60 protein-coding genes, 1 pseudogene, 2 riboswitches and 1 other annotated feature (2 of these 64 cut by a window edge) are annotated in these 57,671 nt (G+C 41.4%); of the genes and pseudogenes, 39 read left to right on the top strand and 22 right to left on the bottom strand.

Going from position 1 to position 57,671, the window contains the following annotated elements; genetic code table 11:
• Window positions 1–379 carry the 3' portion of a twin-arginine translocase subunit TatC gene (gene tatC, locus JVX94_RS11585; protein WP_240193757.1) on the top strand. It extends 380 nt beyond the left edge of the window, so 379 of the gene's 759 nt are visible here — the last part of the coding sequence; the start codon falls outside the window, past its left edge; the stop codon is at window positions 377–379.
• A gap of 39 nt (window positions 380–418) precedes the next feature.
• Here the strand turns inward: tatC and JVX94_RS11580 are convergent, their stop codons facing one another.
• From JVX94_RS11580 to JVX94_RS11570, 3 genes are read right to left on the bottom strand one after another with little or no spacing between them, the layout of a single operon-like run.
• Entirely contained in the window at window positions 419–1,045 is a 627-nt protein-coding gene (locus JVX94_RS11580; RefSeq protein WP_205183207.1) for an NUDIX hydrolase, read from the bottom strand.
• Between the two features lie 56 nt (window positions 1,046–1,101).
• Window positions 1,102–1,296, bottom strand: coding sequence for a YdiK family protein (locus JVX94_RS11575; protein WP_003213897.1), 195 nt, complete (start codon window positions 1,294–1,296; stop codon window positions 1,102–1,104).
• Window positions 1,293–2,027 carry a CPBP family intramembrane glutamic endopeptidase gene (locus JVX94_RS11570; protein WP_205183205.1) on the bottom strand — a complete coding sequence of 245 codons (735 nt, stop codon included), beginning with the start codon at window positions 2,025–2,027 and terminating at the stop codon, window positions 1,293–1,295. The genes JVX94_RS11575 and JVX94_RS11570 overlap by 4 nt, the downstream gene beginning before the upstream one ends.
• 229 nt (window positions 2,028–2,256) lie before the next feature.
• On the opposite strand from JVX94_RS11570, the gene groES reads away from it, so the two are divergent.
• The 3 genes from groES to JVX94_RS11555 all read left to right on the top strand — a co-directional run bounded on the left by groES (window position 2,257) and on the right by JVX94_RS11555 (window position 4,779).
• A complete protein-coding gene (gene groES, locus JVX94_RS11565) occupies window positions 2,257–2,541 on the top strand; it encodes a co-chaperone GroES (protein ID WP_024426730.1) in 285 nt (94 codons plus the stop codon).
• A 55-nt stretch (window positions 2,542–2,596) separates the two neighbouring features.
• The gene (groL, locus tag JVX94_RS11560) at window positions 2,597–4,231 is read left to right on the top strand and encodes a chaperonin GroEL (protein WP_041108751.1); all 1,635 of its coding nucleotides are present in this window, start codon (window positions 2,597–2,599) and stop codon (window positions 4,229–4,231) included.
• Window positions 4,232–4,356: 125 nt separating this feature from the next.
• On the top strand, window positions 4,357–4,779 hold the full coding sequence (locus JVX94_RS11555; RefSeq protein ID WP_205183203.1) for a very short patch repair endonuclease: 423 nt from the start codon (window positions 4,357–4,359) through the stop codon (window positions 4,777–4,779).
• 22 nt (window positions 4,780–4,801) lie between these two features.
• On the opposite strand, the gene JVX94_RS11550 is transcribed toward JVX94_RS11555, so the two are convergent.
• Complete coding sequence (locus JVX94_RS11550; RefSeq protein ID WP_205183201.1) at window positions 4,802–5,995, bottom strand: DNA cytosine methyltransferase; 1,194 nt, start codon at window positions 5,993–5,995, stop codon at window positions 4,802–4,804.
• A gap of 514 nt (window positions 5,996–6,509) precedes the next feature.
• Between JVX94_RS11550 and JVX94_RS11545 the strand changes: the two genes are divergently transcribed.
• From JVX94_RS11545 to JVX94_RS11535, 3 genes are all read left to right on the top strand, one after another.
• Entirely contained in the window at window positions 6,510–8,117 is a 1,608-nt protein-coding gene (locus JVX94_RS11545; protein ID WP_205183198.1) for an AlwI family type II restriction endonuclease, read from the top strand.
• 485 nt (window positions 8,118–8,602) lie between these two features.
• Window positions 8,603–8,812, top strand: coding sequence for a hypothetical protein (locus JVX94_RS11540; RefSeq protein ID WP_275891449.1), 210 nt, complete (start codon window positions 8,603–8,605; stop codon window positions 8,810–8,812).
• A gap of 160 nt (window positions 8,813–8,972) precedes the next feature.
• Window positions 8,973–9,410 carry a hypothetical protein gene (locus JVX94_RS11535; RefSeq protein ID WP_205183195.1) on the top strand — a complete coding sequence of 146 codons (438 nt, stop codon included), beginning with the start codon at window positions 8,973–8,975 and terminating at the stop codon, window positions 9,408–9,410.
• A 32-nt stretch (window positions 9,411–9,442) separates the two neighbouring features.
• On the opposite strand, the gene JVX94_RS11530 is transcribed toward JVX94_RS11535, so the two are convergent.
• The 3 genes from JVX94_RS11530 to JVX94_RS11520 form a co-directional block, all read right to left on the bottom strand.
• The gene (locus JVX94_RS11530; RefSeq protein WP_205183192.1) at window positions 9,443–9,793 is read right to left on the bottom strand and encodes a DUF4064 domain-containing protein; all 351 of its coding nucleotides are present in this window, start codon (window positions 9,791–9,793) and stop codon (window positions 9,443–9,445) included.
• A 141-nt stretch (window positions 9,794–9,934) separates the two neighbouring features.
• The gene (locus JVX94_RS11525; protein ID WP_095407863.1) at window positions 9,935–10,399 is read right to left on the bottom strand and encodes a hypothetical protein; all 465 of its coding nucleotides are present in this window, start codon (window positions 10,397–10,399) and stop codon (window positions 9,935–9,937) included.
• A gap of 125 nt (window positions 10,400–10,524) precedes the next feature.
• Window positions 10,525–11,199, bottom strand: a complete 675-nt coding sequence (locus tag JVX94_RS11520; RefSeq protein ID WP_197198139.1) for a hypothetical protein — start codon at window positions 11,197–11,199, stop codon at window positions 10,525–10,527.
• 209 nt (window positions 11,200–11,408) lie between these two features.
• Here JVX94_RS11520 and JVX94_RS11515 point away from each other — a divergent pair, with 209 nt between their 5' ends.
• Together JVX94_RS11515 and JVX94_RS11510 are read left to right on the top strand one after the other, a co-directional pair.
• The gene (locus JVX94_RS11515; protein WP_024424478.1) at window positions 11,409–11,777 is read left to right on the top strand and encodes a cell wall metabolism protein WalM; all 369 of its coding nucleotides are present in this window, start codon (window positions 11,409–11,411) and stop codon (window positions 11,775–11,777) included.
• A 73-nt stretch (window positions 11,778–11,850) separates the two neighbouring features.
• A complete protein-coding gene (locus JVX94_RS11510) occupies window positions 11,851–12,900 on the top strand; it encodes a hypothetical protein (RefSeq protein ID WP_205183189.1) in 1,050 nt (349 codons plus the stop codon).
• A 214-nt stretch (window positions 12,901–13,114) separates the two neighbouring features.
• Here the strand turns inward: JVX94_RS11510 and JVX94_RS11505 are convergent, their stop codons facing one another.
• The 3 genes from JVX94_RS11505 to gabP form a co-directional block, all read right to left on the bottom strand.
• Window positions 13,115–13,486, bottom strand: coding sequence for a carboxymuconolactone decarboxylase family protein (locus tag JVX94_RS11505; RefSeq protein WP_095407866.1), 372 nt, complete (start codon window positions 13,484–13,486; stop codon window positions 13,115–13,117).
• A gap of 276 nt (window positions 13,487–13,762) precedes the next feature.
• Window positions 13,763–15,295, bottom strand: a complete 1,533-nt coding sequence (locus tag JVX94_RS11500; protein ID WP_095407867.1) for a multicopper oxidase family protein — start codon at window positions 15,293–15,295, stop codon at window positions 13,763–13,765.
• Between the two features lie 98 nt (window positions 15,296–15,393).
• The gene (gene gabP, locus JVX94_RS11495; protein WP_048240037.1) at window positions 15,394–16,782 is read right to left on the bottom strand and encodes a GABA permease; all 1,389 of its coding nucleotides are present in this window, start codon (window positions 16,780–16,782) and stop codon (window positions 15,394–15,396) included.
• Between the two features lie 480 nt (window positions 16,783–17,262).
• Between gabP and JVX94_RS11490 the strand changes: the two genes are divergently transcribed.
• The 5 genes from JVX94_RS11490 to guaA all read left to right on the top strand — a co-directional run bounded on the left by JVX94_RS11490 (window position 17,263) and on the right by guaA (window position 24,356).
• Window positions 17,263–18,162: a cation diffusion facilitator family transporter gene (locus JVX94_RS11490; protein ID WP_205183186.1), complete on the top strand. Its 900-nt coding sequence runs from the start codon at window positions 17,263–17,265 to the stop codon at window positions 18,160–18,162.
• 102 nt (window positions 18,163–18,264) lie between these two features.
• Window positions 18,265–19,227 (top strand): AAA family ATPase, encoded by a 963-nt coding sequence (locus JVX94_RS11485; RefSeq protein ID WP_203129374.1) that lies wholly within the window; start codon window positions 18,265–18,267, stop codon window positions 19,225–19,227.
• Window positions 19,224–20,414: a DUF58 domain-containing protein gene (locus JVX94_RS11480; RefSeq protein ID WP_205183184.1), complete on the top strand. Its 1,191-nt coding sequence runs from the start codon at window positions 19,224–19,226 to the stop codon at window positions 20,412–20,414. Before JVX94_RS11485 ends, JVX94_RS11480 begins: the two co-directional genes overlap by 4 nt.
• Window positions 20,415–20,423: 9 nt before the next feature.
• Window positions 20,424–22,628: a DUF4129 domain-containing transglutaminase family protein gene (locus JVX94_RS11475; RefSeq protein WP_205183181.1), complete on the top strand. Its 2,205-nt coding sequence runs from the start codon at window positions 20,424–20,426 to the stop codon at window positions 22,626–22,628.
• A 186-nt stretch (window positions 22,629–22,814) separates the two neighbouring features.
• Window positions 22,815–24,356 carry a glutamine-hydrolyzing GMP synthase gene (gene guaA, locus JVX94_RS11470; RefSeq protein WP_039176907.1) on the top strand — a complete coding sequence of 514 codons (1,542 nt, stop codon included), beginning with the start codon at window positions 22,815–22,817 and terminating at the stop codon, window positions 24,354–24,356.
• An 88-nt stretch (window positions 24,357–24,444) separates the two neighbouring features.
• Here guaA and JVX94_RS11465 read toward each other — a convergent pair whose 3' ends face one another.
• The 4 genes from JVX94_RS11465 to JVX94_RS11450 form a co-directional block, all read right to left on the bottom strand.
• Window positions 24,445–24,921: a YbaK/EbsC family protein gene (locus JVX94_RS11465; protein ID WP_205183178.1), complete on the bottom strand. Its 477-nt coding sequence runs from the start codon at window positions 24,919–24,921 to the stop codon at window positions 24,445–24,447.
• An 87-nt stretch (window positions 24,922–25,008) separates the two neighbouring features.
• Entirely contained in the window at window positions 25,009–26,067 is a 1,059-nt protein-coding gene (locus JVX94_RS11460) for a helix-turn-helix domain-containing protein (protein ID WP_205183175.1), read from the bottom strand.
• Window positions 26,068–27,729 carry a 2-isopropylmalate synthase gene (locus JVX94_RS11455; RefSeq protein ID WP_205183172.1) on the bottom strand — a complete coding sequence of 554 codons (1,662 nt, stop codon included), beginning with the start codon at window positions 27,727–27,729 and terminating at the stop codon, window positions 26,068–26,070.
• A 57-nt stretch (window positions 27,730–27,786) separates the two neighbouring features.
• Window positions 27,787–28,051 (bottom strand) — a binding site (T-box leader).
• 219 nt (window positions 28,052–28,270) lie between these two features.
• A complete protein-coding gene (locus JVX94_RS11450; protein WP_205183169.1) occupies window positions 28,271–29,158 on the bottom strand; it encodes a helix-turn-helix domain-containing protein in 888 nt (295 codons plus the stop codon).
• 107 nt (window positions 29,159–29,265) lie between these two features.
• Here JVX94_RS11450 and JVX94_RS11445 point away from each other — a divergent pair.
• Window positions 29,266–29,444: pseudogene (locus JVX94_RS11445) on the top strand (GMP synthase (glutamine-hydrolyzing)); the annotation flags it as partial.
• Window positions 29,445–29,658: 214 nt separating this feature from the next.
• On the opposite strand, the gene JVX94_RS11440 reads toward JVX94_RS11445, so the two are convergent.
• The 6 genes from JVX94_RS11440 to JVX94_RS19580 all read right to left on the bottom strand — a co-directional run bounded on the left by JVX94_RS11440 (window position 29,659) and on the right by JVX94_RS19580 (window position 32,953).
• The gene (locus JVX94_RS11440; RefSeq protein ID WP_205183166.1) at window positions 29,659–30,486 is read right to left on the bottom strand and encodes a hypothetical protein; all 828 of its coding nucleotides are present in this window, start codon (window positions 30,484–30,486) and stop codon (window positions 29,659–29,661) included.
• 19 nt (window positions 30,487–30,505) lie between these two features.
• Window positions 30,506–31,234, bottom strand: a complete 729-nt coding sequence (locus tag JVX94_RS11435) for a CPBP family intramembrane glutamic endopeptidase (RefSeq protein ID WP_205183164.1) — start codon at window positions 31,232–31,234, stop codon at window positions 30,506–30,508.
• A 94-nt stretch (window positions 31,235–31,328) separates the two neighbouring features.
• Entirely contained in the window at window positions 31,329–31,739 is a 411-nt protein-coding gene (locus JVX94_RS11430) for a hypothetical protein (RefSeq protein WP_205183161.1), read from the bottom strand.
• Between the two features lie 5 nt (window positions 31,740–31,744).
• Window positions 31,745–32,197, bottom strand: coding sequence for a LytTR family DNA-binding domain-containing protein (locus JVX94_RS11425; RefSeq protein WP_095407880.1), 453 nt, complete (start codon window positions 32,195–32,197; stop codon window positions 31,745–31,747).
• Window positions 32,198–32,202: 5 nt separating this feature from the next.
• Entirely contained in the window at window positions 32,203–32,763 is a 561-nt protein-coding gene (locus JVX94_RS11420) for a GNAT family N-acetyltransferase (RefSeq protein ID WP_205183158.1), read from the bottom strand.
• A gap of 4 nt (window positions 32,764–32,767) precedes the next feature.
• Window positions 32,768–32,953, bottom strand: coding sequence for a hypothetical protein (locus tag JVX94_RS19580; RefSeq protein ID WP_048002168.1), 186 nt, complete (start codon window positions 32,951–32,953; stop codon window positions 32,768–32,770).
• A gap of 179 nt (window positions 32,954–33,132) precedes the next feature.
• On the opposite strand from JVX94_RS19580, the gene JVX94_RS11415 reads away from it, so the two are divergent.
• Complete coding sequence (locus tag JVX94_RS11415) at window positions 33,133–33,678, top strand: sigma-70 family RNA polymerase sigma factor (RefSeq protein ID WP_205183155.1); 546 nt, start codon at window positions 33,133–33,135, stop codon at window positions 33,676–33,678.
• Complete coding sequence (locus JVX94_RS11410; RefSeq protein WP_205183152.1) at window positions 33,647–35,092, top strand: DUF4179 domain-containing protein; 1,446 nt, start codon at window positions 33,647–33,649, stop codon at window positions 35,090–35,092. The genes JVX94_RS11415 and JVX94_RS11410 overlap by 32 nt, the downstream gene beginning before the upstream one ends.
• An 18-nt stretch (window positions 35,093–35,110) precedes the next feature.
• Here the strand turns inward: JVX94_RS11410 and JVX94_RS11405 are convergent, their stop codons facing one another.
• Entirely contained in the window at window positions 35,111–36,298 is a 1,188-nt protein-coding gene (locus JVX94_RS11405; RefSeq protein ID WP_205183149.1) for an MFS transporter, read from the bottom strand.
• 100 nt (window positions 36,299–36,398) lie between these two features.
• Between JVX94_RS11405 and JVX94_RS11400 the strand changes: the two genes are divergently transcribed.
• The 21 genes from JVX94_RS11400 to ablB all read left to right on the top strand — a co-directional run bounded on the left by JVX94_RS11400 (window position 36,399) and on the right by ablB (window position 55,821).
• Window positions 36,399–37,295 (top strand): LysR family transcriptional regulator, encoded by an 897-nt coding sequence (locus JVX94_RS11400; RefSeq protein ID WP_205183147.1) that lies wholly within the window; start codon window positions 36,399–36,401, stop codon window positions 37,293–37,295.
• Window positions 37,296–37,410: 115 nt separating this feature from the next.
• A riboswitch (purine riboswitch) is annotated at window positions 37,411–37,512 on the top strand.
• Between the two features lie 144 nt (window positions 37,513–37,656).
• Window positions 37,657–38,982 carry an NCS2 family permease gene (locus tag JVX94_RS11395; RefSeq protein WP_048240016.1) on the top strand — a complete coding sequence of 442 codons (1,326 nt, stop codon included), beginning with the start codon at window positions 37,657–37,659 and terminating at the stop codon, window positions 38,980–38,982.
• Between the two features lie 206 nt (window positions 38,983–39,188).
• Window positions 39,189–39,356, top strand: a complete 168-nt coding sequence (locus tag JVX94_RS11390) for a hypothetical protein (protein ID WP_186318705.1) — start codon at window positions 39,189–39,191, stop codon at window positions 39,354–39,356.
• Between the two features lie 3 nt (window positions 39,357–39,359).
• Complete coding sequence (locus JVX94_RS11385) at window positions 39,360–39,539, top strand: YezD family protein (RefSeq protein ID WP_024424503.1); 180 nt, start codon at window positions 39,360–39,362, stop codon at window positions 39,537–39,539.
• Between the two features lie 208 nt (window positions 39,540–39,747).
• Window positions 39,748–40,539 carry a DUF6574 domain-containing protein gene (locus tag JVX94_RS11380; protein WP_205183145.1) on the top strand — a complete coding sequence of 264 codons (792 nt, stop codon included), beginning with the start codon at window positions 39,748–39,750 and terminating at the stop codon, window positions 40,537–40,539.
• Window positions 40,540–40,743: 204 nt separating this feature from the next.
• Window positions 40,744–41,298 carry a DUF2179 domain-containing protein gene (locus JVX94_RS11375; RefSeq protein ID WP_024424505.1) on the top strand — a complete coding sequence of 185 codons (555 nt, stop codon included), beginning with the start codon at window positions 40,744–40,746 and terminating at the stop codon, window positions 41,296–41,298.
• Entirely contained in the window at window positions 41,295–41,495 is a 201-nt protein-coding gene (locus tag JVX94_RS11370) for an NETI motif-containing protein (RefSeq protein ID WP_012009137.1), read from the top strand. Before JVX94_RS11375 ends, JVX94_RS11370 begins: the two co-directional genes overlap by 4 nt.
• A 79-nt stretch (window positions 41,496–41,574) precedes the next feature.
• Window positions 41,575–41,676, top strand: a riboswitch (purine riboswitch).
• 169 nt (window positions 41,677–41,845) lie between these two features.
• Window positions 41,846–42,334 (top strand): 5-(carboxyamino)imidazole ribonucleotide mutase, encoded by a 489-nt coding sequence (purE, locus tag JVX94_RS11365; RefSeq protein WP_039183007.1) that lies wholly within the window; start codon window positions 41,846–41,848, stop codon window positions 42,332–42,334.
• Window positions 42,327–43,469, top strand: a complete 1,143-nt coding sequence (purK, locus tag JVX94_RS11360; RefSeq protein WP_144472581.1) for a 5-(carboxyamino)imidazole ribonucleotide synthase — start codon at window positions 42,327–42,329, stop codon at window positions 43,467–43,469. Before purE ends, purK begins: the two co-directional genes overlap by 8 nt.
• Window positions 43,466–44,761, top strand: a complete 1,296-nt coding sequence (purB, locus tag JVX94_RS11355; RefSeq protein WP_205183142.1) for an adenylosuccinate lyase — start codon at window positions 43,466–43,468, stop codon at window positions 44,759–44,761. Before purK ends, purB begins: the two co-directional genes overlap by 4 nt.
• 72 nt (window positions 44,762–44,833) lie before the next feature.
• On the top strand, window positions 44,834–45,556 hold the full coding sequence (gene purC / locus JVX94_RS11350) for a phosphoribosylaminoimidazolesuccinocarboxamide synthase (protein ID WP_095407890.1): 723 nt from the start codon (window positions 44,834–44,836) through the stop codon (window positions 45,554–45,556).
• The gene (gene purS / locus JVX94_RS11345) at window positions 45,549–45,803 is read left to right on the top strand and encodes a phosphoribosylformylglycinamidine synthase subunit PurS (RefSeq protein ID WP_003214349.1); all 255 of its coding nucleotides are present in this window, start codon (window positions 45,549–45,551) and stop codon (window positions 45,801–45,803) included. Before purC ends, purS begins: the two co-directional genes overlap by 8 nt.
• The gene (gene purQ, locus JVX94_RS11340; protein WP_205183139.1) at window positions 45,800–46,483 is read left to right on the top strand and encodes a phosphoribosylformylglycinamidine synthase subunit PurQ; all 684 of its coding nucleotides are present in this window, start codon (window positions 45,800–45,802) and stop codon (window positions 46,481–46,483) included. The genes purS and purQ overlap by 4 nt, the downstream gene beginning before the upstream one ends.
• A complete protein-coding gene (gene purL, locus JVX94_RS11335) occupies window positions 46,467–48,698 on the top strand; it encodes a phosphoribosylformylglycinamidine synthase subunit PurL (protein ID WP_205183136.1) in 2,232 nt (743 codons plus the stop codon). Before purQ ends, purL begins: the two co-directional genes overlap by 17 nt.
• Complete coding sequence (purF, locus tag JVX94_RS11330; RefSeq protein ID WP_039183010.1) at window positions 48,674–50,104, top strand: amidophosphoribosyltransferase; 1,431 nt, start codon at window positions 48,674–48,676, stop codon at window positions 50,102–50,104. Before purL ends, purF begins: the two co-directional genes overlap by 25 nt.
• A 96-nt stretch (window positions 50,105–50,200) precedes the next feature.
• The gene (gene purM, locus JVX94_RS11325; RefSeq protein WP_111291442.1) at window positions 50,201–51,241 is read left to right on the top strand and encodes a phosphoribosylformylglycinamidine cyclo-ligase; all 1,041 of its coding nucleotides are present in this window, start codon (window positions 50,201–50,203) and stop codon (window positions 51,239–51,241) included.
• Window positions 51,238–51,807 (top strand): phosphoribosylglycinamide formyltransferase, encoded by a 570-nt coding sequence (purN, locus tag JVX94_RS11320; protein ID WP_203129394.1) that lies wholly within the window; start codon window positions 51,238–51,240, stop codon window positions 51,805–51,807. The genes purM and purN overlap by 4 nt, the downstream gene beginning before the upstream one ends.
• Window positions 51,808–51,822: 15 nt before the next feature.
• A complete protein-coding gene (purH, locus tag JVX94_RS11315) occupies window positions 51,823–53,361 on the top strand; it encodes a bifunctional phosphoribosylaminoimidazolecarboxamide formyltransferase/IMP cyclohydrolase (RefSeq protein WP_205183134.1) in 1,539 nt (512 codons plus the stop codon).
• A 12-nt stretch (window positions 53,362–53,373) separates the two neighbouring features.
• Window positions 53,374–54,648: a phosphoribosylamine--glycine ligase gene (gene purD, locus JVX94_RS11310; protein ID WP_205183131.1), complete on the top strand. Its 1,275-nt coding sequence runs from the start codon at window positions 53,374–53,376 to the stop codon at window positions 54,646–54,648.
• A 111-nt stretch (window positions 54,649–54,759) separates the two neighbouring features.
• Complete coding sequence (locus tag JVX94_RS11305; RefSeq protein WP_205183128.1) at window positions 54,760–54,954, top strand: hypothetical protein; 195 nt, start codon at window positions 54,760–54,762, stop codon at window positions 54,952–54,954.
• A gap of 21 nt (window positions 54,955–54,975) precedes the next feature.
• Window positions 54,976–55,821: a putative beta-lysine N-acetyltransferase gene (ablB, locus tag JVX94_RS11300; RefSeq protein WP_205183126.1), complete on the top strand. Its 846-nt coding sequence runs from the start codon at window positions 54,976–54,978 to the stop codon at window positions 55,819–55,821.
• On the opposite strand, the gene JVX94_RS11295 is transcribed toward ablB, so the two are convergent.
• Window positions 55,816–57,474, bottom strand: coding sequence for a PucR family transcriptional regulator (locus JVX94_RS11295; protein ID WP_205183124.1), 1,659 nt, complete (start codon window positions 57,472–57,474; stop codon window positions 55,816–55,818). The genes ablB and JVX94_RS11295 overlap by 6 nt on opposite strands.
• 191 nt (window positions 57,475–57,665) lie before the next feature.
• Here JVX94_RS11295 and JVX94_RS11290 point away from each other — a divergent pair, with 191 nt between their 5' ends.
• On the top strand, window positions 57,666–57,671 hold the start of the coding sequence (locus JVX94_RS11290; RefSeq protein WP_205183123.1) for an aspartate aminotransferase family protein. Its footprint extends 1,359 nt past the window's final position; the window shows 6 of its 1,365 coding nt (coding positions 1–6); it begins with the start codon at window positions 57,666–57,668; its stop codon lies beyond the right edge, outside the window.

Genomic DNA, 57,671 nt, shown 5'->3' with positions numbered 1-57,671 from the left:
TTTGTTTCCGTTTGTCGTTGATTTTATGATACGGATGTCGAATGATTTAAATGTAGAGCAAGTCATTGGGATTCATGAGTATTTTACATTTCTGATGCAGTTAACACTTCCATTTGGCTTTTTGTTTCAGATGCCCGTTGTGTTGATGTTTCTCACAAGACTTGGCATCATCACACCGATGTTTTTATCAAAAATACGGAAGTATGCCTATTTTGTCCTCCTTGTCATTGCCGCACTCATTACACCGCCAGAGATCGTTTCCCACCTCATGGTTACTTTGCCGATGCTCGTATTGTACGAAGTGAGTATTGTTATTTCGAGAGTGACCTATCGTAAAATGCAGCAAACAGAGGAGAAAGAAAGTCATTATGTCTCATAAAAAGGCATCATGATCCAATGAGGGATCACGATGCTTTTTCTATTGTGAAAGAAATTGATTGATCGCATGAAAGAGGTGCTCATAATAGGCGGGCTCATGCGGGACAAAATCATGAACACCTACTTCAAAACTTTCCTCATGTCGTTCTCCGTTTGCATCAACTTTAAAGCCATTGATTCGAATTTTTTCGCATGCTCCTGTTAATAGCTGCTGTGCATCAAGCAGCTTTGCTCTGTACAGACCAGCGACTTCTTCTTTCTGTAGATGAACTTCCATGTGCTCTTCTTGATTCATATAAAGGTACACATGGCAGAATTCACGGTCGATGAACGAAGGCATATGGATTTCATCCTGTATGACACCTGCAAAGGTGAGGTCCTCAAAAGGGATAGAAAGACCAAGCTCTTCTTCTACCTCTCTTAAGCCATCAGAAGGCTGTTCATCTGCAAGAAGGTGGCCTGCTGCTGTGATATCAAAAAGAGAAGGGAAATCCTTTTTTGCGGGACTTCTAAGCTGAAAATAGAGATACATGGTGCCATGTTCCTTTTTAAGAAGCCAGAAATGAAATGTTTCATGCCAAAGACCTTGGGTGTGGACATCTGAACGAGCGGCAGCTCCCATCATTTCATGCTGATCATTGAAGATACGAAGTTTTTCATGTTCCATGAAGATACATCCTCCATAAAAAAACCATTTTCCAACCGCGGAAAATGGTTTTTGATTTATTTTTGCTGCTGTTTTTTGAGTTTGACAGAGAAGGCAAACATTTTAAGCGCGATATTGATATTATAGGCCGCAAACACCATCAGCAAAATGCTGTAAAATGACCACATGTCACCTGGGTTTTGAATGGCCATATAGGTGAAAGCCACACCTACGGCAAAATAAATGATGCCCCATACGACTGGGTTTCTCATGAGAAAAAGCCTCCAATAATCATTTGCATGGTTTGAGATTGTTCTTCAATCATTTTTCTTACAGGCTCAATCTGCACAAGAATGACGAGCGAGTTCATCAGCATATGAGCGCCGATTGGAACAATGATTCGTTTTGTTTTCGCATATAAAAAGGCAAAGGTAAAGCCCATTGCGGTATAGAGCAAGATATGGGGAAAATCATAGTGTACAGCAGCGAAAACCACTGAACTGACAAGTGCTCCAATGAAAAAATTCGTTTTTTCATAAACCACACCAAAGATGATTTTTCGAAAAATGATTTCCTCTAATATCGGTCCAATCAGGGCGATGACGATCACAAGCCATGGAACTGCATCCATAATGGATAAAATGTTTTGGGTATTTTCAGATTCTCGTCCAATGCCAAATGCATATTGTTCAATCGCCCCCGCAATTGATTGTGCTAAGAGGGAAAGAAAGAAACCGCCAATGATCCAAGCGATTGCCGCGCCGACTGAAACCGGTGCTTCATTTCGAAGTGAAGCTTTTGGCACAGTCCGAAGGATGAGCAGAATAATGATTAGTCCGACACAGAAGCTGATGATTGTCCATGTTCCTGACAATTTAGAGAGTTCTGCTTGTGTCATCGGTGTCTGAATGTAACCTAACCACTTCATGATGAACACATAAGGAATCGCAGAAACCTGCACCAATATATACGTTAAGATGATGTACCAATATTGTTTTTTCAAGTAACGAAAACCCCTTTACTAAAAGAACTAGATTTATTGTAACACAAGTCTTCTTTTTCGATGAAAAGGAAAGAATCTGAGATCAAAAAAGATCTTGAAAGCGTAAAAATTTTTAAAGGTTTTCACTTGAAATTGCAGAAGACATTCTTTATTATAATAAATGTGTTAGCACTCACTGGTGATGAGTGCTAAAAAAGACTACATATAAAAATTGAGGAGGTTGTTTCTTATGTTAAAGCCATTAGGCGATCGCGTAATCATTGAACTCGTTGAATCTGAGGAAAAAACCGCTAGCGGTATTGTGTTACCGGATTCTGCAAAAGAAAAACCGCAAGAAGGTAAAATTGTTGCAGCAGGTTCAGGGCGTGTACTTGAAAGTGGTGAGCGCGTTGCGTTAGAAGTAAGCACAGGCGACCGCATTATCTTCTCAAAATATGCAGGCACTGAAGTGAAATATGAAGGAAAAGAATATTTAATCCTTCGTGAGAGCGACATTTTAGCTGTTATTGGTTAATCACATAAAAAACATTGAGATAAATTTTTAAAAAGACTGAGGAGGTTTCGTTATTATGGCAAAAGATATTAAGTTCAGTGAAGAAGCACGTCGCGCAATGTTACGTGGTGTAGATGCACTTGCAGATGCTGTAAAAGTAACTTTAGGACCTAAAGGACGTAACGTGGTTCTTGAGAAAAAATTCGGTTCTCCACTTATCACAAATGATGGTGTAACGATTGCAAAAGAAATCGAATTAGAAGATGCATTTGAAAACATGGGTGCAAAACTTGTGGCTGAAGTTGCAAGCAAAACAAACGACGTAGCTGGTGACGGTACAACGACTGCAACAGTTCTAGCTCAAGCGATGATCCGTGAAGGTCTTAAAAACGTAACAGCTGGTGCAAACCCTGTTGGCGTTCGTAAAGGGATCGAAGAAGCAGTGAAAGTAGCACTTGAAGGCTTGCACGAGATTTCTAAACCAATCGAAGGTAAAGAATCAATTGCTCAAGTTGCGGCTATTTCTGCAGCAGACGAGGAAGTCGGCAGCCTAATCGCTGAAGCGATGGAACGCGTAGGTAACGACGGTGTCATCACAATTGAAGAATCTAAAGGATTCACAACTGAGCTTGAAGTGGTTGAAGGTATGCAATTTGATCGCGGATATGCTTCACCATACATGGTGACGGATTCTGATAAGATGGAAGCAGTTCTTGAAAATCCTTACATCTTAATCACTGATAAAAAAATCACAAACATTCAAGAAATCCTTCCTGTACTTGAGCAAGTTGTACAACAAGGAAAACCATTATTGCTTATTGCTGAAGATGTAGAAGGCGAAGCACTTGCAACTCTTGTTGTGAACAAACTTCGTGGTACATTCAACGCAGTAGCAGTAAAAGCACCTGGATTCGGTGATCGTCGTAAAGCAATGCTTGAAGACATCTCTGTTCTAACTGGCGGAGAATTAATCACAGAAGACTTAGGACTTGACCTGAAATCAACTGAAATCGGTCAGCTTGGCCGCGCTTCTAAAGTCGTTGTGACAAAAGAAAACACAACAATCGTAGAGGGCTCAGGAGATTCTGCTCAAATCTCAGCACGTGTGAACCAAATCCGTGCACAAGTAGAAGAAACAACTTCTGAATTCGATAAAGAAAAATTACAAGAACGTCTTGCAAAACTAGCTGGCGGCGTCGCTGTCATCAAAGTTGGTGCTGCAACTGAAACAGAACTAAAAGAGCGTAAACTACGCATCGAGGATGCACTGAACTCAACTCGCGCAGCAGTTGAAGAAGGTATCGTATCTGGTGGTGGTACAGCACTTGTGAATGTATACAACAAAGTCGCTTCAATTGAAGCTGATGGTGACGTTCAAACAGGTGTAAACATCGTTCTACGTTCTCTTGAAGAGCCAATTCGTCAAATCGCTCACAACGCAGGTCTTGAAGGATCCGTTATCGTTGAGCGCTTGAAAAACGAAGAAATTGGCGTAGGCTTCAACGCAGCAACAAACGAATGGGTAAACATGATCGAAAAAGGAATCGTTGACCCAACAAAAGTAACTCGCTCTGCACTTCAAAACGCAGCTTCTGTTGCAGCAATGCTTCTAACAACTGAAGCAGTCGTTGCTGACAAACCAGAAGAAGGCGGCTCAGGCGGCGGAATGCCAGATATGGGCGGCATGGGTGGAATGGGCGGAATGATGTAACACCCTCGAAAACCCCTTGAAATATAGGGGTTTTTGTTATCTTCAATAATATATTAAAAACAGGTGTTATTTTTAATTTGAGCGAATGGTTTAAACTTTAACTCCAATATAAAAGAGGTGTTAGAGTGACAGATAACTTAACTCCGAAGCAGCGTCGGAAAAATATGCAGGCAATTCGTTCTCAGTCAAAATTAGAAAATCGAATTTCTAAAGAAATTTGGCGCAGAGGTATACGTTTTCGTAAAAACGATCGGACTCTTTTTGGTAAACCGGATATCTCCATAAAAAAATATAAGATTGTCATTTTCATCGATTCGTGTTTTTGGCATGGCTGTGAAATACATGGAAATCGTCCAAAAAGCAATCAGGAATACTGGGATAAAAAACTCAAACGGAACAGGGAACGAGATGAAGAGGTAAGGGATTATTATAAGGTACGCGGATGGAATTATAAGCGGATCTGGGAACATGAATTTAAGGAGAATTTCGATAAAACAGTCGGAGAAATTGAAGCCTTTATAAGGCAAGCTCAAAAGACGGAACCTTAGTATCGGTGCCGTCTTTTTTGTGTTATATATTCAGTTCTATTTGGTTATCTAATTTTCCAATCGGTTTTTCTTGTGAATTCTCTACTTCATCAATTGTACCCTTTCTCTGTCCGCGTAAATTTTCAAGCTGCAGCTTTTTCGCGGGCTCTATCCATTCATAATCTATCTTAGCAAATGATTTCAAAATGGCTTCAAATACAATCTTCGCTCCCTTAACTGGTACTGCCATGCCAATCTGCTTTCTGACTGCTTCTTTGCTTCCCTGAAATACAAAGTCATCTGGAAATGTCTGCAGGCGGGCACGTTCCCGATTTGTAAGCGCTCGAAGCTCTTGCCAATGATACATATGAGTTCCGCCGCCGCCGCTGCCAGTCACTGTATAAGCCGGCCGATCAGGGTCTAGACGTTTGTAAATTGAACTTAGGCGTGCTCCCTTTACATTAAGCTGAAGGTCTTCTGGAATTCCAGCATACCAGGCATTTTCGCCGGGCGGAATGTAGCTCAGCATTTCCTGTACTTTCTTAGTGTGTTTAGGTATTTCATGATTTGGTGCATCTTCAGGAATCGGCGGCTCAGTAATTGCCTGCTTAGATGTAACATAGTCTGTAGAGGCTAGTGTAATCGGTGCCGGTACTCTGAACTCTACACCTTTTGCAGCCCAGTCATTTCTGATGCCAACAATGATAATACGATGGCGTGCCTGTGGGACACCGTATTCTTCAAATTTGTACAGGTGAGGTGTTAATTTGTATCCGCAATCCTCAAGCTCTGTTAAGATTTTGATGAATGCTTTTCCTTCGTTAGCGCTTTGAAGTCCACCAACATTCTCTGCTACAAAGAATTTCGGCTGGTATTCTTCCAGCACTTTTACCCCGTATGAATAAAGAGGACCATATGTACCGTTTAATCCCTGCTTTTCACCAACATTGCTGTAATCGTTGCAGGGGAATCCAAACGCGAAACAATCAATTTCCTCTAGAACTGTTTTATCGCCAATAGGAAGCTGCTCAACTGGTCCGCAAAAGACAGATTGATCTTCTAAATCACCGCAAATATTGTAACGAAATGTGCTGCACGCATTTGGATCATAGTCATTTGCCCAAACATGCTCTATACGCCATTCTTTGCCCGTTTTTGGATGTGTAAATCCTGCCAATTTAGCGCCAAGACTGAGGCCGCCGGGTCCATTAAAGAGTTCGCCCTTTTTAAAAATCATAACAAAACCTCTTCTCATATTTTTATATAATCAACGTTATTACGAAAGTACGTTCTTGCATACTGATACGCTATTTATTTTACACGTTTTAGAAAAAAAATAAAGTCTTAAGAATTGCTTTATATAAAATTAGAGATTTTTTACTATGATTAAGCAACATTAGATATCTACTGACTAATCTAAAAGAAAAATTTAAACCTAGTTTGAGGCAATAATTTAGTCGTCGAGGATGATAGCGCTAGTGTTTTTTTCACATATTACAGTGCCCTTTCTTTCATTGATAGTAAAAACATTTTCAATTAAATTGATTGACATATTGTTTCCATATAAATCCTTCTTGAAAAGTATTAAAATTAGATATACTAGGTTTAGCTGTGTGGGCAAAAAAAGCATTTAGTTTTGCATGAAGGTGTTATCTTTTGAAGGGGTGTCAATGTTATAGATATAAAAACTTTAAAAGCTGAACAGATATTCTAAGTGCATGACAAATGGAATTTGTAAGGAGGATTAAAAATTGGCAGAACGAAAAGTATGGTTTATTACAAGACCAGAAAGAGACCCGCAATTTCATGCGGATGCCATTAAAGCATTGGCTGATGCAACGCAAAATTTTACTGTGAAATGGCAGGGAAATAGAGAATTACATAAACACTATGAGGCTGTTTTGGTATCTAAAGGATTAAAGAGGAACAATATTAGTGCTGAAGGATCAGGAGGCCGTACTTGGTGTGCTATGTTAAAGACTTTTGCCTACTGCTATATAAATAGTGATGGTCTAGTTAAACCAACTAAAGCAGGACAGGCATTGATTAATGGAATAAAAGAATATGAGAACGTAAAAAAGCAGATATTAACACTTCAGATTCCAAACGCTTACTTTATGGAAGCTGGCTTTCGTCCCAAATTCGATCAGGGCTTCCGCATCCGGCCTGCTAGATTTTTGGTAAAACTTGTGCAGCGAGCTGATTTAAATTACCGGGTGACAAAAGAAGAAATCACCTATTTTGTTCTGACGGCACAGCAGGATAGTCAACTAGAAGAGGTTGCTCAAAAGATTATTGCTTATCGTAATGCCTGTGAGGATGAACAGAAGGTGATGAAGCAAAAGATTGCTGTCGAATATGACCATCGCGATCGAAATGACAAAGCAGCACGTGATTATTACCAGGCTCACTCTGATGTGGCCCATACGTTTATGCTTTTATGCGAGTACACTGCACTTGTCGAGTATCAGCGTGGAGAGGCATTATTGAAGACTGATCCTGCATTAGCGAGAGAAGCGCAGAATATTCTAAATTATTATGATAGCCGCTATCCTTATAACACACGATATCTAATTTCAATTGAACGTATGGCACAAAATAATGGACTTGATGTAGATAGTTATAAAGTGAGCGATTTTGGGGATGAGAAACCTGCGAGTAACAATATCAAGATGCAGAGGAAAATTCAATCTGTTCTAAATAGTATTCCAAATGCATCTGAATTGGTACGTGAAGAACTGCTTTCGTATTTTATTCCAGCTATAGGGCCAAATGAAGCTGAGAAAGCTGTAGATAGGCTTCGTTCTGAAACATATAAAATAGCAAGTATACCTGAAGAGTTTGTAGAGAAATACCTTGGTGAACTAACACCAGCAGAATTTGAAAAAGAAACACTGAAAATCTTTGAAGCAATCGGATTTGAAGCCGTATATCAGCCAAAAGTCAACGGAAAAAAGACAGAGATAGAAATTTTGCTAAAATATGAGGGTAAATGCGGTATTATCGATACAAAGTATTATTCAAACGGTTTTGCACTTTCGCAGAATCTAGCCAATTATATGGCTTCAGAATATATTCCAAATTATCTTCAATATGAAGGGAAGCAATTATCTTTTTATGGATATGTCACATCGGGTAAGTTATCAGGAGACAAAAAACTTAAATCTATTACAACTCTTAGTAGTAAACTAGTAAATAAAGAAATTGAGGGGATTATGATAACAAGGGAAGTGTTAATAGGTTTTCTCGATTACTGTATGGAAAATGAGATTCAGAAAAATAGACGTATTGAACTCTTTATTGAAAAGATACAAAACAAAGGTTTTAGTGACTTACAAATATTTTTGAATCATAATTAATGAGAGTAGTGTAGAGAGTTCCACTTTTATCACAACTGGTAAAAACCTTTAATAAGAGATGTTATGAACACAATTCCTATTTTTTAAAAAAAAGCGGTGATCATATGGGTTTGACTACTTGGGTGGCGATTATTACTGCACTGGCAATCGTATTCGGATTGTTTGGATCGAAAAAGCGTGATAATTAAAGAACAAGTTAAACCCCCACTTTCAAAAGAGTGGGGGTTTGTTGCAACATTTTTTTAGACCAATATGAATGATGCTCAATCAGAAGAGATGGGCAGTAAAGCGTTATAAATTGAACACATTTATATCAGACAGTCCTTTCAAAAGCAAGAATTAAGCCAAAATTTAATCGATCAAGCCATTGAGATCACGAAAGTACACCACTTGATGTTTGGCTTGGGATGTGGGAGCACAATAGAACAGTCATTGCTTTCTATCAAAAACTTGGATTTGTTCAATCAGAGGTGTACGCTTTCCTAATGTTATGGGAAACGTTGTCTGAGGAACTGTTAGAGAAGCAAATGAAGGGTATCATAGGCTTTAAAATCATCATAGATGAAGTTCAGGCTGCTTTTAAATTAAGTCAAAATCGCCACGAAAGGGATTATGCCCGTATCATTGAACAGCTCGAAGCAGAGGGTGAAGTGGAAATGGCTGAGGCGATGAAAGAAATATTTGCGGCAGAATGAAAAAGCGCTCTTAAGATCAAGAGTGCTTTTTTTGTTTTGAGATACCAACGATCATACTGTCACATTTTCTTTAAAATTACATAAAAAAATCCACTATTTCCATAAAAAATCAGATCAATTCCTTATAATAAAGGTATCTGAGAATGGGGAGTGAGTCGAGATGGACCAAAACATGCTGCAAATGAATCAAGTAAGATCAGAGGATGAATTAGCGGTTGTGAATATTTCTTCTACAGAGATTGGTGCGCTATCAAAAGAAACAGCTGAGCGGATTTTACAAGCGAAGGATACAGACTATATTCATCAGCTGATGTATGTTCCGATTGAAAAGAAAGAAGATTTGAATTGGTTGATTCAAAGTGTTGGAGAGGCGTTAGACGATGAGGATGAAGATGACGCTGTACTTGAATTCGCTGATTTGCTCTATTTCTTTGTCATTCCGTTATATGAGGAGTATATAATGAGAGATCATCATTTGTATGAGTGTTTAGAGGATTTGCTGGTACGATTAGCATCAAGGGCTCACTCAGATATTCAGGCACTGGTAGATGTTATGAGAGACGATTTAACAGAGATGAACATTAAAAAAAGCTTGTAGAGTGTTTCTCTACAAGCTTTGAGACGTGAACATTATTCAGCAGGTGCTGTTTTAACAGGCTCTTTTCTAAACACGCCCATGCAGCCTGCAATGATGATTAATACAGCTGGTAGGATGAAGAACATAGAAATAGAAATAATGCCACCCACAGCAGATACTAATAATAAAATTCCGCCAAGCTTTGCTTTTTTCTTTACGATGACAGATGCGACAATGGCAAGAATAGAGAAAAGCATTGCTGCCCAGCCTAACCCCGTAATTTCACTTGTGCCTGAATCACTAAATGCCGCATCGATTCCTCCGAAAGCAAGAGCGAACATTGCGCCGAAAAATCCGAAAATACCTCCAATTAAACCTAAAACAAATTCTGTCGTTCTTTTCATAATACTTTCCTCCGATATGTAAATAAGAATTATTGGTACTTAAGAACCAACACAATCTTACTAATCGGCATTCTTTTCATAAAGTTAATAGTTTTGTTAAAAAAAAGAAGAAAATCCATAAAGGATTTTCTTGTCCAGTTATTAGGCTCTTTCCCAAGTGATTTTTGTTTCATTTGTTTTTTTCGTTCCCTTTGCGAGCACTTTGCCGTTTTCTTGTTTCACGGTGATGTTTAGGTCATAAAAGGAATAGAGGGCGCCGAGGCTGTCATTTTCCGGTTTATGAAGATTGTTTTCTTTTTCAGTTGATGCTCCAATGGCCAGCGTTTTGGCAAAGTTTAAACCGATGACTTCAGCGTAATCACTATTGGTATCAGAGGAAGCCGTTACGTTTAAAGAAATGATTTTTTTCTTTTGATCAACGGTGATGTCAGTGTCTTTGATGAGTTTAGATTGCTCCATTACTTCTTTTGTTTCTTTTTGAATGCGCTCATTAATTGTTGGAAGGGCTTTAGTTTCTGGTTTTTGTTCTTTTGTCGTATTCGAGCAAGCTGCTAGAATGGAGAGACTTGCAACTAGACTCATGAAAACAAGTAGACTTTTTTTCACGTTCGTTCTCCTTTTTTCTTCGAATGATGTATGTTTATGTTACCACGAATCTTTGTTTTGATTAAAAGAGAAGTGTTGATAAGCTGTGAACAATAAAAAGCACCCTCTATCGGGTGCTTTATTTCTTATTGTGCTGAAAGGCTTGTACTTAATGGAATAGAAGAGATGACGGTGAATTTAGGAGCCGCGGCACCAGATTCTAAATTTTTACGTAAAAGCGATGATTTGATTGACCCATCCCATTTTTTATAGACGCTTCCTGATGTATTTGCACGAAGCTGTACATTCGAAAAGCTTGCTTGTGAATAGCTGTTTGTTCCATTATCCTGTACGCCGTGTACCATTTTGACAACATCAAGGTTTTTCAGGCGGCTAGGGTTGTAAACAGGCTGCTTATAGCGCAGTTTCCCATTGACGTATAGTGACACTGTACCATCACCATTGTTGATGAGCTTTAAGTTGACACGTGCACCATCTTTAATACTTGAATCGTATTCGCTGTTCCAGTATTTACTGCCGCCTTGTGAGCCGCTGCCTAGAAAAACTTTGTAGCCAGAAGCCGTTTTTGAAATACCGCTCTCTACAACGGCAGAGCCGAGACCGAGATACCAATCAGCATAACCGTTTTTAATGGTGGCTGTTTTCGGCAGGACAATATCAGCAGAGATACCTGACCATTTGGCTTCATCCGTTTGTGTCACAATGGCGCCGTGACGAGGACTAGCCGCAGAGGCTGGGATACTTGATAGCATCAAAACGAAGGTTAAACTTACACTCAAAACGATGAACCACTTTTTCATGAAAATTCCTCCTTAAATTTGATTCACTTTCATTATATAAAATGAAGGAGGGGGGCTGCTTACAATGTTCTGACTGTTTTTGGTAGTATTAATGAACTTAATCGGTCATAAAGTGGTCAACTTGTATTTGAATTGTAATGTGTCTGTAAAATAACTGGGTTCATCTTCATGTATAATGAGTGCAGAAACCAAAAACGGAGGATTTCTTAATGAATAAAAAGCTTATCACGACAATCGTAACAGTAGCTAGTTTATTTTTAGCATTCAGTTTCTCACATGGAGCAAGTGCAAAAAAAGTAAGCGGCAATATTACTTGGTATAATGGTGTCGGTAAAAAAGGCGCAGATGGAAAAAAACTCGGTCATTGGGATGCAGCAACTAAAATGGGCTTTGACGTACCGAAAAAAGGTACAAAACTAAGAGTGACAACAAAAGCGAAACCACATAAAGTGATTACAGTATATAAATATGATGTAGGCAGAATGCCAAATGCTGTATTAGACGTAAGTCCAAAAGCATTCAAAGCACTTGGGTATAAAACAAGTAAAGGTGTCGTAAAAGGGCATTACACTTATTAATACATAGGCATGCAAAGAAGCGGGAAAAGTTCATTTTCTGGCTTCTTTTCTTGTAGAGAGGGTCTGAAAGGCAATGAAAAAATCAACATGGTGGATCATCACAGTCATTGGCGTCGCAGTGATTGCGGCAGTTATTTTCTTCATGATGAAGCCTGGGCAAGAGGCGAAACATACAGGGAAAGTCAAAACAAATCAAGATGCAAAAGACGAATTGCTCGTTTCATTTACAGATCAAAAGTTAAACAATACTTATTACTTGCATGATCGGGCGCTTCATACGGAGAAACTGACAGCATATCCTTCGATTGCTTATGATTCTACGAAACAGGTTTTATATTACACGTATACGGATGAAGACACGCAAAAGGTGAGTATTCGGGAATTAAATGTGAAATCTGACGAGGAAAAAACGCTGTTTACGAGTGATGATTCCATCGACAGTATGAGACTGTCTGGTGACGGAAAGAAGTTATTTCTAAGGTATAATAAGGATTCTGGAGAGCAATTTTATGTCGCATCTTTTGATTTGAAAACACACAAAATGAAGGAGCTGTATCCGGAAAAAAGCAAGGATGATACGGTGAGTTCTTTTGCATATGATCCTACTTCAAATGATTTGGCGATCCAGCATTATTCTTTAAAAGAAGATTATCAAAAAACCGATGAAGCAAATGAAAAGGGCAGAGATCCTGAACCAACAACCATGAAGATCACCCTTCAAACAGGTGAGAAGGGGAAACGCATTGCACGTATCTCACAAACGATCAATGATATTTCATTTTCTCCAGATCATAAGAAATTGATTTATACAGAAGTAAAGGTTCGTAAAGAAAAAGAAATATCCTCGATTAAGTTGCTTGATGTAGAAACAGGAAAAACGACGACACTCGTTAAAAACAGCCAGGATGTTCATATTTTAAGTGCTGCACAGCCGCAATTTTCTACGGACGGGTCGTCTGTTTATTTCTTAGGTGTTGCAAAGAACGCAAAAGAATTAAAGGATGACACCGGACGAAAGGCGAAGGTAAGAACGATTTTTGAATACAATATGAAGAAGAAAACAGTGGAAGCCGCTTGGGAGAAGGATGGCGGAATCGTTAACAATTTCACTGTCAATCGATAAAGGAAACGTTCAGTTATTTATATAACTGGACGTTTTTTTATTTTGTCACTTGAAATGCTGGAGAAATGGTGGATTTATAGAAGGAAAATCAGTTTTTAAGCAGTGATACGAGTGCTATTTTCTTATTTTGCTTATGTGACAGAGGAAAAGAAAAAGAGTAATATGAGTGAACATAAAAAAACGAGAGGACTGATGACATCTCGTTTTCTCTGTTTTATTTGTTTTCATCTAATAAGTTTTGAAAGATAAACAGGGCATTAATGGAGTGAGGGAAGCCAGCAACCTTTGTACAGTGTTTAATAATCTCCATAATCTCTATGACAGAAAGTCCGATATGTAATGCTTGTTCAAAATGAGTCTTTAAGTCTTCATCACAATTGCCTTTTGTGATGAGGGAAGATAATGTGCTGATGGCCTTTTGTTTTTCATCTAATATGAAGTGGTTGAATTCTTTTTGTTCACTGAGTTCAATGGTTAGTTGTTCAATGTTTGACCGAATGCTCTCGTTCTCATGAATTGAAAGCTTCTCTCTGTTACCTGCCGCTGTTTCTTGTTTGACCTGGCAAGTCTCTTTTTCTTCATTCAAATTGAACTCCTCCGTTTTTTTTCGCAATTTTCCATTTGTTCGTTCATTATGGCATATGTGCCTTTTGATAGATGTAATGGGTATATAGTAGTATTATCGGTTTGCTGCGTCAACTTTTTAAGTATGGAATGCTCCTTAAAAGAATGATTCATGCGATTTATTTTTCCATTTTGAAATGGATCATAAAAGGGCTAATGAACGGATCGTTTGTTAGCCCCTTTGTGATCAGCGTTTTCATACAAGTTCTACGCATTTAGCGGAAGAGTGGTTTCATTTTTACTGAATGATATCCATCGGCCTCATCATGTCATAATCTTCATGTTCTAAAATATGACAATGCCATACATATCGGCCGCTGTATGGAACAAATCGAGCAACAATCCGAATGACTTCACCTGCATGCGCCTGAATGGTGTCCTTGTAGCCTTGTTCATGTAAAGGAGGCGCCTCGTTTGGTCCTGTATACACGATTTCTCCTGTCGATTGATAGACTTCTGTATCAAATGGCCTTCTGTCTAAAACCCTAAATTGAACAAGGTGCAAATGAATAGGGTGTGTGCCCCTGGTTGGATTGACGATGGACCAAACCTCTAGACTGCCAAGACGAGGATTTTCCGTGACAGGGTCATTCCAAAATTGGTTATCGAGCAATAGGATAGGGCGGCCGTATTTATCCTGTGTGCCGGTAAGCGTGAGTGTACGCTCTCTATCAGCTTGACTTGGCCGAAGCGGTGGCAGCGGTTTGAAAATCGGACGTAATGTTTTAGGTACTCTCCCTTTTAGTGGACGTGTGACTTTGAATTGCATAATGTTCGCATCTGTTTCAGGATTCACATCCTGTCCGCAGCCGGCTGTATTTTTGAGAGTGATTGTTTTGTTTTCATAGGCTGAAAAATCGATGATGACATCGAAACGCTCAGCAGGTGCGATGCTAAAGGATTGATGGCGAACGGGTCTTGGTAAAAAGCCCCCATCGGAACCAATTTGCAAGATTGTAGCGTCATTATCTAGATGCAGCTCATAAGTTCTAGTATTGGACGCATTCAAAATACGAAAACGGTATTTTCGCGGCTCTACTTCTAAATACGGCCATACTTTTCCATTGACTAAAATTGTTTCTCCGCAAAAAAAGGGCACGATGGATGGGTCTGGTATGTCACTGTCCTCTGGCGTGTTGTTTGGTCTGCTAGGATAAAACAGTGAGCCATCCTCCTGAAACGTCCGGTCCATAATCATTAAAGGAATGTCATAGTCATCTTTCGGCAGCTCTAAGGACTTTTCAAATGCATCTGAGATCAAATAAAACCCAGCTAAACCGGCATACACATTTAGTCGTGTTAGTGCCATTGCATGATCGTGATACCACAATGTGCAGGCTTGCTGATGATTTGGGTAGACGTAAGTCTCTCTTTCAAAAAAAGGGCCGGTTGCTTCAAAATCCCGTGAAAACCAGGCCTCTGGGTAGCCGTCACTGCTTGCTGGTGTGACGCCGCCATGCAGATGAACGACTGTTTTGACCTCTGGTTCATCGTGATGCCCATGGTGAATGGTGTGATCGACAGGCAGAAAATGTTTCAATGGCAATTTGTTCATCCATTTCACTTTGACCTTTTCATTTCGATTGGCTTTAATGGTTGGACCAGGCAAGCTGCCATTATAGGTCCATAGCTTGGTTGGGGGCAGGTCTCTATGAACTTTTAAGAATACCTCCTCCATAGCAATTTCATAATACGTTTGTCTTGGGTTCTTTTTGACGGGCTTCGCGACTTCTGGAATTGGAAGCTCGTCAACAAATTTTTCTAGGTTCATGTTGACTAATCCTCACTTAAATACAATTTGATACAGTATAAGTGCGGACATCAAAATAGGTGAATAAAATAAAAAAACCCGCTTTTCAGCGGGAGAAATTACGGGTGTTTATTTTCAAGCGCCGCATTTGAAGGCACTTTTTTATTCGGTTTAAAGATGAAATAAGCAGCTAGCACGCTAAAGGTAATGATACTCGTCAAAATGAGCTGTGGCCGCATTGATTCGATAAACAGCATCGATGCCAAGATGGCACAAATAACCAAAATGGTGAAGTACGTGAGGTATGGAAACAGCCACATTTTGATTTTGAGCTGTTCTGGATTTTCTTTTTCGATTTTACGACGCATTCTTAATTGTGAAACGGCAATGACCAAGTAGACAAGAAGGGCGATGGCGCCAGATGCATTGACTAAGAACAAAAAGATGGTTTCAGGATAAAAGTAGTTCATCATGACGGCAATGTAGGAAAAGAAGGTACCCGCGACTGTCGCCGCTACAGGAACACCACGTTTGCTGATTTTCATAAAGCGTTTCGGCGCTTCGCCTCTTTCTGCTAATGAATAAAGCATTCTGGACGTTGTGTACAATCCGGAGTTTAAACATGATAGAACAGCTGTTAAGACAATGACGTTCATGACTTGAGCGGCTGATGGAACACCGATGTATTCTAATACCGCAACGAAAGGGCTTGTTAAAATACTTGCGGAATTCCACGGGAGCAAGGTGACAACGACAGCAATAGATCCGACATAGAATACGATAATACGCCATACAACAGAGCGAGTGGCTGTCGTCACAGATTTAACTGGGTCTGCTGATTCACCAGCCGCTATGGCCACAATCTCCGTTCCCATGAAGGAAAAGATGACGACGACGATTCCGAGTAATACAGAGCTGAATCCATTTGGAAGGAAACCGCCATTCCCTGTTAGATTGGCAAGACCTGAAGTATGATGACCGCCAAAACCAAAGATAAATGCAAAACCAATAAGTAGAAAGAGAATAATGCTGACGACTTTAATCAATGAAAACCAATATTCAAATTCGCCAAAAGATTTAACAGAAAAGATATTTGTTAATGTTAAGAGGATTGTGAGGATAAGACTCGTGAGCCAAACAGGTGCATCTCCATACCAATATTGAATAATGGCAGCACCGGCAATGGCTTCGATGGCGATGACGATCACCCAGAAGAACCAGTAAAGCCAGCCGATTGTAAAACCGGCCCATGGACCGATAGCATCGCTCGCATATTGTGAGAAAGAACCGCTTGTTGGATAGGCACATGCCATTTCTCCAAGCATTCTCATAATAAAGATCACCAGAAGTCCGGCAAAAGAATAGGAAAGAATGGATCCAGGCCCTGCAGAATGAATGACAGCGCCGCTACCAACAAATAGCCCTGCCCCAATGACCCCAGCAATGGAGATCATCGAAATATGTCTTGTTTTAAGGTTTTTTTGAAGACCGTTTGTCATGTTGGACATTTCTTTACCTCCAAACACTTCTCTTTAATAGAGAATTTGTTTTTAGAATATTTTAAATTTTATCACACTGAATTGTCATTCAGCATTGGACAGGTTATCAAACTGACATTTCAAACCTCTTAACATGATGTTAAAAAGTAGAAAGGATTTGAGAGATTATGTTCCCTCTTTTCCCTCTGTTTATTTTTAAAATAGCATAAAAAAGAAAGTGGGGAAGTTGTGTCTCAAAATAAAATTATTCTGATAATTCCCCTGAGGAGAGAGATTTGACGATATGTCCATTTCGAAGAGAATTGGAAAAAGGTTGATGGGAGTAGGTCTTGAGGTCATTTGACCTTATAAAAATAAGTTTACTTAGGTCAACACATTTCTATTTATCCTATTTTGCTGACATAAGCGAATCATGTTGCTGTAGACCCACACGGGCTTTGCTTTGTAAGATAAATAATAGAAAAGTGATGTGTGAGGAGGCGCGGCGACATGGAGCGCTATAACGAATTAAGACAAGGTGAAACAGGGGCTTGGGTCAGCATCATTGCCTATGTGATCTTATCTGCGGTCAAACTCATTATTGGGTATATGTTTCATTCAGAGGCCCTTTCGGCAGATGGATTGAATAACACGACGGATATTATTGCATCCCTTGCTGTGTTGATTGGGCTGCGTATTTCTCAAAAGCCGCCTGATGAAGATCATCCATACGGTCATTTTAGAGCGGAAAATATTGCGTCTCTTGTGGCTTCTTTTATCATGATGCTTGTTGGGCTTCAGGTTTTGCTGAGTGCAGGCAAGTCGCTCTTCTCATCTGAGCATCAAACGCCGGATATGATCGCGGCTTGGACGGCAGCAGGAAGTGCTGTTGTGATGTACGGTGTGTATATCTATAACCGCAATCTGTCCAAACGGATCAATAGCCAGGCTCTTCATGCGGCAGCTGCTGATAATAAATCAGATGCGTATGTGAGTATTGGAACATTTGTAGGAATCATGGCCTCTCAATTTCAGCTGGCATGGATTGATACGCTTGCAGCGTTTGTCATTGGCTTAATTATTTGTAAAACTGCGTGGGAGATTTTCAGAGATGCCTCTCATTCGTTAACAGACGGTTTTCATATAAAAGATATGTCTAAATATAAAGAGACCATTGAAGCAACACCAGGAGTGGGCGATTTAAAGGATATTAAGGCGCGTTATCTTGGAAGTACAGTTCATGTGGATGTAGTGGTTGAGGTCGAACCTAACTTGAACATTGCAGAAAGCCATGATATTGCAGATGAAATTGAACGCAGAATGAAGCAGGAGCATGATATTTTACACTCGCATGTTCATATGGAGCCAGCAAGTGAGCCGAAAGAAGAGAAGAAGTCTTTTCCATCGTGAGAAGGCTTCTTTTTTATATGTGTTGATGTTATATGCAAATGGGCGTTGTATGGTAAAGTTAGACTATATGAAATTTGACAGAAACGTGATAGGAGGATCAGGATGGCATTTGATGAACCGATGCATTCAGATTTACAAAAAATCGTAGATAACATCAATAAAGTCATGGTTGGGAAAAAAGACATTGCGATATTAAGCCTTGTTGCGATTTTGGCGAAGGGGCATGTGCTGCTAGAGGATGTGCCTGGTGTAGGGAAGACGATGATGGTGCGTGCTTTGGCAAAATCCATTGGCTGTGAGTTTAAGAGAATCCAATTCACTCCTGACCTTTTGCCTTCAGATGTAACAGGCGTGTCGATTTACAATAAAAAGACAAATGAATTTGAATTTAGGCAAGGACCGATCATGGGGCAGATTATTTTGGCTGATGAGATCAACCGGACCTCTCCTAAAACACAATCAGCATTGCTTGAAGCGATGGAGGAAGGCAGTGTCACAGTGGACGGAGAAACGATGCCGCTTGCGGATCCTTTTTTCGTCATGGCGACCCAAAATCCAGTGGAATATGAAGGAACTTATCCGCTGCCAGAAGCGCAAATGGACCGGTTTTTATTCAAGCTGCAGATGGGATATCCGACCATGCTCGAGGAGCTGGAGGTGCTCAATTTGCAGGAGAAGCAATCACCGATTGATACGCTCCAAGCTGTCATGACAAAGGAACATATCCATGCGTTGCAGCAGGCTGTTCAGACCATTCATGTGGATGCATCCATTAAAGAATATATTGTTGAAATTGCTCAAGCGACGCGTAAACACCCATCTGTTTATCTAGGTGTAAGTCCAAGGGGATCGATCGCCTTGATGAAAGCGGCACAGGCGTATGCGCTTTTGAATCAGCGTGATTATGTGATTCCTGATGATGTACAGTATTTGGCGTCTTATACATTACCGCATCGTATGATTTTGACATCAGAAGCGACATATGAAGGGAAGAAGGCGGAGACACTGCTGCGACAAATGCTTGAGCAAATTGGCGTGCCAGTTCAAAAGTCGATGACTCAATGAAGTCACGTAATCGTTTAGCCGTTTCATTATGGTTACGGGTGATGATGCTCATCATTCTCACTGCGGCAGCCTTTTGTTATGCCATGTTTCAGGGAGGGTTTGTGAGCTGGTTCCTTTTTTATGCATTTTTACCATATGCTCTGTATGCATTGCTGTTTGCGCTCGTTCCGCTGCGCGTGACAGCCAAGAGGACATTACAGCAAACCCGCTTGAAGGCGGGGGATGTGCTGTCCGTTGACCTTGAAATCAAGCGGACACATCCATTTCCGTACGTTTACGTCATGATAGAGGAGGCTCCGCCAGACACCTTTCATTTACAGGAACAGATTGAAATGAAGCAAATGCAGTTTCCTTGGTTTCGGAAAACATGGCGATTTTCCTATCAATTGAATGATGTCATGCGGGGAGAGCATCATTTGACAGCGGTTAGAATCAAAACGGGTGATATGTTTGGGTTTGTTGAGAAAGAAATCATCATTCCGTTAGAGAAAAAGCTGCTTGTCTACCCCAAAGTGCTGGATATCCCTGTAGAGCCTGCTGAGTCAGTGAATGAAAACGGAGGCAAAGCGGTTCACTCGTGGTTAAATGAACCGGCCCATGTGACAACAGGCGTACGGGAATACCAGCAAGGAGACCGGTTTGCTTGGGTGGACTGGAAGACGACAGCCAGAAGAGGCCAATTGATGACAAAGGAATTTGAACAGAATCAATCAAAGGACCTTGTCGTCTTTGCAGATTTTACCGACAAAGCTGTTTTTGAAACAGTCGTCTCTATTACAGCATCTGTTCTTCAAACGGCTGTGAAAAAAGGAGTGCCGTCAGGTCTTGTCCCTCTAGGAGATCAGCATGCCTTTCGAGTCGAACAAGGAGAACTTCATTTACAGGACATGCTTTATTATTTAACAAGGGTGCAGCATCAGCCTTCCCGCGCACTAGAATATAAACCGTTAGCAGCGAGTGAGTACCAGCACTCTGGAAAATATGTCGTCACGGGTCAGCTGCAGGAGGAGCTTGCGGCAAGTCTCTTTGGAAATCGAAACAGAAAGAATATCACCGTGCTTTTAGTGAAGAAAGCCGCTGACCATTTGACGACAAAAGAAAAACAGCTTGTAGACCGGCTCAAGGCCTCTGGAATACGCATCACCCTTTTATTTGAAGACCGGCTGCACGAAAGAACTGTGAGGTGACAAACATTTATGCTGCATACGCATCTGCGGCAAAGCCGTTTTGAATTGTTCATCTATTATGCTGTAGCTTTTCTGCTGCTATGGGAGTGGCTTCGTCCACTTCAAGATTTTACAGAGACGAGCCATACGTCTTATTTCATCATTTTTATCGGGCTTACGTGTTTGTTTACGTTCTTTCGTCTGAAGTGGTATGTGACGTTTCCTATTTGTGGTGGACTGATTTTACTCGCCTTATATTTGATCTTTTATCAATCAGCGCCAGGCTATCCGGCAGCTTTGTTTGCTGATATCAAGGATAATATCACCTTAATGAGCATGGGCATGTGGAGTGACATGTATCCGTCTTTCCGCACATTGTTGTTTTATATTTTGCTGTGGCTGCTTGTCTACTTGCTTCATTATTGGGTGGTCTATCAGCAGCGTATCTTTTTCTTTTTACTGATGACGATTGTCTATGTCACGATTCTTGATACGTTTACGCCATATGATGCGACCTTTGCGATTGTTCGTATTATGGTATTTGGCTTTTGTTTGCTTGGATTGCTGTATTTCGATCGACTGCGTTCAGCTGAGGGGGTTCGGGTGTCACAGAAAGCACGTCTAAAGTGGTTTTTACCCATGCTGGCGCTTGTCCTTCTATCAGCGTCACTCGGCGCTTCTTTGCCGAAGTCAGATCCAAAATGGCCTGATCCTGTCCCGTTTTTTAAGGCGGTCACGAATCAAGATGGGTCAGCCGGGCAGAATAAAGTGGGATATAGTGCAGATGATTCGGCGCTTGGCGGACCGTTTAGTGAGGACCGCACACCTGTCTTTAAATGGAGCGGAAAGGAGCCGTCTTATTTTCGTGTAGAAACAAAAAGTATTTACACAGGAAAGGGATGGGAGGATGCTTCAAATGATACGAAGCCTACTCGGCTAAAGGACGACACTGTGCCGAATCGGTGGTTTACCAATCGTGTGAAAACAGAGGAGCATGAAACAAGAATCGATATAGAATCGGATTATCGATTTAATCATGCTGTGTATCCTATTGGAACGATCATGCTGACACCAATGGAAAACATTCCGCTGCAAATCATGGGCAAAACGGAGAAAATTGTCCCGTCTATGCAAAACCCACCTAAAAATTTAGGGAACTATCAAGTCAGCTTTTTATCTCCTACATTTATCCTGGAGGATTTACAGAAAATCAAAGTACCGACAAAGAAGCAGGTGAATCAGCAGGTTGGCCGTGAATACTTGCAGCTTCCATCGTCACTTCCAGAGCGTGTGAAAACTTTGGCAAACAGCTTAACGGAAACGAAGGATAATATGTATGATAAAGCGAAAGCGATCGAGGATTATTTAGGATCTGCGAAGTTTTCATATGAAACGCAAAATGTCGCTGTGCCTGGTCGTAATGAAGATTATGTGGATCAATTTTTATTTGATACGATGATCGGCTACTGTGATAATTTTTCAACCTCTATGATCGTGATGCTTCGTTCAATCGGAATTCCGGCGAGATGGGTGAAAGGGTATACGTCTGGCCAGTTATATGAAACACAAATGGATGGAAACAATGTGTATGAAGTGACCAATAACAATGCGCATTCATGGGTAGAGGTTTATTTTCCAAACAGAGGCTGGGTCACCTTTGAACCGACAAAAGGATTTACAAACCCAGAGACATTTACGAATGAAGCTGTTTCAAGCGATCAAACGGATGATCAAAAGCAAGAAGAAGATCAGTCTAGTTCTGATGCAAGTGAAGATCAGCAGCAAGACCAGCCGCAGCAGCAGGAGACAGAGCAGCCGGCACAACCAAAGGAACAAACAGCGGAGGCAAAGCCAAATATGGTGCATGTTGGTTGGGTTATAGGTTATGCGGCAGGAGCTATTGTCCTGCTTGGATTCATCAGCTGGATGCTTTATCGATTCAGAACAAGATGGCTGCCATTCTTTATTGTAAGAAAGGTGAAACGTCTGCCAGAGGATGAAGCATTCTTCTATGCATATGCGGCTTTATTAAAGCAGCTAGGGCGCAGGGGAATCGAGAAAAAGCCAGGTATGACGCTAAGAGAATTCGCTTCGCTGATTGATGAGAAGGATGGAGATCATCATATGTCAGAGCTGACACAGCTTTATGAACGTGCGCTCTACCGGCGAGAGGATGCGTCGGCGCTTTGGCAACAATCGGCAAAGTTATGGGAAAATTTAATAAACAGGAGATAGTCTTGACCGCGTACCTTCCTGTTGTTAGAATAGGTGAATATTAAAACCTTCTAAAATACATGAAATTGAAGCGTTCGGATGTGAGTCTGGGCGCTTCAAAAGCGTGATTCACACTGAGAGCAGGTTTTCTCCTCTCATTTTTTCTGTGCGTTTATAAAAAACTATATTGGACATAGAGGTGACACCATGACAAATTTAGTAAATGAAATGATTTTGGTTCTCGATTTCGGCAGTCAGTACAATCAGCTGATCACACGCCGTATTCGTGAATTTGGTGTGTACAGTGAGCTTCATCCGCACACTTTAACTGCTGAAGAAATTAAAGAAATGGCACCTAAAGGAATCATCCTTTCTGGTGGACCAAACAGTGTTTATGATGAAGGATCTTTCCGCTGTGATGAAAAGATTTTTGATCTGGGCATTCCGGTTCTAGGCATTTGCTACGGCATGCAGCTCATGACTCATTATTTAGGCGGGAAAGTAGAAGCGGCCAGCCAGCGTGAATATGGAAAAGCAGATATCCATATTAACGGAACACCTGCTTTATTCAAAGACCTTCCGACTGATCAAGTCGTTTGGATGAGCCATGGTGACCTCGTTGTTGAAGTACCAGAAGGCTTTACAGTCGATGCAACAAGTGCACATTGTCCAAATTCAGCCATGAGCTTAGCTGAGAAGAATTTCTATGGCGTTCAGTTCCACCCAGAGGTTCGTCACTCTGAGTACGGAAATGACCTATTGAAAAACTTTGTCTTCGGCGTGTGTGATTGCGATGGCAAATGGTCAATGGAGAACTTCATTGAAATTGAAATGCAGAAAATCCGTGAAACAGTAGGCGACAAGCAAGTATTGTGCGCACTAAGCGGCGGTGTGGATTCATCTGTTGTGGCAGTATTGATCCACAAAGCCATCGGCGATCAGCTGACATGTATTTTCGTTGACCACGGCCTTCTTCGCAAAGGCGAAGCAGAAGGGGTTATGAAAACATTTAGCGAAGGTTTCAACATGAACGTGATTAAAGTAGATGCAAAAGATCGTTTCTTAAACAAGCTAAAAGGTGTGTCGGATCCTGAGCAAAAGCGTAAAATCATCGGTAACGAATTTATCTATGTATTCGATGACGAAGCGGACAAGCTAAAAGGAATCGACTACTTAGCGCAAGGAACGCTTTACACAGACATCATTGAGAGCGGAACAGCAACGGCACAAACAATCAAATCTCACCACAACGTAGGTGGTCTTCCAGAAGACATGCAGTTCGAATTGATTGAGCCACTCAATACGCTATTCAAGGATGAAGTCCGTGCCTTAGGTTCAGAGCTTGGCATTCCTGATGACATCGTCTGGAGACAGCCATTCCCAGGTCCAGGACTAGGTATCCGTGTACTAGGTGAAATTTCTGAAGAAAAACTAGAAATCGTCCGTGAATCGGATGCGATTCTACGCGAAGAAATTGCTAACTTCGGCCTTGAGCGCGACATCTGGCAATACTTCACGGTTCTTCCAGACATCCGCAGCGTAGGTGTCATGGGTGACGCAAGAACATACGACTACACAATCGGCATCCGTGCTGTTACTTCTATTGATGGGATGACGAGTGACTGGGCAAGAATCCCTTGGGACGTGCTTGAAAAGATATCAACTCGTATCGTCAATGAAGTGAAGCATATTAACCGCGTGGTGTATGATATTACGAGTAAGCCGCCTGCTACAATAGAGTGGGAATAAATGTAAAAGAGCTGAAAACCTTTGTGTATCAAGGGTTTCTAGCTCTTTTTTATTTTTAACTGCACTTTTTCCTTCCGTCTTCATGTGTTCATTCATCATTCCATCCCTTACACACATCAATCCATTGTGAATAACCGGAGTATTTTTCTAATTGTTTTATTGTTAGTTCAATAGCACTGTTACTGCTCCCGCAGGCTGGATAGACTGTCTCAAAACGTTTTAGTGAAATATCTAAATATACAGAAACGCCATTCTTTATAGCAAAAGGACATACTCCGCCAATTTCATGACCGACCAAGTCAACGACCTCATGAGGAGAAAGCATTTTAGCTTTTGTTTTAAAATATTCCTTGAATTTTTTGTTATCAACTTTTGCATCGCCAGAGGTCACCATTAAAATAGCTTGTCCATTTACTAGAAAGGAGAGTGTTTTTGCGATTCTTTCAGGTTCGCAGCCCAATGCAGAAGCAGCCAAGTCTACGGTGGCACTTGATACTGAAAATTCCTGAATTCGATTATCCATATCATATTGTTTAAAATAATCTTTTACTGTCTTGATCGACATTATGATTTCTCCTTTTTATTAGTATTGATTTGACATTTTCTCGATTTTAAAATGGTCCTTTTAAGATAAGCGTCATTCTTCTGCTAATTATGATCTATTATTTAAACGATATTGATGTGGTGTTAGGTGATACTTTTTCTTAAATAAACGAATGAAATGTTCTACATTTTGATAACCAACGGCTGCCGCAATATGATCTACTTGTGAATTGCTGCCAGTGAGCATTTCGCAGGCTTTTTCCATTCTTATTTCTTGCCGAATCTCACTAAATGATTTGCCAAGCTTACGAGATATATATTTTGACAGATAAGACTGTGAAAGGTTAAATTCCTCTGCCATCTCCTGGATGGTTATATGCTCACAACATTGTTGAATATATTGGAGCATTTCAATAATACGTATATCACGATATTGTTTGACCTGATTTACGTTCATATGACTTGGTTTGAATCTTAATAAGAGACATAATAATATCTCAAATAAATTATTCATAATCAACTGGTAACTAGGGAACCGGTTGTGATTTTCTGTAAATAGTTGGAGAGAGCAGTCTAGCAAATGTTTATCCAAGTGACTATGGAAAATAAGAATATTTTTATTTTCTTTTATATACAATGCGTTCAAAAAGAATTCTGAAATGACATTATTTCCTTTTAACATTTTAAAAAACACTTTTTGAAAAGTACTCTTACGGATCATGATTTGCATGGCGATTGTATTCTCCATTACAATTGGCTTGTGTATGGTGTCAGGTGGAATAAAGGCAATATCTCCTGATTTTAAAGTCATTTTTTTATCTTCCACTTCTACATACATCTCATTTTCCAGAACATAGATCATTTCAAAGAAATCATGGATAGCCGACAATTGAGGCATAAAACGGCTATACTTTCTCACTTCGATATCTTTCTCCTGACCTAACCACATGGTATCTTCCTTTTCAAATTCGTTCTGCCCTTTTTGCAAAAATTCTTCTATATATATTTGCTTATGCATTAAATTGTGTTTATCATAATCCTTCAAAAATAATTGCAATGATTGATTGTCATGCTTTTTCTGTTGGTATTGTTGATAAAAGATTTCTTGCTCGTTATATTCTCTTAAATATTGCATCACTTCATGTTTTTCAAGTTTATCTTTTTCCATCTACATCCAAACCTCTAGTTTATTTACTGCAACCACCAGGGCCTTCACTGTTGCTTCCATAATATCTTTATCAATTCCAGCACCCCAATGCATTTCTCCTTGATATGAAATTCCAATCTGTGCACAGGCTTGTGCTTGAGAATCCTTGCCCAAAGAATTCTGTTCATAGACTTCCAAAACATACTCGAGATGAAAATGTGCTTTTAACGCATTACTGATTGCATCTAAACTTCCTGTGCCAGTTCCTTGTATGTCTATTTGCTGATCATCTCTCAGCAAAGTTAAGGTGACTTCCTGCTTCTCTCCTTTATGAAATTGATAATCAAGCAGCTGGAAATGAGGGTGATAATCAACATACTGTTCTTTAAAAACATGATATATTTCTTCGACAGACAATTCCTTACTTGCCTGATCAGATACTTTCTTCGCTTCATATCCCATGGCTTCATTCATTTGATAAGGAAGTTGAATGCCATAATTTGTTTCTAGTATATAACCTATGCCGCCTTTTCCAGACTGGCTATTGATTCGAATCACATCCGTTTGATAATTCCTACCCAAGTCAACTGGATCTACTGGGATATACGGAACGTCCCATTTATCAACATTATTTTCCTTTCTATATTTCATACCTTTAGATATCGCATCTTGATGTGACCCAGAGAATGCGGTGAAAACCATTTCCCCAGAATAGGGCTGCCTCTCCGGAACAGTGATTTTTGTTAGTTTTTCATATTTTTTACGAATCGCTTCTAGGTTATTGAAATTCAATTTTGGATCATAACCTTGTGAATACATATTCATCGCCAAGGTAATTAAGTCTACATTCCCTGTACGTTCACCGATACCAAATAATGTACCTTCGACTCTTTCTGCGCCAGCTAGAACACCAAATTCTGCATCACTTATCCCAGAGCCACGGTCATTATGAGGATGAACAGATAATGTCACACTGTCTCGGTAAGACAGATTTTTGTGTATATACTCAATCTGACTTGCAAAGATATGAGGCATTGAATATTCAACTGTTGTCGGAATATTGATGATTGCTTTATGAGTTGGTGTCGGTTTCCAAATATCTAAAACACTATTACAAATATCTAACGCATAATCAACTTCTGTTCCTGGAAAGCTTTCAGGACTATATTGAAAATAAATATCGCTTTCTGTTTTTTCGGCAAGTTCCTTTACTAAAATAGCTCCATCCATTGCCATTTGTTTCACTTCATCTTTTGTTTTCTTAAATACTTGTCTGCGCTGCGCTTCTGAAGTCGAATTATATAAATGAACAATCGCTTTCGGTACTCCCTTAATGGCTTCGAAGGTTCGGCGGATAATATGCTCTCTCGCTTGCGTGATCACCATAATTGTGACATCGTCTGGAATCATATGATGATCAATCAGTGTCCGTAATAGCCTAAACTCCGTATCAGAAGCAGCTGGAAATGCGATTTCAATTTCTTTAAAACCTATCTCTACTAATAACTGAAATATTTCCAATTTTTCTTCTAAGTTCATAGGAATAGGTAATGCTTGATTTCCATCCCGCAAGTCCACACTGCACCATATCGGAGCACGTTCTAATGTTTCTTTCTTCACCCAATCATACGTAAGGTTCGGTGGCAAAAAGTATTTCTTTTCGTATTTTTTGTGGTTAAACATGATCGATTCCTCCTAGAAAATAGAATATAAAAAAAGCCTTTCATCCCCAAGATTTAACTTGGAGACGAAAGACTTCTTCTTACGCGGTACCACCCCTGTTTCATGATAAACAAACATTATCATGCCCTTATTCGGATACAGATTGTTATATCTTATATCCTTCCCATATAACGGTGGGGTGCCGTCCTTAACTACATCAATACTTTTCATTTCACTAAGGCTACTCTAAGGTGAGTTCCCTGCCTTTTTGTTATTGCTTCTCATCAACCAGCAACTTTCTGAAAACATTTCGGCAAGTACTATTCCTTATCATCGCATTCTCATTTTTCTGATTTTTTCTATTATACCAAGTCTACAAAAAAGAGATAGTGATAGGGATATCTTTTTTAATTGATTTTTTTTGTTCTATGGGTGCTTATCTTTAATCCTCTTCACCAAATAAAATTCCGAGGCCACAAATAAAGGTGAGTGAATTCATAGCGAACAATAAAATCGTACCAATTTTTTTCATGGCAATGAACCTCCTCTTAAATTCAGTCTGCTAGCCTTCAAAATTTAAATTCACTGGTTCATCCTCTAAATGATCCACAGTATTTTGTTCTGTCACTGGCACACTTTCATCTACAATTTTAAAACTAAGTTCGTCCATCCAAATGTGACCTTGTCCATGTAGTAATATGCCAAACGCAATGACTTCACTTTTGACTGGAACATCCAATACTACACTAAAATGATTCCAGCCGTTTGTTCCTGTAATGGGACGGTTCATCATGTTGTCAAACGCAAGAACTTCACCTGAAGAATGGTCAATCCTCATCCATAAACCAGCTGAACCTTTCACATCTTCGCTTTTGACAAAAGCGGAAAATTGAAGCCGTTCTCCTCGGTAAAGATTAGATTTAATTTGCTGCATCAATGTTGCGAAACCTCCAGCTTTTTTATCTTTTGATTTTAAATAAGCGGAGTTAGTCCCGCTGTGTACTATTCTGTTATCCAAACCTGTTTCATAGTCAGATGGGGTATCCCCCGTCATAATCCATCCAGTAGGTGTGTTCTGATGATCTGCCATATTTGTTTCCTCCTTATTAATTACATTCCTTAATAATTTCCGATAACGTGCGGGTGACATGTCATATATCTTCTTAAAGGCTCTAGTGAAGGATTCCTGTGAACTAAATCGATACTGCAATGCGATGTCAATCGCCCGTTGGTCTGTATGAATTAAATCCTTCGCCGCTTGGGTCATCCGTCGTTCCCGTATATAATCAACAACTGACTTCTTAATCACTTTTTTAAACATACGGTGAAAGTGAAACCTAGAATAACCAGCGTGTTTCGCTAGAGTTTGAAGCGGTAAATCATCTTTCAGATGCTGTTCAATATAATTTAATGTTTCTTGAATCGTTTTCTCATGTTCTTGATAGGACAACCGAGCACCTCCTTGCCTTACGAGTTTAGTATAGCGGAAATGCTCTTTAGGAAACTTGACTTTTTGTGCTATGTTGCAATTTTAGAATGGACCTTCTAACCGTGGGTTCAGGAATAGGTATCCGTACTGTTACTTCTATTGATGGTATGACGAGTGATTGGGCAAGAATCTCTTGAAGATGTGCTTGAGAAGATCCCACTCGTTCGTGAATGAAATGAAGTATGTTAACCGCGGGGTATATGATATTACGAGTAAGATGTCTGCTACGAATGAGTGGGAATTATAATAGATTTGGTGTGTGAATGCTGTTTTATTATATGAGTAGTTTAAAAAGCACAAAAACACTATTAAATTTTGTGGTTACCACCAATAACCCCAACAAAGGGAGAGGAATGCCGATTTTTTTGCGAGAATTTGGCATTTTTTATTTATTCGATCTTTATAAAGTTTTCAAATATAATGTATATAAAAAAGCGAAGTATTGACTTCACTTTTGTTTGTTAATCCATTTCGTTGGAAAATCGAATTTGCATATCTATCAATTCATCATAAAAGTTAAAGTGTTGTAACTCCAAATCTTCACAGACTTTTTTAATGATCCATTTGCCTCGTTCTTCAATCCTGAGATTTACTTTATGTAGGTACTCACTTAATTCTTGTTCATTTTGAGGTTTTAAACGATTGTAACTTCCGATTCCATCAAAATGACCTTTCCAAAATTCACTGACTGTCCATTTTTCATCATTGTTCACATATGGTTGAAGGAAATATCGTTCGACGAACTGTTTCCAGCATGCTAATGGTTGAAAGAATTCAAATAGTGAATACATCGTAACATCCCAATAATCTTGTGAAAACAAATAACGACCCGAGTTCATCCAATGTGGTAATACCGTGAAATTCCCAATGCAATGGGTGGAAGCAGCAAAGGTTTCAAACTGATGGTTGATATGACCATCAGAATCTATTTTTTTAGAATGATTGAAAGTCGTAATAAACGAATTCATTGTTTCTCCGCGGAGCAAGTTGTAACGATCTAGAAAAAGCTGTGATTTAGGCTCTGACTCATAATCAGTACTCCAAAGTAATTGATAAATATAAAAAGGTTCTTTATCACAGTCAGCTTTGCGGCCAGCTTTTTTGGTAACATTACAAATTCCAATTTCTTTGAGTTTACGACTTTTATAATCTAATAATAACTCAATATGTGATTTATCTTTTGGTATCGGTTCTTTGATATAACTTTGTTTAAAATCCCATTCCCAAGGCTTGATTTTAAGTTCTTCACACTTTTCAAACCAGCCTTCTATCCATGTGTTCTTCTTCATTTCTTTTCTCCTCTTTTCCTTATCTATCGAACACTTTTTTCATTCTTAATCTTCTCCACAACACCACCGCAAGAACCAGCAAAATGACACATTGAATTGACAGTAAAAGCATTTGCAATTCCACAGACGTTTGCCCATTTGTGGTTTGATCCACGATATTATGCACCGCGTGCCATATGATCACCCATTGCAGGCTGTTAGTGAGTGCTACAATTTCGGCAGCAACGAGTCCAAATAAAAAGGCGAATATAATTTGTGCCACTGTTAAGGTGAGGCTTTTTCCGCTTAAAAGATTAGCAGAATGACCAAGGCCGAATAGTACGGCAGATCCCCAGATGGCGGTACTCAGATTGATCTGTTTTAAATATTGGAACAGGATGCCTCGAAAGATTCCTTCTTCAAACAGACCGACACACACCATGAAGAAGCAAAGCGCCGTAAAGGAAGAAAGGGATAAATCCGTGTTTAATCCAGCGATGAATGGGATGGCCTCGATGAAAAGAATGGGGATGACCCACATACCAAGAGCCCCTTTTTGAAAACCTATTTCTTTCAAGTGAAAACGGCTTTTCTGAATAATCAATAGAAGAAAAAGACACCCAGCCAGCATGGCACAGCCATTGATGATATAGATGGTCATTGGGTCGGTTACTTCTTTGATGGATATATAGACACCTGCACTTGTTGGGATGATTAAAGAAAACAGCAGTAGAAGCACAGTTTTTCGAATGATTGTCATTGGTTTCATTGTTGATTCCTCCTCTAATGTTAGAGTAGTGGAATCAAGCAGGACCCTCAATCAAATCTTCCTAACATGTCAATTTATCGGCCTAAGATGCACATTAAGGTGTTGTCCGTTTCTTTCGCTGCTGTAAAAGTTCATTGATTTCCGCAGCGGTTGTTCGATCTTTTTTATACAATAGGTACTTAATTAAAAAGAATAAAGCCATGACCACGAGGAAATTCACAATGATCGTTGGGAGACTGATTTCACCACTGACGATGATGATGGTTGTCATAATCATACACATCACAAGGATGATATATAAGATTTGTTGAAAAAGAATCCGATTATGACTGTACGTATGTTTAGGGTATAGCAAGAAGGTCAGGGCACTGGAAAAAAAGGAACTGAACATGATTGCTTGTAACATGTAAATCGGCATTGATCCAAATGTGAAACAATAAATCAGCACTAATACCGTAAAGATCATACAAAATGTGATTAAAAGATTAATGATATAACGTCTCATCCTGTTCACTTCCTCCGTAACCCAAGCTTCTCTTTTAATGCTTGAATATAAAAACGTGAAATCATTACTTTTTCTTCATTTGTAAGATTTGCTTCAAAACGACCACTCGTTTTAGGAGAAATGTCGGCGATAGAATCAATATTCAGAATCATCGATTTCGAGATTCTGACATAATCATGTGCTTCAAGCTGTTCTTCAAGTTCAAATAACTTTTCCTTTAGGAGAAACACCCCGTCTGTCGTATACAAGAACGATTTTTTATCGACACTTTCAATATATAAAATGTCGTGATAATAGATCTTTTTCATGCTCTCTTTCTCAGGGTCTTTCGCTAGGAAGAAGGGGGCTGATTGCTCTACTTGCTGGACAAGCTTTTCAATCGTCGAATTGAGCTCATAAATGTGAAAAGAAACATACTCAGATTGCGGCTTTTGAATGAAATGAATATCTGTTTTCATTTGTTTTATTTATAATCCCTTTTCAAAATCGCATACATAAACACATCATCAAACCCATTCTGACCAAGATCATACTCCCTTAATAAACCCTCTCGAACAAAATCAACATTCTCCAATAATTGAACAGAGGACGTATTTGCTGGATCAATAATCGCTTCAATCCGGTTCAGGTTCATCTCCTGAAATCCATATCGTAACACCGCAGTAATCGCTTCACTCATAATGCCTTTTCTCCAATGATCGTGGTGTAATTCGTAGCCAATTTCCGTGCGGCAGTGCTGTTTTTCTAGGTTGAGAAAGCCGCAGCTGCCGATGATGGCTGGATTCTCTTTTAGAGAAATGCCCCAGCGGATGCCTGTTTGTTCTTTGAAGATGTCGTGATACCACTTGATTTCTCCTTTTGTGTCTTCGATGGATTCATGAGCATCAATTCCCATGTAGCGGCACACAGTTTCATTGGATAAATAGATGTGCATATCCTCAACGTCTTCGATCGTCGCTTGTTTTAAGATTAGTCTTTCGGTATGTATTGTTGGAAATGTTTGTGGAAAGTTGATTTTGTTCATTTGGTTATCCTCCATGAGATGTCTTTTGTTCTGTACATGCCTTACAATAAAAAACCCCTTCATTCCTCAACCAAGCCTTCACTTCTGTCATTCCTTTTCTCTTTGGATAGACCAGCTTGACGTACACTTCTTCGTTTCCTTCTATCTTCTTCTGACAGCTAGCACACGCGGGTTCTTCAAATAGAAACAATAGAATTACCCCTTTTTGTAGATATTTCTTCCATTATATCAAATGTTCGACATGATCTTTGCGGCTCGTTCTTCACTTTCTCTATTTTTATCCGACATATGCTAAGTAAAAGAATTTTCCATTTGTTGAAACCGTTTGAGAGAAAGCTTGCTCTAACAGGTGTAGGAGGTGTGAGTGAGATGAAGCAAGTGCGTCTAATTAAAAAAGCACAAAAAGGGAATGTCCCGGCATTTGAGAAATTAATGCTGATGTATCAGGAGCGTTTATATAAAACGGCTTTTCTCTACACAAGAAATAAAGAGGATTCGTTAGATGCTGTTCAAGAAACGGTCATTAAAGCGTTTAAGCATCTATCTGGCTTAAAAGAACCAGCTTATTTTTCTAGCTGGCTGACTCGGATTTTGATTCATACGATTTTTGCGATGAAGAAAAAGCAGCAAGATGTTGTGCCGTTTGAACAACAGCATGAAAGCGTTGAGCGTCATGATTTTTTGGAAGACAAGCTCGATTTAAAAAATGCACTTGAAGTGTTAGATGAGCAATACCAGATGGTCATTCAGTTGTTTTATTTTCAAGATTATTCAATTTCGATGATTTCTGAGCAGATGGGTGTGCCTGAAGGAACGGTTAAAACTCATTTGTATCGAGCAAGAAAGTTATTAAAGCAAACATTGGAGAAGGAGGAGAGTGTCGATGGAACGAAAAGAAATGAAAAAGCTTTATGATGAGATTGATGTACCAACAGTTGAAGTGACCTCTGCGATTCGCCAAGCCATTGGGGATGTGAAAGCGGAACAGAAAAGACATTGGTTCAATTGGAACTGGAGAACGCCAATATACTCTGCCATTGTTCTCATCGTCCTTTACTTTTCATCAGGTTTCCTTTTTCCTTCTCTTAATACAGCGATGGCACGTGTCCCGATTATTGGGCAATTTTATATGATGTTTCACGATAAAGTAGGAATGGCTCTTTTTCAGAGTGATTTGGTGAAACATGTCAATGAAGGGGCTGAATCAAGAGGGGTGACTGTGAAAGTAAACAGTGTGTACTATGATGCCGGACGGCTTGTTTATACGTTTACGGTGGAGAATCTCCATACAAAAGAAGATTCTGTATCGTATAGAGTGAATCCAGAAAAAATCGATGGAAACTTCCAACTTAATTATGATAAAACAGAGTTGAAAAAATTAAAAGATGGCCGCTATGTTGGACAGACGGAAGTCTATACAAATGGACAAACGATCAAACAAGGTCAGCAAGTGTCACTTGTCATTTCGAAGATTGGGGATATTGCAGGGAATTGGCGCTTCAAGTTACCTGTGGTCAAGCAAAAAACCACTTTATTAGCGGGACAAAAAGACGTGTCTATTTTAAATGGACGTTATCAAATAAGAAACGTAAAGGTAGAAAATGGAGTGAATGGCTCTGCTATTCAATATGCCATTGATTACAATGGTTTTGCCAAAGATGATAGAGTTAGTATATTTGGAATGAAGGATAATTTAGGGAATGAGTATGAGTTAGAATTAGGAACAAGGTTAGGAAGAAAACCACTTTCTCCTAAAAAAAATAGAGTCGATCATTTAACCATTTTGAATCAGCCGATCAATCCAAAGGCGACCGAATTGACATTTGACACATCTGTGGATATCGAACGAGAATACAGCCACATCATTCCTCTCAAGACAAAGCTGCCTGTTCAGTTCAAAACAAAACACCATGGCATCGGAATCAAAATCAATAAGATAGATCAAAAAGACCGTTCTGTGATTGTTGATTATCAATTTACTGGAGTAGACCAGAAAGAATTAGATGAGGATGTGATGAAGAATATCGGTGAATTAATTGGATTGGGCGATGTTAAAAAGCTGAAGTCATGGTCCGACCCAGAAGCAGATTATGAATACGGATATTACTTGAAGGGGAACCATGCGAAGGTGACGAATTTAAAGACAGCTTCCATGCAATCCACCTTTGAATTTGATAATAAGGAGTTAGAGACTTTATCATTAAACCATTTTTCTTTTAAAGAATATGGGCTTTACCTTGATTTGTCAGAACTGAATATGTTGGCACCACAGAAAGCGATAAAGGTAACCATTCCAGTCAAAAAAGAAACATCAAAAGCTAGTCAATAAATAAGAAAGCGAACATGGTTATACATGTTCGCTTTTTGTCTGTTGTTCCACCAGTCGATGACGATTGAACGAATACCGAATCAACATCAACGCCACAAAACTAGCTAATCCGCCAATCCAACTTAAATTCGTTACATTTGTATACTGTATAATCACGCCGCCAATAGACGATCCAAGCATCATGCCGATGTTCATAATCGCTGTATTAAAGCTCAGCACGGTTTCTGATGCATGGGGTTTAAGGGAGATCAGATAAAACTGCTTCGCTGGTGTTGTTGTCCATGTGGCGATGCCCCAAATAGCGAGTGTGATCAAGACGCTAATTGTAGAGAATTGCGTAAAGAATAAGGCAAAGAGAGCGAACATCTGGATCATGATGCTGATCGAGATCGTTCGGGGTGGTCCCCATTGATCAACGGCGAAGCCGCCAAAGCGTGAGCCAATAAAAGCAGAAATTCCTAAAACGAGCAAGGCAATGCTTGTCATTTCAAGAGAAAAGCCGGCGGTCTGTCTTAATAATGGAGAGATATAAGCAAAGACCATCGTGTAGCCTAAGATCCAAAAGACGGTTGTTGCTAAGCCGCTGATCACTCTGCGGTCTTGAAGGATGTGTAATTGCTGCTTTAATGGCAGATGAGAATGTCCCTCTATGCGTGGCAGCAATTGATAAAGAAGCAAGAAGAGACAAGCAGTACCTAGTGCAATGATGAGAAAAATATAGTGCCAATCCACGTGACCTGATAGAAATGTTCCAATCGGCACACCAAGTACGAGTGAAACGGTGAATCCAATGATGACAGTCGCCATTGCACTACCCTTTTTTTCTGGCGGGGCGATCTGCGCTGCATAATTCGTGGCGACGACAATATATAAGCCGCCGCTCATGGCCATGATGACCCGAGAGAGCAGGAGCAGCACAAAATGATGGCTGAAAAAGGCGAGCATATTGCCTAAAATAAACACAAAAATAGCTGATAACAAAACCTTTTTTCGGTTCAGCTTCGATGTTGCCATGACTAAAAAGAGAGCGCCTACTGCATAAAAAAGAGAATAGACGGTGATGAGCTGTCCGGCAGCAGGAATGGAGATGTGTAAATCAACAGCAATGATATCTAGAATGCCTGACACGACGAATTCTGCCGTACCTGTGACAAATGAACCGACAGCTAAAAGAATGATCAATAGCTGATGAGATGTGTTTTTCATTTTGAACCCTTCCTTCATGTTGATACGTTGTCTTTAGTTTAAATTCCGTGCTAACATAAGTAAAATTGATGTTTTTCATGAAGGAGATGAGTAAATACTCATGAGCTTTGTTCGCTTTGATATTATCGCAAAAGTTGTGGAGCTTGGCAGTTTTACAGCAGCAGCTGAAGCATTAAATATGACGCAGTCCGCTGTCAGTCATGCAGTGGCGAATTTAGAGTCAGAGTGGGGCGTTTCTTTATTCATTCGTGACCGAAAGAAGGGCATTATGCTGACGGATATTGGTCAAACCCTTCTCCCGCATATTAGAGAAGTGTTAAATAGAGTGGAGAAAATCCAGCAAGAAATTGCGTTAACGAAAAATATTGAAACGGGCTTGATTCGTATCGGCACATTTGCCAGTGCCTCGGCTTGTTTATTGCCTAAACTGCTTGTGAGCTATCAGAAAAAACATCCGAAAATCGAATTTAAATTCTATGAGGGAACGTATGAAGAAATATTGGAGTGGCTGGATTCAAGCATCATTGATGTTGGATTTGTTGTGAAAGGCCATGCGGATGAAGCCTTTGATTTACTGCCGCTTATGAAAGATGAGATGGTGGTCGCCTATCACCCAAATCATCGATATGAACAGCAGCCCATTGTAGATATAACAGATTTGGCGGATGAACCATTTATTATGCCGACTGGCATGTATCAATCACATGTAGAGGATATTTTTTCGGAGGCGCAAATGAAGCCAGCTGTTTTATTTGAAGTTCATGATTGTACGACCATTGCCCGTATGGTCGGGGAAGGACTTGGCGTCACAATAGGCCCGGAGTTATTTTTAAAAACGCAGCAGCTTGTGCATATTCGTCAGCTGAATGTCTCTCATCATCGTGAGGTTGCGCTCGCCTGTCCGTCTATCTCCCAAGCTTCTCCGGCAGTGAAAGAGTTTTTCCATGTAGCCGAAGCGGTTTTTGCAAAAGAGAAGGATTTGGGAAAGGGTGTATAAAGAACTAGATGTGAATTTCCAAATTCGTGTAATAAGACGAATGAAGCAGACATTTCTTTGAAAAATGTTCGCTTTTCGTATTGTGTTTTAAAAACGAAGTTGGTACAATAGACACAGAAATCAAATAGATAGAAGTCGTATAATCGCGGGGATATGGCCCGCAAGTTTCTACCAAGCTACCGTAAATGGCTTGACTACGTCAATTCACACTCGTTTGATATAAATCATGCATTGTTCTTGTTTTATGTCACAGTCTGAATTCACATATGTAGTCAAGCGTCCCAAAATTGTTGGGGCGTTTTTTATTTGACTAGTGAATGGGACAGACTAAAGCAAAAGGACATGAAGGGAGTCAGTTGGCTTGAAACAGTTTTTTCAGTTTGATGAGTTAGGTACGAATTACCGCAGAGAGATCATCGGTGGTTTAACCACATTTTTGTCGATGGCTTACATTCTGTTTGTTAATCCGATCACACTTGCATTAGTGTCTGTGCCGGATTTTCCAGATAAATTACGAATTGATCAGGGGGCAGTCTTTACAGCAACGGCGTTAGCTTCTGCTGCAGGGTGTATTCTGATGGGGTTGATCGCCAGGTATCCGATTGCGATAGCACCCGGTATGGGTCTGAATGCGTTCTTCGCCTTTTCGGTTGTGCTTGGCATGGGCATCAAATGGGAAGCAGCACTTTCAGGTGTGTTTGTTTCAGGATTGATTTTCGTTGCTCTTTCTTTAACAGGTTTCCGTGAAAAAATCATCAATGCCATTCCAGCTGAGCTGAAGCTGGCAGTTGGTGCAGGTATTGGTTTGTTCATTACGTTTGTTGGTCTTCAAGGCTCTGGCATTATCGCCAATAATGATAATACGCTCGTTTCGATTGGGAACATTCATAGCGGTCCTGTCCTGTTAACAGTGTTTGGTATTGTTGTGACGGTCATTTTAATGGTTCTTCGAGTGAATGCAGGTGTCTTCATTGGGATGCTTGTGACAGCTATTGCTGGGATGATTTTTGGTCTTGTGCCAGTACCATCTCAAATTGTGGGAAGTATTCCAAGCTTGTCTCCAACCTTTGGTCAAGCCTTGATTCACTTGCCAGAAATTTTCTCCATTCAAATGCTTGTCGTGATTTTAACGTTCCTATTCGTTGGGTTCTTTGATACAGCTGGTACACTTGTGGCTGTGGCAACACAGGCTGGTTTAATGAAAAATAATGAGCTGCCTCGTGCAGGAAGAGCGCTTCTGGCAGATTCTTCTTCTATTGTTGTAGGTTCTATTCTTGGTACATCTACAACGACATCTTATGTTGAATCTAGCTCAGGTGTTGCTGCTGGTGCGCGTTCTGGTTTTGCAGCTGTCGTCACAGGCATTTTCTTCTTGCTTGCGATGTTCTTCTCACCACTTTTATCCATCGTTACATCGAATGTGACAGCACCTGCTTTAATCATTGTCGGTGCGCTGATGGTCGCTCCGCTGGCGAAGATTGCATGGGATCGTTTTGAAATTGCGGTACCAGCTTTCTTAACGATGATTATGATGCCACTGACATACAGTATTGCAACAGGGATTGCGGTTGGCTTTATTTTCTACCCGATTACGATGATCTTTAAAGGGAAAGCGAAAGAAGTACATCCAATTATGTACGGATTGTTTGTCATCTTTATTCTATATTTTGCTTTCTTAAATCATTAATTGAACATTTGAAACAGCAGCTCATGGAAGCTGCTGTTTTTTTGTTAAAAAAATCAAAACATAGTTGACTTATAGGAATTATGTGTTTATGATAAAAAGACATAATTCGCTGATTGGATCACCAAAGGCGCTTTGATTTCCTTTTAATAGAAGGTTTCAGGGTGCCTTTTTTTCTTGCAGACATTCAAAAGGGGAGGAGATGTCTTTTGTCACGCTGGCTTAGACAGGTGATTGAACGAAAAAAGCAGGTGCTGATTCAAAAGCTCCTTTTATGGGGGCATGAAGAAAAACAGGAAGCGCTCATGCATTACACGATTCATGAGCTGGAAAATGAGGTTCTCTATTTAAAAGAGCGAAAAAAAATAGGGGGATGAGCGATGGATGAACAAAAGCTGAATTATATTTTATCTGCCTTAAAAGGGATCGACTATGGATCAGTGGTTATCACCATTCATAATGGACATATTACACAGGTCGATACGACCAAAAAGACTCGGTTCCCCGCTCATCAGGAGAATCTCCGGGTCCAGCAAGGAAAGCGGAGTCAATATCGTTGACCATGAATGTCAACATTGATAAAAAGCTGATGGAGGCCGTCAGCTTTTTTGTTTTGTCTTATTTAAAACCTCTGCTGCCTTTTATCCGTCTATTCGTATGAACGTCAAGGAATCTTGACTGAATAGAGAGACTCCGCTACTTTAAGAGGAGTCATCCGAACAGATCATTTACTTGAGCCTGTAAGGATTGGATAGGAGTTGATATGAGATGTTAGAGAAAGATCAAGATCAGGGGACATCTGAAAAGAAAAACGAAGAGTCATCAATAGATCAAGAAACAAGGCAATCCCGCCTCAGCCGCAGCGCTGCAAAACGTGGAAGAACCTCAAAATCAGCGGATGATGAGCGTTCAGCTATCCAGCGTGTACTGCAAGGTGCAGGAGGCGCGTTTAAGCGTTATGGTTCATATGGACTGGCGATGTTAAAATCACCGAGCCAGGCCATCAATCAAGCGGAAACATTGCGTATGAAGTACGCCTGGATATCGATTGTGTTATTCAGCGTGTTTTTTGCTTTAGGCAACTATGTTCAATTAAAGGCGTCAAAGACCCGCTTATTAGGCTTTGGCATTCATTATTCTTTTGGCGACGCCTTTTTGAAGGTAGCGGTCTTTACACTCATTCTGTTGACATTGATGATGCTTACCGTCTGGCTGCTCGGAAAGTACATGCTAAAAGGAAACATATCACTGAAAGAAGTGATCATGAAGTTTGGCGCTGCGCTTGTGCCGGTGTTGGTTTTATCCATCCTTTGGCTTGTATTTGCCATGCTGAATATTCCATGTGTGACCGTCATATTATCCGTGATGATGTTTGTCGGCCTTCAGTTGATTGCGGTCGTGCTCTTTCGCTCGATTCAATCGGAGCATGATGCCGTACGTGGAGATTTGATGTATGCGGGCTGGGTCTTTTTATTGGTTGAGCTTGTCATCATTGCGCTGCTCTGGGGCATAGTCGGGGAGTATTTGATTCCATCACTTGTTCCTGTTCGATTCGGATAAAACACACTGAAAACCTCCTTTTTTGAAAAAGGGGGTTTTCATGTTGAGAAGAGAAAAAAACGGGTAAACTCTTGGTAACAAAGACCACCCTTGTTGTCGAAAGATATATGTGTTTTTATCGCGTAAATTTGATTGTATCAAGGTATGTTCTCTAGTAGAATATGGGGTGCTTTATTTGATTTTTTAGTGCAGGGGGTTCGAATCGTGCTTCAACAACTTTTATCCAATGCGTTCACCATGGTTTTAATCATTTTAGTGATTAATATTGTCTATGTTTCTTTTTCCACCATGCGTTTGATTTTAACGATGAAAGGCAGGCGGTACGCAGCTGCTTTTGCGGGTACGATCGAAATGCTCATTTATGTCATTGGGTTAAGTATCGTTCTAGATAACTTAGATCAAATACAAAATGTCATTGCGTATGCGCTAGGTTATGGGATGGGGATCATTGTCGGGATGAAAATTGAAGAGAAGCTGGCACTTGGCTACACAACTGTTAACGTGATCACAAAAGAATTGGATGTCGATCTCCCAAGACAATTGAGAGAAAAAGGATATGGTGTCACCAGCTGGGTAGCAGGCGGTCTTGAAGGAGACCGGACAGCATTGCAAATTTTAACACCGAGAAAATATGAACTGCAATTATATGAAACGATTAAGACGCTGGATTCAAAGGCGTTTATCATTTCATATGAGCCCAAATCGATTCATGGCGGCTTCTGGGTGAAGGCTGTGAAGAAAAGGAGAATTAAAGAATGACCGCAAAACCAAAGAAGAAAAAATTCTATGTGGAAGACAACATGACGATTGATCAAGTGTTATCCCAGATGGCAGCGGAAGGCTACTCGCCTGTCCGACGAATGGAGGAACCGATTTTTCAGGAAAAGAAGGAAAATGGGTCGATTCAGATCATTCCGATTGGGAAAAAAATCGTATTTGAAGGAAAAATAGTCTAAATCCGAACATTAAAACGACGACTTCATAGATTGTTCGATAAATCCGTTGACATCATGAACATCCGTTGTTAAGATAAACATGAAATCAAAACACGAGCCTCATATAATCTTGGGAATATGGCCCATAAGTTTCTACCCAGTTACCGTAAATGACTGGACTATGCAGGATAGTGAACAAAACTGACATGGCAATTCAAAAGCGAACAGCGCTTACCATGGCCCGGTTTGTGTTGCTTCCTAACAATGCAATGCAAATCGGGCCTTTTTGTTCGGCGTTTGACAAGCTGCTTAGGTTTGGGAAGCGTGTCAAACGATACAAAATCGAATATCAGCTTAAAGGTGGGGACAAAATGAAGCCGCTTGTAGGTGTCATCATGGGAAGTACATCTGATTGGGAAACAATGAAAAATGCGTGCGACATCTTAGAGGAATTAAACATTCCGTACGAAAAACAGGTAGTATCCGCACACCGGACACCTGACTTGATGTTTGAATATGCGACTGAAGCAAGAGGTAAAGGACTAAAGGTCATCATTGCCGGTGCTGGAGGCGCAGCACATTTACCGGGGATGGTCGCAGCAAAAACGACACTGCCGGTCATTGGTGTGCCTGTACAATCAAAGGCACTAAACGGGCTGGATTCCTTATTATCCATCGTTCAAATGCCAGGCGGTGTACCAGTTGCTACAGTAGCAATTGGCAAAGCCGGTGCAACAAATGCAGGCCTTCTTGCCGCACAAATGATTTCAGCATTTGATGAAACGATCGCAGCTCGCCTTGAAGAAAGAAGAGAGCAGACAAAACAGACTGTACTAGAAAGCAGTGATCAGCTTGGCTAAGCAGACCATTTTTCCAAACGCAACCATCGGGATCATTGGCGGCGGACAGCTTGGCAGATATATGGCTGTCAGCGCAAAGCAAATGGGGTACCGGGCAGCAGTTTTAGACCCAGTCGCACAATCTCCTTGCGGACAGGTTGCCGATAAAGAAATCACAGCCGCATATAGTGACCTTGAAGCGATTCGAAAGCTGGCAGACATCAGCGATGTGGTGACTTATGAGTTTGAAAATATTGACTATGATGCACTCAATCAGCTGAAGGAAGAAGCCTATTTACCACAAGGAAGCGACCTTCTTCTTTTAACTCAAAATCGTGAGACCGAGAAAAAAGGGATTGTAGACGCAGGCTGTGAAGTAGCGCCTTACCGCATCATTGGCGATGAAAAAGAGCTGGAAAACGCAGTGGACGTGCTCGGTTTGCCAGCCGTGCTGAAAACATGCAGAGGCGGCTACGACGGAAAAGGACAGTACGTCATCAAAGAAAAAGGACAGCTTAAGGAAGCAGCTGCACTGCTCACACATGGAACTTGTATTTTAGAAAGCTGGGTTCCATTCCAAATGGAGCTCTCAGTGATCGTCACTCGTTCTGTTCATGGAGAGATTGCAGTATTCCCAGTCGCTGAGAACATTCATAAGCATAATGTTTTGTTCCAAAGCATTGTGCCTGCAAGGGTAGAGAACCGCATTCAGGAGAAGGCGAAAGAACTGGCAACAACACTGGCTGAAAAGCTGGGGCTGGTTGGTACTCTTGCTGTAGAACTGTTCCTGACAAATGACGGAAAGCTGCTCGTCAATGAACTGGCACCGCGCCCGCATAATTCTGGTCATTATACACTCGATTTATGTGAGACGAGTCAGTTTGAACAGCACGTCCGCGCTATATGTGGTTTGCCGCTTGGCGGTACAGCCCTTTTATCAGAGGGAATGATGGTGAATTTATTAGGCGATGAAGTGGACATTCCAAAAGAGCATCCTGAGCTTCTCAAAGAAGCGAAGCTTTATCTATATGGAAAGCATGAAGTAAAAGCCGGCCGCAAGATGGGGCATATGACGTTTATGAAACAGCTCGATGATGAGTGGATGACAAACATCACAAAGATATGGACTGAAAGAGATGGAGGAAACGGGAAATGATCGAACGTTACGCACGACCAGAAATGTCAGCAATCTGGACAGAGGAAAACAAATTTAATGCATGGCTTGAAGTAGAAATTCTCGCTTGTGAAGCTTGGGCAGAGCTTGGTGTCATTCCGAAAGAAGACGTTGAGACAATGCGCAAGAATGCAAGCTTTGATATTGGACGTATTTTAGAGATTGAACAAGACACGCGCCACGACGTGGTTGCCTTTACGCGTGCTGTCTCTGAATCTCTAGGAGAAGAAAGAAAGTGGGTTCATTACGGGTTAACATCGACAGACGTAGTGGATACGGCGCTTTCATATTTATTAAAACAGGCGAACGATATCTTGCTCAAGGACATTGAGAGATTTGTTGACATACTAAAAGAAAAAGCAAAAGAGCACAAATATACCGTCATGATGGGTCGTACACACGGTGTACACGCTGAACCGACAACATTTGGCCTGAAGCTTGGTCTTTGGTACGAAGAAATGAAGCGTAACCTAGAACGTTTTAAACAAGCAAAAGCTGGCATTGAATATGGCAAAATCTCTGGAGCTGTTGGCACATATGCGAACATCGACCCGTTTGTTGAGCAATATGTATGTGAGAAACTTGGCATCAAAGCTGCACCAATTTCAACCCAAACCTTGCAGCGTGACCGCCATGCAGATTACATGGCTACTCTTGCTTTAGTCGCAACGAGCATTGAGAAATTTGCTGTTGAAATTCGTGGTCTTCAAAAGAGTGAAACACGTGAAGTAGAAGAGTTCTTTGCAAAAGGACAAAAAGGATCATCAGCTATGCCGCATAAGCGTAACCCAATCGGTTCTGAGAATATGACGGGAATTGCCCGCGTGATCCGTGGATATATGCTGACAGCTTATGAAAATGTACCGCTTTGGCATGAGCGTGATATTTCTCATTCATCTGCTGAGCGCATCATTTTACCAGATGCCACGATTGCACTGAACTACATGCTCAACCGTTTCTCAAACATCGTGAAAAACTTAACGGTTTTCCCTGAAAACATGAAACGCAACATGGACCGCACACTTGGCTTAATTTACTCACAGCGCGTTCTTCTTGCATTAATCGATACAGGCATGGCACGTGAAGAGGCATATGACACGGTTCAGCCAAAGGCAATGGAAGCGTGGGAGAAGCAAGTGCCGTTCCGTTCATTAGTAGAAGCAGAAGAAAAAATCACGTCACGCTTAACACCTGAACAAATCGCTGACTGCTTCGATTACAACTATCATTTGAAAAATGTCGATATGATTTTCGAACGTCTAGGTCTTGCGTAAGAAATGGGCCGCCTGCTCGTCAGGTGACCAATCCTGAAAATTGCCAACATTCAAATTAGGAGGCCAACCTGAATGACTGTGAAACAAGAACTTCTCTACGAAGGCAAAGCGAAAAGAATCTATCAGACCGATGACGAGCATATTTTATATGTTGAATATAAAGACTCAGCTACAGCATTTAACGGCGAAAAAAAAGCCGAAATTGAAGGCAAAGGCAGATTGAACAATGAAATTTCGAGCTTAATCTTTCAAATGCTGCATGAGAAAGGAATCAACAATCACTTTGTGAAACGCCTTTCTGAAACAGAGCAGCTCATTCAAAAGGTGCAGATTGTTCCGCTTGAAGTGGTTGTACGAAATGTAGTGGCAGGCAGTATGTCAAAACGCCTCGGCATTCCAGAGGGAACGAAACTGGACATACCTTTGATTGAGTTTTACTACAAAGATGATGCGCTCGGCGATCCGCTCATTACAGAAGATCATATCCGCATTTTAGATGCAGCGACACCAGAGCAGGTCGAGGAAATGAAACAAATCACAAGACAAGTGAATGAAGAGTTAAAACAAATCTTCTCAGACTGCCATGTGAATTTAATTGATTTCAAGCTTGAATTCGGAATAGATCACGAGAATCGTATTTTGCTAGCTGATGAGATTTCACCTGATACGTGCAGGCTTTGGGACAAAGATACAAACGAAAAGCTTGATAAAGACGTGTTCAGACGAAACCTGGGCGGCTTAACGAATGCATACGAAGAAATTTTCAAAAGACTTGGAGGCCATAAACATGTATAAAGTGAAAATTTTTGTCAGCTTAAAAGAGAGCGTTCTTGATCCACAAGGAAGTGCCGTGCAGCACGCTTTGCACAGCATGTCTTATCAGGAAGTAAAGGATGTCCGTATCGGGAAATACATGGAGCTTGTCATTGAAAAATCAGATCGTGATTTAGACACAGTCGTCAAAGAAATGTGCGAAAAATTACTTGCCAACACGGTGATTGAAGATTACCGCTATGAGGTGGAGGAGGTTGTCGCACAGTGAAGTTTGCAGTGATCGTCTTGCCTGGCTCTAACTGTGATATCGATATGTACCATGCGATTCAAGATGAGCTAGGTGAACAAGTTGAATATGTATGGCACGATGAAACGAGTCTTGACGGATTTGACGGTGTACTCGTACCAGGCGGTTTCTCTTATGGGGATTACTTAAGATGTGGTGCGATCGCCCGCTTCTCAAACATCATGCCGGCGGTGAAGAAAGCAGCTGAGGAAGGAAAACCTGTTCTTGGTGTTTGTAACGGGTTCCAAATTCTTCAGGAGCTAGGCATTCTTCCGGGTGCGATGAGACGAAATAAAGACTTGAAATTTGTCTGTCGTCCAGTTGAACTCATTGTAGAAAACAACGAAACGCAATTTACAAGCGGTTATCAAAAAGGCGAATCCATTACGATTCCTGTAGCGCACGGTGAAGGCAACTTCTACTGTGACGAAGACACTTTAGCGAAGCTCATTGAACGCGGCCAAATCGCTTTCACTTATGGAGACGATATTAACGGCAGTGTGAATCGTATTGCAGGTGTAACGAATGAAGAGGGCAATGTACTCGGCATGATGCCGCACCCTGAGCGCGCGGTTGATTCATTACTAGGCAGCGCAGACGGACTTAAATTGTTTCAATCTATCGTGAAAAATTGGAGGGACACTCATGTCACTACTGCTTGAACCAAGTCACAAGCAAATTAAAGAAGAGAAATTGTATCAGCAAATGGGATTGAGTGATGAAGAATTCGCTTTAATCGAATCAATTATTGGCAGGCTGCCAAACTACACAGAAACGGGTATTTTTTCTGTCATGTGGTCAGAGCATTGCAGTTATAAAAACTCAAAGCCTGTTTTAAGCAAATTCCCGACAAAAGGAGAGCACGTCCTTCAAGGTCCTGGGGAAGGCGCTGGGATCGTTGATATTGGAGACAACCAAGCGGTTGTATTTAAAATCGAATCACATAACCATCCATCTGCGATTGAACCGTATCAAGGAGCGGCGACAGGTGTCGGCGGAATTATCCGTGATGTATTCTCCATGGGTGCGCGTCCAATTGCTGTATTAAACTCTCTTCGTTTTGGTGAACTGACTTCACCGCGCGTGAAGTACTTGTTTGAAGAAGTAGTGGCAGGGATCGCAGGCTATGGAAACTGTATCGGAATTCCAACAGTCGGCGGAGAGGTTCATTTCGATCAAAGCTATGAAGGCAACCCGCTCGTAAATGCAATGTGTGTTGGATTAATCAATCATGAAGACATCAAAAAAGGGCAGGCCAAAGGTGTCGGCAACACGGTCATGTACGTTGGTGCCAAAACGGGCCGTGACGGGATTCATGGTGCAACATTTGCGTCTGAAGAATTTTCTGATGAATCAGAAGAAAAACGCTCAGCAGTTCAAGTCGGTGATCCGTTCATGGAAAAACTGCTGCTTGAAGCGTGCCTTGAAGTCATCAAAAACGATGCACTCGTTGGGATTCAGGATATGGGAGCGGCTGGCTTAACAAGCTCAAGTGCGGAAATGGCGAGTAAAGCAGGTTCTGGTATCGAGATGAATTTAGATCTTATCCCGCAGCGTGAAACAGGCATGTCAGCATATGAAATGATGCTGTCTGAATCTCAAGAGAGAATGCTTCTGGTCATTGAAAAAGGCCGTGAACAAGAAATCATTGATATTTTTGAAAAATACGATCTTGAAGCGGTATCAGTCGGTCATGTGACAGACGATAAAATGCTTCGTTTACTTCATCAAGGTGAAGTAGTATGTGAGCTTCCTGTTGATGCCCTTGCAGAAGAAGCGCCGGTTTATCACAAACCATCAAGTGAGCCTGCATACTATCGCGAGTTTTTAGAAACAAAAGTTGAAGCACCTTCTATCACAGATGCAGCCGACACGTTAAAGCAGCTCCTTCAGCAGCCGACAATTGCAAGTAAAGAATGGGTTTATGATCAATATGACTACATGGTTCGGACAAATACAGTCGTTGCACCAGGCTCTGATGCGGGCGTTTTAAGAATCCGTGGAACGAAAAAAGCCCTTGCGATGACAACCGATTGTAACGCACGTTATCTCTACCTTGATCCAGAAGTCGGGGGGAAAATCGCAGTCGCAGAAGCAGCACGTAACATTGTGTGCTCAGGCGCTCGTCCGCTTGCAGTAACAGATAACCTGAACTTCGGTAACCCAGAAAAACCAGAAATTTTCTGGCAAATTGAAAAATCTGCTGACGGTATTAGCGAAGCGTGCCGCACGCTCAGCACACCGGTTATCGGTGGTAACGTCTCTTTATATAACGAATCAAATGGAACAGCGATTTACCCAACACCAGTCATTGGGATGGTTGGTTTGGTTGAAGATACAGCTCATATTACGACACAGTCGTTCCAGCAGGCTGGCGATGTGATTTTCGTCATTGGTGAGACGAAGGAAGAGTTTGCAGGCAGTGAGCTTCAAAAGATGACAGAAGGCCGTATTTACGGAAAAGCACCAGAAATTGATTTGGATGTAGAGCTCACGCGTCAGGAAGCCCTTCTTGCTGCGATTCAAAACGGACTTGTTCAATCAGCTCACGATGTGTCTGAAGGCGGTCTTGGTGTCGCACTTGCTGAAAGTACATTTGGAACAGACGGTCTTGGCGCTCATATCCAAATTGATTTAAACAGCGAAGCTTCATTATTCAGTGAAACACAGTCACGTTTTGTTGTCACAGTGAAACCAGAGCACCGCGAAGCGTTTGCTGCGGCTGTCAAAGATGCGAAAGAAGTTGGAACGGTCACAAATGATGGTGTATTCACTGTCAAAAATCAAGAAGGACAACAATGGATTCATGCAGCGGTCAACGAGCTTGAACGCGCATGGAAAGGAGCGATCCCATGCTTGCTGAAATCAGAGGCTTAAACGAAGAGTGTGGCGTCTTTGGGGTTTGGGGACACGAAGAAGCCCCGCAAATCACATATTACGGATTGCATAGTCTTCAGCACCGAGGACAAGAAGGTGCGGGAATCATTGCAACAGATGGTGAAAACCTGACGGCACATAAAGGCCTTGGACTGATTACGGAAGTCTTTCAAAACGGTGAGCTAAAGGATTTAAAAGGAAAAGGTGCGATCGGACACGTTCGGTATGCGACAGCAGGCGGAGGCGGCTTTGAAAATGTGCAGCCCCTCTTCTTCCGCTCGCAAAACAACGGCAGTCTTGCCCTTGCTCATAATGGGAACTTAGTGAATGCAACGCAATTAAAGCAGCAGCTAGAGAACCAGGGGAGTATATTCCAGACATCTTCTGACACTGAAGTGCTCGCTCATTTAATTAAGCGCAGCGGCTATATTGAATTGAAAGAGCAGATCAAGAATGCCCTGTCCATGCTTAAAGGAGCATATGCTTTCTTAATTATGACGGAAACAGAAATGATTGTGGCACTTGATCCGAACGGCTTACGTCCGCTTTCACTTGGTATGCTTGGGGACGCGTATGTGGTTGCTTCTGAAACATGTGCATTTGATGTTGTCGGTGCCACGTATTTACGAGATGTGGAGCCTGGAGAAATGCTGATCATTAATGATGAAGGCCTGAAATCTGAACGCTTCTCCATGAACATTAACCGCAGCATGTGCAGTATGGAATACATTTATTTCTCAAGACCTGACAGCAATATCAATGGCATCAACGTGCATAGTGCGAGAAAGAACCTTGGCAAAAAGCTTGCCGAGGAAGCACATGTCGAAGCAGATGTTGTGACAGGTGTACCAGATTCGAGTATTTCTGCAGCGATTGGATATGCCGAAGCAACAGGTATTCCATATGAGCTCGGTTTAATTAAAAACCGTTATGTCGGACGGACCTTTATTCAGCCGTCTCAAGCATTGCGTGAGCAGGGCGTGCGCATGAAGCTGTCTGCTGTGCGCGGGGTCGTCGAAGGAAAACGTGTCGTGATGGTCGATGATTCCATCGTACGCGGAACAACGAGCCGCCGCATTGTGACGATGCTCAGAGAAGCGGGTGCGACGGAAGTTCATGTCCGCATCAGTTCACCTCCAATCGCACATCCATGTTTTTATGGAATTGATACGTCCACACATGAAGAGCTGATTGCTTCTTCTCATTCAGTGGAAGAAATTAGACAGGAAATCGGTGCAGACTCTATTGCATTTTTATCTGTAGACGGTTTAATGGACGGGATTGGCAGGAAGTATGATGATCCGCAGCGCGGTCAGTGTTTAGCATGCTTTACTGGGAAATACCCGACTGAAATTTATGAAGATACTGTTCTTCCGCATGTGAAGGAAACAGCACTGACGAAATAATCGAATAAAGGAGCAGCAGTCAAGATGATTTGATATGCTGCTCTTTCATTCTGCTGAAAATAAATGGAAGAGAAGCAGCTAAAAGGAGTGAATGGGATGTCAGAAGCATATAAAAACGCCGGTGTCGACATCGAAGCAGGATACGAAGCCGTCAAACGAATGAAAACACACGTAGAACGTACAAAAAGAGCAGGCGTCATGGGTGCTCTAGGCGGATTTGGCGGTATGTTTGATTTATCTGAGCTGCCATACAAAAAGCCCGTTCTTGTCTCAGGAACAGATGGTGTCGGAACAAAATTAAAGCTTGCCTTTTTAATGGATCAACACGATACGATCGGCGTTGATGCCGTGGCGATGTGTGTCAACGATGTGCTGGCACAAGGGGCAGAGCCGCTCTTTTTCTTAGATTACTTAGCAGTTGGTAAAGCAGATCCTTTGAAAATTGAATCCATCGTCAAAGGTGTGGCTGACGGCTGTGAGCAGTCTGGCTCAGCGCTTGTCGGCGGAGAGACAGCAGAAATGCCGGGTCTTTACACAGAAGATGAATATGATATTGCTGGTTTTTCAGTAGGCGTCGTTGAAAAGGATGAAATCGTGACAGGAGAGAGCATCGAAGAGGGGCACTTGCTTATTGGACTCAGCTCAAGCGGAATTCATAGCAATGGGTACTCTCTCGTTCGTAAAGTATTGCTGGAAGACGCAGGTCTTGACCTGCATCAAACGTATGAACCTTTTACAAGACCGCTTGGAGAAGAGCTTCTTGAACCGACCAAAATTTATGTGAAGCCCGTTCTCAAACAAGTGAAAGCCGGCAAGATTGACGGCATGGCACATGTGACAGGCGGCGGCTTTATTGAAAATTTACCACGTATGCTGCCTGAAGGGCTTGGCGTTGAGATTGATAACGGCTCATGGCCAGTACCACCAATTTTCTCCTTTATTCAAGAAAAAGGACAGTTAAAGGCAGAAGAAATGTTCAACGTGTTTAATATGGGCATTGGTTTTGTCTTAGCGGTAAAAGAAGATGACCTTGTCGAAGTGATCAGAGGACTTGAAGAAGACGGAGAGAAAGCATTTCTCATCGGTCGTGTTCAAAAAGGAGAAGGTGTCACATTCGGCGGTGGAAGCCTCTCATGAAGAAGTTTGCGATCTTCGCCTCTGGAAGCGGGACGAATTTTCAAGCCATTATAGATACATTAAAAAAAGAACAGTGGCAGGCAGAGGCCGCCATTGTGATTTGTGATAAACCGGGTGCAAAGGTGCTGGAGCGTGCTGAGAAAGAGGGCATTCCCTCCTTTGCCTTTACCCCGAAGGCTTTTCCGAATAAAGCCGCTTTTGAACAAACGATCATTGAACAGCTTAGGCTGCATGAAGTGGAATGGATTTTCCTTGCTGGGTATATGAGACTGATTGGTCCGACATTACTTGAAGCATTCAAAGGGAAAATTGTCAATATTCACCCGTCCTTGCTGCCAGCCTTCCCAGGGCTGGATGCCATTGGTCAAGCCTATCAAGCAGGCGTCAAAGTGGCAGGAATCACAGTCCATTTTGTCGATGAAGGCATGGATACAGGTCCGATCATTGACCAAGCGTCGATTTACATCGAACAAGGGGAAGAGCTTGAATCGATTGAAAAAAGAATGCATGAACTAGAACACACACTATATCCAAAAGTGATCAAATCACTTTTAGAATTATCTTAATGAGGTGACGAAGGCATGACGATCAAACGCGCATTAATCAGTGTTTCCGATAAAACGAATCTTGTACCTTTTGTGAAAGAATTAACAGAACTTGGTGTTGAAGTGATTTCAACTGGAGGTACACATAAGCTTCTTCAAGAGAACGGCATTGATGTCATTGGAATTTCAGAAGTCACTGGATTTCCTGAAATCATGGACGGACGACTCAAAACACTTCACCCGAACATTCATGGTGGACTTTTAGCAGTGAGAGAAAACGATGAGCATATGGCACAGATTGAGAAGCATGGCATTCAGCCGATTGATCTTGTTGTCGTGAATCTCTATCCATTCAAAGAGACGATCTCAAAAGACGATGTGACGTATGAAGAAGCGATTGAAAACATTGATATTGGCGGACCGGGAATGCTTCGTGCAGCATCAAAAAACCACCAAGACGTAACCGTGATTGTCGATCCTCGTGACTATGATACAGTCATTCAGCAAATCAAAGAAGGCGGCGTGTCACTTGAGAAAAAACGTGAGCTCGCTGCAAAAGTATTCCGTCATACAGCTGCTTACGATGCTCTGATTGCGGATTACTTAACAAACTTTGTCGGCGAAACAGAGCCAGAACAGTTCACTGTCACGTTTGAGAAAAAACAATCCCTTCGTTATGGAGAAAACCCGCACCAAGCGGCGACTTTCTATGAAAATGCTCTTCCAGCCAAAGGTTCTTTGGCTACTGCAAAGCAATTACATGGAAAAGAACTTTCCTATAACAATATTAAAGATGCAGATGCAGCACTCCAAATTGTACGTGAATTCACGGAGCCAGCAGCTGTCGCTGTGAAGCATATGAACCCGTGCGGCGTTGGTACAGGAGAAACGATTGCAGAAGCATTTGACCGAGCATTCAAAGCAGATGAGACTTCTATTTTTGGCGGCATTGTGGCACTTAACCGTGAAGTAGATAAACAAACGGCAGAGGTGCTGCATACGATTTTCTTAGAAATTGTCATCGCCCCATCGTTCAGCCAAGAAGCACTTGACGTGTTAACGGCGAAAAAGAACCTTCGTCTCTTAACATTAGATGTAGAAGCGGATCTCGGGAAAAAAGAAAAGCAGCTGACAAGTGTCCACGGCGGATTACTTGTTCAGGATATTGACACGTATGGCTTAGAGGAAGCAGCCATCTCTATTCCAACGAAAAGAGAACCAACAGAAGACGAATGGAAAGACTTAAAGCTTGCTTGGAAAGTAGTCAAGCATGTGAAATCAAATGCCATTGTCCTTGCGAAAGATCAAATGACAGCAGGGATCGGTGCTGGTCAAATGAACCGCGTGGGCTCAGCTAACATTGCAATTGAGCAAGCAGGCGAAAAGGCAAAAGGAAGCGCACTAGGCTCTGATGCATTCTTCCCAATGGGCGATACAGTGGAAGCTGCTGCAAAGGCAGGCGTCACAGCGATTATTCAGCCAGGCGGATCTATTCGTGACGAAGAATCGATTCAAAAGGCAGATGAATACGGCATCGCCATGGTCTTCACTGGCGTTAGACATTTCAAACATTAAGGGGATGACAGTGTGAACGTATTAATTATCGGCAGAGGCGGAAGAGAGCATACCATCGCATGGAAAGTGAATCAAAGTGAACTTGTCAGCCAAGTATTTGTCGCACCCGGCAATGATGGAATGACAGATGCTGCGAAGCTTGTACCAATCGACGAAGGCGATCATGAGTCATTAATTCGTTTTGCAAAAGAAAACGAAATCGGCTTAACCATTGTCGGTCCAGAGGTCCCTTTAATCGCAGGTGTCGTTGATGCATTTGAAGAAGCAGGTCTAAAAGTATTTGGACCGAATGCAAAAGCTGCGGTCATTGAAGGCTCAAAGGAATTTGCAAAAGACTTAATGAAGAATTACGATATCCCGACGGCTGCCTATGCTGCTTTTACATCGTTTGAAGAAGCAAAAGCATATGTGGAAGAAAAGGGTGCGCCGATTGTTATTAAAGCAGACGGTCTCGCCGCAGGCAAAGGTGTGACAGTGGCCATGACGCTTGAAGAGGCGGTCGATTGTCTGCATGATTTCTTAGAGGATGAAAAGTTTGGCGATGCAAGTGCATCTGTCGTCATTGAAGAATTTTTAGCAGGCGAAGAATTTTCACTCATGGCCTTTGTCAACGGAGAAAAGGTGTACCCGATGGTGATTGCGCAGGATCACAAACGGGCCTTTGAAGATGACAAAGGGCCAAACACCGGCGGGATGGGTGCTTATTCACCAGTTCCGCAAATTTCAGATGAAGTCGTCCAAAAAGCGGTGGAGGACGTCGTCAAACCGGCAGCTCGCGCGATGGTGCAGGAAGGGCGTCCATTTACAGGCATTTTATATGCTGGCTTAATGCTGACACCAGAAGGCTCAAAGGTGATTGAATTCAATGCACGCTTTGGCGACCCTGAAACGCAAGTGGTTCTCCCTCGTCTACAATCAGATCTAGTTCAAGTATTTCTCGATATTCTTGATGGAAAAGATGTGGACTTACAGTGGAAAGACACTGCGGCTGTCAGTGTGGTTCTTGCATCAGAAGGATACCCAGAAGACTATGCAAAAGGCACACCAATCGGTACCTTGCAAACGACTGTCTCTGATGTCGTGACCTTCCACGCAGGAACAAAAAAAGAAAACAATCAATTCGTCACAAATGGCGGCCGTGTAGCGAATGTAACCGCATTTGACGACACATTTGAAGCGGCAAGATCAAGAGTGTATGAAGCGGTTGAAGAAATCATACAGCCAGGTCTATTTTATCGCCGTGACATCGGTGCCCGTGCGCTGAAGGCTGCGGAGAAAAACGTTTAATCAAAACACCTTTCTATCTGACGAGATGGAAAGGTGTTTTTTGTTCATGAGAAGGGATGATGCTCGAATATGAAGAAGTAGTATGGGATGACGAGTTTATGAGGAGGCAGCATGGTCATTCAAGGAATCATTCTATTTGCAATCGTGTTACTTATTTTATTTGTAATGTTCTCAAATCTCATCATGTATGAAGCGAGAAAGCAAAACAAAGCCAAAAAAGGCTCAGCCATTCGGTATATGATCATGTCGATTTTTTCTGGTATCGTCATTGTTTCATTTTCCATTTGGATTTTTTTTATTAGCTGATTTATAAGAGAGGATGAGTATATGGTGCAATTGAAGGAACTTGCGAACGAGCGTTTTTCTGCCTCGATCTGTATTGATTCATTTAATGAGCGAATCCGTTTGGATGACTACAGCGGCAGGGTGCGGGATGTGATTCAGTCGGTTCTTCAGGAAGCGGCAGACTCCAAGGCTTCTAAGGTCATTGTGAAAGTCAGGCGAGAGCATATGCCTCTTTTTTTAGAAAAAGGCTTTCGGCTTGAAGGCGTGTTTTCTCATTATTTTCTTGGAAGTGATGCGTACGGCATGTCGCTCTTTCTGACGGAGAGTCGAATGAACAGCCCGTATTGGCTGAAGGAAGATGAAATTGTTGCGTCTATTCAAGAAAAGCCTCTCAAAAAAGATCAAGGCATGTGGCAGGATGAATATGTGATGAGGAAAGCGGATACGCAGGATATTCACAAGCTGGCAAAGCTCTATGATACCGTCTTTGAAACGTATCCTACGCCAATGAACGAGCCAGATTACATCCAAAAGGTGATGGAGGAAGGGACGGTTTTTTATGCCGTTGAACATGACGGGCACATTGTGAGTGCAGCATCCGCTGAAATTAATGCGCCGTATGGTCATGCGGAATTAACAGATTGTGCGACCCTTCCATCATACAGAAAACTAGGATTCATGCATCATTTGATTCTAGCACTCGAAAAAGAACTTCAATCCATGCACATCTATGTTTTTTATTCTCTAGCACGTGCACTGTCCTATGGAATGAACCAAGTGTTTTATCAGCTCGGTTATACGTATACTGGGCGTTTCCAAAACAACTGCTATATTTTTGACAAAATTGAAGATATGAATCTATGGGTGAAAACGCCGAATGAATCATGAAATGGTTCTCATCTGATCAAGCAGACCAGATAGGCGGTACGCCATGATACTAAGCTGCAGCTTCATCCGATCATCCGTGGATTTGAGGCTGCAGCCAGTTCTCGTTTCAATTTGTTTCAGCCGGTAGCTTAATGTATGCCTATGAATAAACAATTCCCCCGCAGATTTTTGAATATTTTCATTGTGGGCCAAATACACTTCGAGTGTATGGATCAGGTCAGCGCCCTGTTTTTTCGTATAAAGCAAGGGGCTTAACAGCTCCACGTAAAAGTCATGCAAATTCATACCCGCTTCATTCATTTCAAGAAGCATCCCGTATAAGCCGAGCTTCTGATAATGAATGATGCATTCGTCTGTCTTTAAAAGCGGAAGAAGCCTTGCTGCATACTGCGCTTCCTTCGCGCTTTTTGAAAAGAGACCGATTTGGTCATAGGCTCTCCCAATGCCAATCACAATCGGATGGACGGGAAAAAAATAAGACCAGGTGCTCCGGCACTCTTCTGCTGCGCGATACCACTCCGCTTCATGAAACGGTTTTTTTCCTGCTGGTGTAAGAACAAAAATGGAATCGAGCCTTGTCTTTAGTAAAAAAGGAATATGTCTGCGTTCAAATATCGACGTGAGTAATTGAGATAGGCGCTGCATCATTTGGTGATCGAGCTGTGTGTGCTGATGCTGAAATTGAAAGTAGATGACCACCTGCTCATCGCTCATATCATATTGCAGCTTCGTTGCTTGTTCGACCACATAGCTTTCTTCTGTGTATTGCTGCTGCAAAATATCATCTAATAAATGACCTTGCATTTGGTTTTCTGTATCTTGAATGGCTTTTTGCTTCAGCCATTCAATCGCATACACCGCCCCGGCATGCTCGATGGCAATCGCGTCGAGATGATGCCACGTATCCTTTTTCTTTAAAGATACAATAAATCCGAAAATATCGCCCATCGCAATGACCGGACATGCAGCGAGGACAAACGCACCGCATGTGTCATAAACGAGCCGTCCTTTCTCCTCAGCCTGCTTGAGAAGAGGCATCGTTTCGATTGGTTCACGATCTGTCAGAAAGCCAACAGCAGGAGAGTACGTCACTTCATCTTTGATGAGATGAGCTGCGGTTTGATGTAAAAAAACATCAAGCACGACGATGTTTGCCGAAGTGAGATGTGCCAGCTCATCTGTAATTTGTGTGACATTTTTATTGCTTACATTTAAATGGGTCAGTCTTTGGTGAATAGCTGAAGAATATTTAAGCTGATGGAGCTGGCTGCTGACGATTTGCTCTAGGACGGCTTTTGTAATGTCTGAGAAGTTGACATGTGAAGGAATCTCGATGAGTGGAATGCCGCTGTTTTTGGCAGCTTCGACCAGTGATGCCGGAATCTCCGTTAAGTACACGCCTTTATAAATCGCAATGGCCGATAGACGATGAGATTGAATCAGCTCCTCAAGCCGGGCGCGCCTTTCCCTATTGTCTGCAAGTCCAAAGCCGGTTGTGACGAGCAGTTCCCCTTCTGAAAGCCTTGAAGTATCTTCGATAATTTCTACAATGGTCACCCACTGAATGAGGCGGTCCAGTCCATTTTCCCCAGCAAGCAGCTTTGTTTCCTTCATGATATCGAGCGAGAGTGCATCTTTTACGAGAATCGCCATAGACTCATGACCTCCTTTTGAACACTCTTATACACGATGTATAAAAAATGCGTGTGAAATTCGGGCATATGGCGAATGGAGGATGACTGCCCTCTTGATTAAGCTAATCTTATAACAAGTATACAAAATTTTCTTGCGATTCATGAAAAAAGAAAGATGCAGCTGCTGACGAGAGAGGGAGGAATGACAAAGTGGAG

Origin of the sequence: Bacillus sp. PDNC022, from assembly GCF_016919285.1 — a bacterium.
Classification (GTDB): Bacteria; Bacillota; Bacilli; order Bacillales; family Bacillaceae; genus Bacillus; species Bacillus safensis.
The sequence above is the reverse complement of the archived record's forward strand: the minus strand, read 5'-3'. Positions and strand labels throughout refer to the sequence as shown.

Coding starts and splice junctions, on each gene's coding strand:
- JVX94_RS11400 (WP_205183147.1), top strand. CDS start 36,399: ATGAGCTTTGTTCGCTTTGATATTATCGCAAAAGTTGTGGAGCTTGGC.
- JVX94_RS11460 (WP_205183175.1), bottom strand. CDS start 26,067: ATGGAAAAAGATAAACTTGAAAAACATGAAGTGATGCAATATTTAAGA.
- JVX94_RS11430 (WP_205183161.1), bottom strand. CDS start 31,739: ATGAGACGTTATATCATTAATCTTTTAATCACATTTTGTATGATCTTT.
- JVX94_RS11435 (WP_205183164.1), bottom strand. CDS start 31,234: ATGAAACCAATGACAATCATTCGAAAAACTGTGCTTCTACTGCTGTTT.
- purM (WP_111291442.1), top strand. CDS start 50,201: ATGTCAGAAGCATATAAAAACGCCGGTGTCGACATCGAAGCAGGATAC.
- purL (WP_205183136.1), top strand. CDS start 46,467: ATGTCACTACTGCTTGAACCAAGTCACAAGCAAATTAAAGAAGAGAAA.
- JVX94_RS11385 (WP_024424503.1), top strand. CDS start 39,360: ATGGATGAACAAAAGCTGAATTATATTTTATCTGCCTTAAAAGGGATC.
- JVX94_RS11515 (WP_024424478.1), top strand. CDS start 11,409: ATGAATAAAAAGCTTATCACGACAATCGTAACAGTAGCTAGTTTATTT.
- purN (WP_203129394.1), top strand. CDS start 51,238: ATGAAGAAGTTTGCGATCTTCGCCTCTGGAAGCGGGACGAATTTTCAA.
- JVX94_RS11485 (WP_203129374.1), top strand. CDS start 18,265: ATGGCATTTGATGAACCGATGCATTCAGATTTACAAAAAATCGTAGAT.
- JVX94_RS11295 (WP_205183124.1), bottom strand. CDS start 57,474: ATGGCGATTCTCGTAAAAGATGCACTCTCGCTCGATATCATGAAGGAA.
- guaA (WP_039176907.1), top strand. CDS start 22,815: ATGACAAATTTAGTAAATGAAATGATTTTGGTTCTCGATTTCGGCAGT.
- groES (WP_024426730.1), top strand. CDS start 2,257: ATGTTAAAGCCATTAGGCGATCGCGTAATCATTGAACTCGTTGAATCT.
- JVX94_RS11475 (WP_205183181.1), top strand. CDS start 20,424: ATGCTGCATACGCATCTGCGGCAAAGCCGTTTTGAATTGTTCATCTAT.
- JVX94_RS11415 (WP_205183155.1), top strand. CDS start 33,133: ATGAAGCAAGTGCGTCTAATTAAAAAAGCACAAAAAGGGAATGTCCCG.
- JVX94_RS11440 (WP_205183166.1), bottom strand. CDS start 30,486: ATGAAGAAGAACACATGGATAGAAGGCTGGTTTGAAAAGTGTGAAGAA.
- JVX94_RS11405 (WP_205183149.1), bottom strand. CDS start 36,298: ATGAAAAACACATCTCATCAGCTATTGATCATTCTTTTAGCTGTCGGT.
- JVX94_RS11580 (WP_205183207.1), bottom strand. CDS start 1,045: ATGGAACATGAAAAACTTCGTATCTTCAATGATCAGCATGAAATGATG.
- gabP (WP_048240037.1), bottom strand. CDS start 16,782: ATGTCCAACATGACAAACGGTCTTCAAAAAAACCTTAAAACAAGACAT.
- purH (WP_205183134.1), top strand. CDS start 51,823: ATGACGATCAAACGCGCATTAATCAGTGTTTCCGATAAAACGAATCTT.
- groL (WP_041108751.1), top strand. CDS start 2,597: ATGGCAAAAGATATTAAGTTCAGTGAAGAAGCACGTCGCGCAATGTTA.
- JVX94_RS11520 (WP_197198139.1), bottom strand. CDS start 11,199: ATGAAAAAGTGGTTCATCGTTTTGAGTGTAAGTTTAACCTTCGTTTTG.
- purE (WP_039183007.1), top strand. CDS start 41,846: ATGAAGCCGCTTGTAGGTGTCATCATGGGAAGTACATCTGATTGGGAA.
- JVX94_RS11550 (WP_205183201.1), bottom strand. CDS start 5,995: ATGATTTTTAAAAAGGGCGAACTCTTTAATGGACCCGGCGGCCTCAGT.
- JVX94_RS11410 (WP_205183152.1), top strand. CDS start 33,647: ATGGAACGAAAAGAAATGAAAAAGCTTTATGATGAGATTGATGTACCA.
- JVX94_RS11425 (WP_095407880.1), bottom strand. CDS start 32,197: ATGAAAACAGATATTCATTTCATTCAAAAGCCGCAATCTGAGTATGTT.
- JVX94_RS11305 (WP_205183128.1), top strand. CDS start 54,760: ATGGTCATTCAAGGAATCATTCTATTTGCAATCGTGTTACTTATTTTA.
- JVX94_RS11530 (WP_205183192.1), bottom strand. CDS start 9,793: ATGAAAAGAACGACAGAATTTGTTTTAGGTTTAATTGGAGGTATTTTC.
- JVX94_RS11500 (WP_095407867.1), bottom strand. CDS start 15,295: ATGAACCTAGAAAAATTTGTTGACGAGCTTCCAATTCCAGAAGTCGCG.
- purF (WP_039183010.1), top strand. CDS start 48,674: ATGCTTGCTGAAATCAGAGGCTTAAACGAAGAGTGTGGCGTCTTTGGG.
- purS (WP_003214349.1), top strand. CDS start 45,549: ATGTATAAAGTGAAAATTTTTGTCAGCTTAAAAGAGAGCGTTCTTGAT.
- purC (WP_095407890.1), top strand. CDS start 44,834: ATGACTGTGAAACAAGAACTTCTCTACGAAGGCAAAGCGAAAAGAATC.
- JVX94_RS11490 (WP_205183186.1), top strand. CDS start 17,263: ATGGAGCGCTATAACGAATTAAGACAAGGTGAAACAGGGGCTTGGGTC.
- JVX94_RS11380 (WP_205183145.1), top strand. CDS start 39,748: ATGTTAGAGAAAGATCAAGATCAGGGGACATCTGAAAAGAAAAACGAA.
- JVX94_RS11575 (WP_003213897.1), bottom strand. CDS start 1,296: ATGAGAAACCCAGTCGTATGGGGCATCATTTATTTTGCCGTAGGTGTG.
- JVX94_RS11455 (WP_205183172.1), bottom strand. CDS start 27,729: ATGTTTAACCACAAAAAATACGAAAAGAAATACTTTTTGCCACCGAAC.
- JVX94_RS11510 (WP_205183189.1), top strand. CDS start 11,851: ATGAAAAAATCAACATGGTGGATCATCACAGTCATTGGCGTCGCAGTG.
- JVX94_RS11540 (WP_275891449.1), top strand. CDS start 8,603: ATGTTATGGGAAACGTTGTCTGAGGAACTGTTAGAGAAGCAAATGAAG.
- JVX94_RS11420 (WP_205183158.1), bottom strand. CDS start 32,763: ATGAACAAAATCAACTTTCCACAAACATTTCCAACAATACATACCGAA.
- JVX94_RS11535 (WP_205183195.1), top strand. CDS start 8,973: ATGGACCAAAACATGCTGCAAATGAATCAAGTAAGATCAGAGGATGAA.
- JVX94_RS11480 (WP_205183184.1), top strand. CDS start 19,224: ATGAAGTCACGTAATCGTTTAGCCGTTTCATTATGGTTACGGGTGATG.
- ablB (WP_205183126.1), top strand. CDS start 54,976: ATGGTGCAATTGAAGGAACTTGCGAACGAGCGTTTTTCTGCCTCGATC.
- JVX94_RS11465 (WP_205183178.1), bottom strand. CDS start 24,921: ATGTCGATCAAGACAGTAAAAGATTATTTTAAACAATATGATATGGAT.
- JVX94_RS11370 (WP_012009137.1), top strand. CDS start 41,295: ATGACCGCAAAACCAAAGAAGAAAAAATTCTATGTGGAAGACAACATG.
- purB (WP_205183142.1), top strand. CDS start 43,466: ATGATCGAACGTTACGCACGACCAGAAATGTCAGCAATCTGGACAGAG.